The following is a 57,671-nucleotide window of genomic DNA, read 5'->3' as shown; positions in this document are numbered from 1 at the left end:
CGGAATTTGTACAGCAAGCTTGGCACCTTCGAAGCTTTGTTCTTGGGGACGCGGATAATCGGTCGGTAATTGCAGTACAGGAAGCATACCGGCTAGCCGGAATGCCCAATATTGCTCCTGCTGTACTCTCGCCTCCGAAGCCATCCACTCCTGCTGCCACACGGCAGCATCTTTATAATGGACAGCTAATGGCTGTAAGCTTCGGCCACGATACAGCTGCTCGAAATCACTCGCCATGACGTTCATGGATACACCGTCCGTGACGATATGATGCATGTCTAGCAGCAGCGTATGCCGACTTTCGCCGTCCGTCGCAAGAAATGCCCGAATTAACGGAGCCTTTCGCAAATCGAATGGTCGGACGACCGTACGTGCAAATATATTCAAATCTGCAGCCTCCAACAGCAAATGCTTGGAGAGTTGAAACGAAACACGATCATGAACATGCTGCGTCGGCTTTCCGTCTATCCAGTCAAAACTGGTGCGCAGCGGTTCATGGCGGTCAATCAGCCCTTGAATCGCCTCGCGCAGCCTGTCCTGATCCAGCTTGCCCCTTAGATTCAGAGCAAGAGGGAGATTGTAGGCTGTACTGTCAGGGTAAAGCTGCTGCAGCACAAAGAGTCTGTTCTGCGCGAGTGACAATGGGTAGAACGGCCGATCTGCTGCCCGGGTAATAAACGCAGGCCGATTAGGAGGCGCGTTGTCGATGCGAATCGCCATTTCCCTCAGCAAGGGGGCACCGAACACATCCTTCATCGCGAATGCCGTTCCATATCGCTGCTCGATCAAGCCCGCAAGCTGCGCGGCACGCAAGGAATGACCGCCCAATTGAAAGAAATGAGCGTCTCTTCCAAGCGCTGCTTGAGTGTCCGGCTCGCCGGCGTTCAGACCGAGCACTGTCTGCCAAAGCTCAGCCAACTGCTGCTCTGTCGGTGTAACCGGCGGCTCGCCGCCACAAGCCAACGAAGCAGCAAAATGCGGCTGAGGCAGTCGACCTCGGTCGACTTTGCCGCTCGGGCTAAGGGGAAACGCTTCCATCGCAATAAAATACGAAGGAATCATATACTCCGGCAGCAGTCCTTGAAGAGCAGCACGAAGGCTGCCTTCTTGCGCTAATCCACCGTCCGCTGTCACGAGATATGCGCAGAGCGACGGCTCTCCCGCAGCGTCTGTCACTGTCTTTACTACCGCATCGAGGACTTCAGCCTGCAGAAGAAGTGCATGCTCGATCTCGCCGCATTCGATGCGGAGACCGCGCAGCTTGACCTGATGGTCGAAGCGGCCCAAATATTCAATATTGCCGTCCGGCAGCCATCTTGCGCGATCGCCAGTCCGGTACAGCTTTTCTCCTGCGGTAAAAGGATTCGGAACAAAGCTCTGCTCCGTCAAATCCGGCCTGTTGTAATATCCTCGTGCAAGACCGGCACCGGCGATGCATAGCTCACCGGACACACCGATCGGCTGTGGTTTCATCCCCTCATCCACGATGTAGAGCCGGATGTTATGAATTGGCTTGCCGATTGGAATCGTACTTGCTTGAATGTCCGGACAATCATAATAACTGACATCGACCGTTGCTTCCGTCGGTCCGTACAAATTAATGAGTCGGCACCCACTGCCGCCACGATCCATCAGGCTGTAAAAGCCTGCAGCATGACGGGGCTTGAGAGCTTCGCCGCTCGCAAAGACGTATCGCAGGGAATGAAGCTCACCGCCTCTTCTGCTGTCCGCAGCATAGGGCAAAAAGACGCCGAGCATCGATGGCACAAAGTGCATCACCGTAACGGCCTGCTCTTCAATCGTGCGCAGCAGGAGCGACGGCTCCTTCTCCCCGCCCGGCTCCAGTAAATATAGCGAGGCGCCAGCAAAGCTCCACCAGAACAGCTCCCATACCGAAACATCGAATGTAATCGGTGTTTTTTGCAAAATAACGTCGTCCTCATTCAACGGATACGCCTTCTGCATCCAGTTCAGCCTGTTGATCACTGCGCGGTGTTCCACCATTACGCCTTTGGGTTTGCCGGTGGAGCCTGACGTATAAATGACGTAAGCCAAATGCTCGGAGCCAGCTTGAGACGGCAGGTTGACTTTTCCTTCACCCAATGGCAGCTCCGATGCAGCAGCAGCAAGGTCGTCCAAATCAAGCGTTTCGCCCTCGAAGTACGGGAGCGCATGCATCCACTTGGCTCCCGCCAGAAGCAGCTTGGCTCCACTATCCTCCAGAATGCCTCGAATCCGCTCAGGCGGATGCTCCGGATCGATTGGCAAATAGGCCCCGCCCGCCTTAAGCACTGCCAGGATCGTAATCATCATAGACAACGAGCGCTGAGCAGCAATCGGCACAATCGTTTCGATGGCAACTCCCTTGCTCCTTAGGACGGCAGCCATGCGCTCGGCACGGTCATCCAGCTCCTCGTAGGTCAGCGTGCCTTCAACCGACCGTACTGCCGTCCGATTCGGCCACCGACGCGCGGACTCAGCGAACCATCCGTGAATCGTTTGGTCCACCGGGTATGCATTCCCCGTATCATTCCATGCCGCAAAAGCCTCTTCTTCGATAGGCGTTGTCATGTCGACATCACCGCAGATCAGGTCAGGTCTGGCGGCCGTTTGCTCCAAAATGTAAAGCAGCCGCGCTGCCAGCCGTTCCATGGTGTCTCTATGAAATAATCCCGTATTATACTCGAGTTCTGCTCTAAGACCGCTTTCTCCATCACTGTAGAGATCAAGCTTGAAGTCCAGCTTGGATGTTCCGTGGCTGACGGACAGTGGCTCCATGCTCCAGCCGTTCCCTTGTACCGCCAGCTTCTCATCTTCGAACTGGTTGTGAAGAATCAGCATCGTATCAAATAACGGGTTGCGCGATGGGTCATGATGATCCCCCGCCGCCTCCATCATGTGCTCGAAACTGACATCGCCATGACTATATGCAGCAAGCAAACGTCCATGGGTCTCACCGAGCAACGCCGTGAACGGCATTTCATCTGCTACCTGCATCACGATCGGCAAGAACTGGTTGAACATGCCGATCATTCGGTCTGTATCAGGATGTGCCCGGCCTGCTGCCAAAGAACCGATTACAAATTCTGACTGATTTGCTGTTCCCTTGAGCAATAGTGCATATGCTGCAAAGAGCAGGCTGTTCAAGCTCGCTCCGGCGTTTGCAGCTGTCTCTTTCAGCTGCAAGGTGAGCGCCGCTGGAATGTGGAAGGTATACGTATCACCTGCAAATGTCTGGCGGTCGCCGCGCGGGTGATCCAGCGGCACATCGAGCGGTGCTGGCAGCTTTGCAAGCTGCTCCCTCCAAAATGCCCTGCTTGCTTTATCCTGCTCCGAGTCTGACTGCTGCGCCTGCCAATTGGCATAATCCTTGTAGTGAAGAGCTGGCGGCGCAAGCTCCGCTCCTTCGATAAAAGCAGTCAAATCCTCCAGCAGAAGCTTGACGGATATGCCGTCTGCAGCGATGTGGTGGATGTTGAACAGCAGATAGGCCTCCGCTCCTTCTGAAGCAGCCCGGCAATAGCAAGCGGCAAGCAGCGGTGCTGCGGTCAGCTCGAGCGGCTGGAAAAACTGTCTGGCGCATTCGAGCAGCGGTGTCTCCGTCAGTTCCGCCCTTTGAAGGACAAAGACAGCCGAATCATGCACAATCTGGGCAGGGACGCCGTCGATCCAATGATAAGAGGTTCGCAAAGGCTCATGCCGGTCGACCAGCTTCTGAAGCGCTGGCTCAATTCTGCTCTCATCCACCGTTCCTGATAGTTTAAGTACAAGCGGAATATGGTAAGTGAGTCCGATATTGGCCATGCTTTCTGCCAGAATCATGCGCCGTTGTGGCGGACTGAGCGGATAGGAGGCGGCTTTAGGTACACCAGTTATAGGCTCGTATGCTTCCTTTGCTGCCTTGTCGATCCAGGCCGCCTGCTCTCTGACTGTCGGAAGCTTGAAAATTTCCTGAAGCGGCATGCGCACCCCGCAATGCCTGTAGATAGCCGAGGTCAATGACGCTGCCTTCAGTGAATGGCCTCCATATTCAAAAAAGTGGTCCAGCACGCCAACTTTTTCGGCATGAAGCACTTCTTGCCACAAGCCTGCGACAATGATCTCAGTTTCTGTAGCAGGAGCTTCATGCTGGACTGTCCGCTCTGGCGCAGGCAGACTTTTTTTGTCTACCTTGCCGCTCCCATTCAGCGGCAGCTTCTCCAACTGTACAATGGCGGTTGGAATCATAAATGCAGGCAGCTTGCCGGTCAATTGGCTCTTCATACTTGCCTGCTCCTCGGCCTGCTCCGCAACAATATAGGCACATAAATACGGTGCGCCGTCATTCTCAATTAGCGTCACAAAGGCTTCCTTGACGCCCGTACATTCCAGCAGCCTGCTCTCAATTTCACCTAGTTCAATCCGGTAACCACGCAGCTTGACCTGACTATCGATACGGTCCAGAAACTCCAGATTCCCATCAGGCAAGCGGCGCACGAGGTCACCGGTTCTGTACACCGTTTCACCTTGGCGGAACGGATGCGGCCTGAATTTCAACGCCGTCTGCTCAGGTAAATTCACATAGCCTAATGCGACACCGTCGCCCGCAATCCACAGCTCGCCTGGTACCCAGTCCGGCTGCAATCGGCCCTGCTCATTCAGCACCAGTGTCTCTGAACATGCAATCGGCTTCCCGATTGGCACAGTAGCCTGTCCTTGTTCGCTCCATGACTCCGTAATTGGATAACAGCTAGCGAACACAGTCGTTTCTGTAGGTCCGTAAACATGCAGCAGCACACCTGGTCCAAGTGTGCGGAGTGCTTTACGGATATGCGGTACAGAAGCGCGCTCTCCGCCGAATAAAATATGGCGCAAGCCGCGCAGCGCCTCAAGCCCATGATCGACCAGCGTATTGAACAGCGCCGTGGTCACAAAAAATACGGTAATGCCTTTCTCTTCAATCAGCTCACCCAGCGACAGAACATCTGCCACTTCTTCCTCACCAACCAGTGTCAGCTTCGCACCGTTCAACAGTGCTCCGTACACATCGAAGGTTGAACCGTCGAAGGCATAATTCGAGAGCTGCAGCAGCGCATCATGTTCTGAAATATTTACATAATCGGTATAGACGGCAATCCGGGACACATTGCGATGAGTGGTCATAATCCCTTTCGGCTTGCCTGTCGAGCCGGATGTGTACATGACATAAGCGAGCGCATCAGCAGAGCTGTCGTTATCCAGATTATGGCCGGACTCATCGACCCGTCTCGTATGGAGTTCATCCATGTTGACGACATGGATGCTGTCACCTGCAGCTCGGTTGCTCAATTCTATCGTCTCAGCCGAAGCTACGATCACCCGCGCTTCTGTATCCTGCAGCATAAACATAATACGCTCTTCGGGATATTGCGGGTCGATCGGGACATAGACCGCTCCAGCCTTCAGAACGGCCAGTATCGCCGCAATCATATTCGGCGAGCGCTGCAGCAGCAGAGCTACCTTCGCCCCTGGTGTGATACCGCGGCTTTCAAGTATACGTGCGAAACGGTTGGCATGTTCGTTGAGCTCGCTGTAGGTATACGCCAGATTGCCCATTTCAACGGCAATTTTCTGGGGCGTCTCCCGTACTTGCCGTTCAAACAGCCTGTGCAGTGACAGATCTTGTATGGACACCGCAGATGAACGACTCCGCTGAAACAGCAGTTCCCGCTCTTGCTCATCGACAGGATCAAGCTCGCCAAGTGTCGAATGCGGCTGCGCGGCGACTGCCTGGGCGAGCGCTATATAATGCCGGGCCCACCCTGCAGCGGTTCGCTTATCATACAAATCCAGCGCATACTCCAGTGAAAATTCGATCCCTGCACCCGTATCCACGCACTCCCAAGTCAGATCGAACTTGGCCGATCCGCTGTCCATGGCTTGGCGGGTATAGACGACATCCTTGCTCCGCCACTCGGGCAGCTCCATGTTTTGGAGCGTGAACACCGAATCGAACAGCGGATTCCGCCCGTATTCCCGTTTCACATTCGCCAGCTCCGCTATTTCTTCATAAGGCACATCTCCATTGCCGAGTGCCGTCAGCACATTCACATGGACCTGCTTCAGCCAATGGTCGAAGCGAATACCGCTTTGCCCGTGCAGGCGAATCGGAATCATGTTGACGAACATTCCGACTACGCTTTGCAGCTCCGGCCGCATCCGTCGCGCGGCTGCCGTGCCGACTACGATATCGGATTGGCCCGAATATTTGGCGAGCAGCGTATAGTAAATGGAGAGCAGAACGGTATATAACGTTACCCCCTGACTTCTAGCTAATTCTCGCAGAGATTCGGCTAGCCCCGGCTCCAGCTCGAAGGCCTCAATTGCCCCGCGATAGCTTGGCGACTGCGGCCTTGGATAGGTGGAAGGAAGCGTGATAGACGGTACACCATCCCCGAAGATTTCTTGCCAGTAAAGCTTTTGCTGCTCCAGCCAGCCGCCGTTTCGACCAGCTTCCTCCCAAAGCGCTATATCCCCGCTATGAATGGACAACGGCTCAGCTATGTTTCCTTCATAAAATCTCATAAGGTCAGACATCAAAATACCCATCGACGTGCCGTCCGTAATGATATGATGCATATCCAGCAGCAGTATGCTTGACTCGTTCTCCATTCGGATAAGCTCCATACGCAACAGCGGTGCTTGCCCCAAAGAAAACGGCTGTAAGAAGCTACGCTGATACAGTATAAGTTCCTCCGCCGTCCAGCCGCTTCCGTCAACCACAACAAACGGCAGCTCGACCACCTGATCGATGCGTTGCATCACATGGTCCTCTTCCCGATAAAAGGACGTCCGCAGCGCCGGATGCCGATCGATCAGGGACCGCCATGCCGAACGGAATACTTCAATATCGAGCGGCCCCTTCACTTGAACTACAAAAGGCAGATGGTAATTGAGCAGCCCTGGATTCAGCTCTTCCAATAGGAATAGCCGTTTCTGCGCCAGTGTCGCCGGATATACCTTCTGCTCTACTGCTTTGGTTATGAGCGGAGCAGCAACAAAATCGGCGCTTGTACCCTCCTGCACCTTTTGCTCCAGCAAAGCGGCAAGCGAACTGACTTTATCATGCAAGAACAGCTCGGTAAGGGTAAGCTCAACGCCAAACGTCTCTTGCAGCCTGGCGGCAGCATATGCCGCCTTAAGCGAATTGCCTCCTTGTACAAGAAAACCGTCCTCACGGCTTATGTAATCCTTTTTCAACACTTCACGCCAAATGGACAGTATCCGCTGCTCCGTTCCCGAAGCCGGCTCCAGTCCGATATCCGAGTGTAGTGCAGCACCGTCTTCCACAGCACAGCGCTCTAATGCGGCTGCTGCTTCCAGCACGGCAAGATCGTCAAGCACCTCCGCAAATTCGCCTTGGCGCAGCGCTTCCGCCAATACATAGCGTTGAATTTTGCCGGAGGTCGTCTTAGGAATTCGCCGAACGGGGACAACATAAGCAACGTCCAGGCCCGCCGATCCGTTCAATATTCTTCTCACCTCGGACATCAGCGGTACGAACCCGCTGACCTTGCCGCGATGCTGAATAAAAACGGCGATCTCATCCCGTTTGGTCGTGTCATCCTGAACGGCTGCAATCGCTGTTTTCCCGATCTCTGCTCCCTTCAGAACGCTGATCAACGCTTCCAGGTCATGGGGATACACATTTTGCCCGTTGACAAAAATAACGTCCTTCAAACGGCCGGTCACATATAGACGCCCTTCCAGTTGAAAGCCAAGATCCCCCGTATTCAGCCACCCGTCCCGGGAAATCATCTTCTTGTTTACATCAGGCCGCTTATAGTAACCACTTGTAACATTGCCTCCCCTAATATGAATCAGGCCAATAATACCTGCTGCCGCAGCGTTCCCCGCTTCATCGCAAATGCGCACCTCACAATCTTCTACCGGGAAGCCCAGCTCGACGATCTCAATTGAGGTGTGATCCTCATGCTTGGCAATTCGTACAGGTTGTCCGACAGCCAGCGATTGGCGCTCAAGCTTAACACTGCTCAGATGCTCCTCTGTTCCAGGGAACGTCACAGCCAGACTCGCTTCTGCAAGCCCGTATACGGGGAAAATGCAATTCCCCTTTAGCCCGTAAGGCTTCATCGCCTTCAGAAACTCGCGGCAATGGGCGGAGGATATGGGCTCGGCTCCGTTAAAGATCAGCCGGACACAAGACAAATCCCAATCTGCCGATCCTTCCGGCTTCCAGTGCTGCAGAAAATGCACATAACCGAAATTTGGAGAAGAGAGGCAAGTCACCCGATGCTTATGTGTAAGCTCCAGCCATTTCATAGGATGAAGCACAAACGTCGAAGTCGGCAAATGCAGCTGATTCATACCGCCATACAGCGGCGACAGATGAAAGCCGATAAGCCCCATATCATGCGTTAGCGGAAGCCAGCTAAGCGAAGAATCACGCTCTGTGGACTTCGCGCCGCGGATAATGGCGGCCATGTTCGACAACAGGTTGCCATGCGTCAGCACGACTCCCTTTGGATCTCCGGTTGAGCCCGATGTAAACTGGATGAAAGCCGTATCCGTCTCGGCTGCGTCATGAAGATCAGCTTCAGGGCAGCCTTCATCTGCAGCCGCTGTAAGCACCTCTATAATCGACACGCTGCCGGACTCCAGCAGCGTCAGCGTCTCCCCTTCGCCGTGCTTCAAAGCATAGCTTTGAATACCTGGCCAAATCTCTTCATCACAGAGTAATCTTGGGTCTTCCAGCTGCTTGCATACCTGAATCAGCTTGTTGCGCCCTTCGTCCGTGCGCGCCCCCGTTACTGGCACAGGAATAATGCCGCCGAGTACGCAAGCCCAGAAGAGAAGGATAAACCGTTCGTTATTTTCCGTCTGCATGACGGCAAAGTCGCCTGGTTTAAGCCCCCGCTGACGCAGCAGATGGAGCGCCCTTCTGGAAGATGTAAGTAATTGCTTGTACGATAAGTAGCGTTCCTGACCGCTTTCGCAAAACAAAATTCCTGCATCGTTTTCCTTACGTGCCAGCAATACACCAGACAAATTACGGATGGATTTCATAGGCGGCCCTCCGCTCTGTGTTTTATCATACCGTTGTGGAATGCAGTTCTTGATAGTCCTCCGTAACGATACAATTATGCTCATCCATAATGACCACATGCGGACGGTAGGTACGAGCCACTGAATCCTCCATCATTGCGTAAGAAATAATAATAACGCGGTCGCCCGGCTGTACCAGTCTGGCAGCAGCGCCGTTCAAGCACACCATACCGGAGCCGCTTGGACCAGAGATGACATAGGTCTCCAGCCTAGCTCCGTTATTTATATTGACCACTTGAACTTTTTCGTTCTCCAGGATGTTCGATGCATCCAAAATATCCTGATCAATCGTTATACTCCCTACGTAATTCAAATTGGCCTCTGTCACAACAGCGCGGTGAATTTTGGACTTATGCATCTCTCTGAACATAAATACACGCTCCTTTTGGAGTGGTTTGGAAAAAATATAAAAGCTAGCCGAGAAGCAAAAAGCTGAAGCAATCAAGCCTTTCAAAGTGAATTTCTACGCAATTATTTGCCGCTGTGGCTGTTTGTTCGGAATAAGGATGCTTATGCTGAGGTGCGGGATCATGGTGAATGAGTTATTCATGCCATTGTGAGGGGGGCATGTGGACTAGCAAACTCAAGATTTTTGTGAGGAGTATGCTGATTGGATAAGCTCATGGTTTAAAACGGGGTTATGCTGGCTAGTAGGGCAGGACTGTGCTGTTGTGTGGATTTCTGTCGAGTACATCGTAGTGGTCCGTCATACAGGTGATTTTTGGTGATGAATAAGTCACACTGTTTAACTAGGTATAGCGGTGATTGGTTAAAGTCACAAAAGGTGTAAACTAGGAAATTTATTGAAACATACCCTTATAATAGTTCCAACCTTTTACTTGCGGTAGGGTGAAAATCATACAATAGAGGGAGAAAATCTTTTGCTTTTTTGATAAAATCTACCATAGATCGAGAGCCTTTTGCAAAAAAACACTACCGCTCTTGCTTGAAACCAATAATTTGACAAACAAAAGCAGATTGAAAATCGAAACCTTGTAGCGAAGGGACTGGCGGCAATAACGGAGCGCTGTTTTACGATCGTAACGGTTCAAATAGCTGAGCGTATAATACTTACTCGCAATGCCGATGTCAATATTAGAGAGCTGTTTCGCTTTATTGCGGATGAAATCGGATTGGGCGGCCAACACCCGGATATGCTCACGCGCCTGGATAGATTGGAAGCTCTGTCTTTCAATTTTTTTATATATTTCCTCATTGAGATGAATCGTATCGGGGTCGAGCTTCCATCGGTCGCAGAAGAAATAGAGGCTGTCGGGAGACTGGCGATAGATGCAATGGGGCTTGGTCTGCAGTGCAATTCTGTACTTGTCGAAAAAACGGAGCAGATAGGTCGTATCCTCCCCCACATAAAACTGTTCGTTGATCAAGCCGACCTCATCCAGCAGCTTCCGGCGAAATACCATCGTGTTCAGCTGAAAAAAATTGCGTGTATGCGACAAGAATGCGTCGAACAATCCTTTTTCAAATACGATGATCTCTCCGTCATTCTTGGTCTGGAAGGTTGTTCGCATCGCTTGCAGCCCATTCCGCTCAATCTCATTGTCAAATTTGTAAGAGGTGATATTACCATGCAGTTCTACCCAAAGTGCAAAGCTGACATCTGCTTTCGTAAGTTCAAGTGTCCCTATACTGTCGCTTAGATGGGACGGATACCATGCATCATCGGAATCAAGAAACGCTACAAATTCACCTTTCGCCGCGAGCATCCCCGTATTCCGCGCACCGCCAGGTCCTTTTCCCCGTTCATTGCATACGTAGCGGATTCGGTCATCTTGGCGTATCCACTCGCGGATTGTCTCCTCGGTATGATCTGAACTGAAGTCATCGACGACGATGAGCTCCCAGTTGGTGTAAGACTGATTCATGATAGACTGGATCGCCCCCGAAATGATATGTGCACGATTATACGTAGGTATTACAATGCTTATTAACTGCTCCATTCCCTTCACTCCAATCGTTACAAATTGTTTGATCTAATTCATCGTCAGTGTAAAAGCGGAACGGGAAGCCGTCAAGTACAAAAAGTATACGGAGGTAGATTTAGATGCTCCATTTGCGATAACCCAGCTTGAGTAAGGAATCTTCTATTTCTTGATTTGCTTTGCTTTTGGAGGTTGTGAATTCCAATTCGGACAATGCACTCGGAAGCTCTTGCGCGATGAAGGAGTCAAAGTCGATGGCTGTTCTCATAATGCGAAGCTTGCGCAACGACGGCAGCTGTTCTATTCCAGGTAAATGAGTCAACCCTTTACAATTCGAAATGGATATCTCCTCCAGTGCCTCCATCCCGCGATCAAATCCGATTTCCAGCAGCTTGGCTTGATCCTCAATCCTAAGACTTGTCAGCGCTCGGAACTTCTTAATATTGCTCAAGTCATGAAAACCAAGGATTCTAACCATCTCTAAATCGTCGATATCATTTTCTTCGATTTCCTGAATATGCTCTCGCCCGCCAAGCAAAATGCGAAGATGCTTCAGCTTCTTCAACCGGTTTATAAAATGTAACGGTAATTTGCTAATCGAATGCAGCGCAAGGTATTCTAAACCTTCTAGATGGCCTAGTGCATCCAGGTTTTTCACTTTGCCCCCAATATGTAATTGCTGCAGATGGGTGAACTCTTTGAAATACTGCAGGTTGATGACCTTATTATCCGAAATAAAAGTTAAATCTCTTAATGATTGCAGCGAGTCTATCCTCAAAATATCCGTATTCTCCAGCTCATATATCCCCAGATGTAAACTGTACAAGTGTCCCAACGCGGCCAATGCATCCGTGTTATGCGCCTGGACAAGAGAATTGAGATGCAGCATTTTTACATGAGGAATTCTGAGTAGCGTGCGGCCATCGAACGAGATTGATTTATGCCCATAGAAACGTACTCCAAAGTTTTCATCCAAACGGGCGCAAAGCTCATCCACTTCCTCCAATATAGAGCCATAAAAATCCGGGTGAGAGAACTGAATAATCACTTGATTACCGTCGCGCAAGTCCTGCTTAATCTGCACCCGATCCAGCGAAACAGGATCATTAATCAGAATTCTTCGTTTCCATTTCTTGCGCATTCATAAACCTCCCATAACAAGCTTATATTTCCTGAAAATCCAAGCGTTCATCAGGTCAGCAGCTGCATTTTTGCTTATGCGAACAGGCGGCTTTTGCTCTTGTACGGCATCTGCTCCATGTACAAAAAAACGAAACGGCTTTGTGATTTTCTTAATATCGTTAACTATATCGGTATAGAACGAATACGTTATCGGCTGATGTTCACGAATATCCTCATAAACATAATACTTCTGGTCCTCCAAAATAATTTGAAATCCTTTCGGCAAAGAAAGCATGATAGATGGCAATTCATCTTCTGCCCATTGCCCGAGATATGGAAAGCTGATATTTTCGTTTCTTACAAAAAATCCAGAGCTTTCGTTCCCAGCAGCAAATGAAATCGAATAGACAAAGTAAGGGTGGTATTGCGGCTTTTCTCGTACTGTAAAATATTGATAAAACTTTTCATACGCCTCATACACTTGTTTGTGGTCATGTTTGGTCTGCGCATAATTCGTATGATTAAATTGTGCTTGTTGCTGCTCGAAAAGCTTCATAACATGTTTAAATTCTTCTGGCGTGATCAGAAATTTAAACTTATAGAATCCGCTGTGTTTTAACCGGTTCATTTATTTCACCGCCAATTGCGCCATGGTTACCTGGGCATGACTAATCTCAAAATCGAACACATCTGTATCCAAACTCATGGCAGCAACCCGGTCGAGGGCCAGCTTTAGCCATTCGGAGGCAGGTTCAGGCCGTCCTGTCTCCGACAATAAATCATGCAGGCAGCTCCAGAAATAATTGTTTAATGCCATTAAAGTTCTCATCCTCAAAACTGCAATAGGGCGAGTCGGCGTAGGACCACTTGATGAGCTCCGCAACCGTTGACTCTGACGTGGTTCTATCTGCTTGCCTGGCTGCTTCCCGCTCCAAAGCCTCCTATGACCAAGCAGAGATGCTAGGCGCGTGTCCCTCTTCCGTATTTGAATATGGGATTCTACACTTTGGATTCCGATTGATATCACAAAGGATATGGTGGGGCTTTTTCTGCTGCAATGTTGTCAGGATGAACTTCAGCTGGCTCATAATCCTGCATGCGGAGAAGGATGTATTCAATTTCTTCTAATGGCATTTGCAATTGCTCACTGACCTCATAAAGCCCCATATTTTGTTCTAGCAGCGTCCTTGCTCTATTGATCTTGCCATCCAGCCAATTATTTTCTAACATCCAATTTTTCACCTGAATCAATAATTGATCTTGTGTGGACTTATCTGCGTGCTTTTTATATTTTGCAATAGACTCCGTCATATAATGATAGAGATAAATACCTAAAGCTTCGCGTTGTTCATTTTTAGACATTGGTTGATACTGCTCATAGATGATGCTGATGTCTAAGTATAAAGCGTGATCCCTGCTATCAAAACGTCTGAATGTTTTTCGTTCGTATCTCTCAGGCAATACACGCAAGACAAAATGAATATTATACGGAAATTCCCATGTTTCTGCCAATTCCTCTAACAGCAGCAGTTCATCTCTTAATTGACCAACGCATGTTCCATATGTATCTAATAAAAAATCTAGCTTCATTCATGCCTCCTTAGATCTTTATAATTCATATTTCACAAATTGATGTTGCAGCGTTTCTTCGTACGGAATCCACTCGAAATCGCTCCATAATGATATATGCATAAGCTCCGACAGCTTATTTACCGCTTGTTCTGGACTAGTCAGCTTTAACAGATCATCAATGTCCTCATTTGGGATATCCAATGCTTTTACCAGGTAGTCATCATTAATCCGCTCTTCTCTAAGCTCTTCATATTCTTCCCTCGTCCACGGTTCGCAAAAGATTCTTTCAGTTTGAATGTCTCCGTCCTCAAAAATCGACAACTCCAATAATTCCTCATTCATATACGCAGCGGCCATTACTGGCTCCCCGGTAATCCGGGATAACGTTTTGCCAACTTTCTTCACTGTACCCCATACAAAATATTCATGGAGCAAACTGGTCCAGTTCTCGTTGCTTTGGCTTATGTAAAAGACATCTTTGGTCTCTTGAGCGTCTTTTCTGCCCAATACTTTGGCATGCTCTTTGCTCAATTCTCTCAACACATCGATCGTTTTCTCAAGGTTTTTCGACTTAATATGCAAATTGGCGAATGATCTTCCCACCGATAACCTCCTACAAATTAAGGGTGCTATATGCTCATTAGCAATAGATTAGCCCTATTTAATTTACATCTAATTTCCATTATAAAGATCTTACATCCTGAATCTACCTACTTTTTACCTGAATTCTGGAAGCCTAGAGTAGCCTTAGCATCCTATTGCTTTAAAAAGAGTTTCGTTAGTCCTATATAAATTGGATTGATCTGAAACCCCATCGGATTTACAGCATATCTTTTTCCGGTGTCTAATGCAGCAATTTGCTCCATCTCCTGTTCGCTCAAATTGAAATCAAACACAGCAATATTTTCCTTGATCCGGCGAGGATTCGAGGACTTCGGTATGACGATGGTGTCGCGATGTAAGTGCCAGCGTAAAATAATTTGTCCAACCGTCTTCCGATGGCGGCTTGCGACATATATTCACGCAGCTTTTGCTGTTGAAATCGGGGATGTGTCTCAATTTGATTAATCATCGGCATAATTTTTTGCTGCTCGAAATGATCGATCTCAAAGTTGGCTACACCAATCACTTTTATTTTGTCTTCCGTATATAATTTCTCTAGTGCCTTCCAAGATTCGACAAAACGGGGACCGGCAAAATGAATCAAATACATATCAAGATAGGTCGTATTCAGTTTTCTGCAGCTCTTCTCAAATACCCGTAATGTCTCTTAGTACCCCAAATCGGTTGTCCACACTTTAGAGGTTAGAAAAAAAATCTTCTCTAGCAATTCCACTATTTCGTATTACACTGCCCAATGCTTCTTCATTGCCGTAAATACGTGCCGTATCAAAATGACGATATCCCCCTTGAATCGCTTCATTAATGGTTTTTTCAAAGTTCTTATCTTGTTGATTTTGTAAACACCAAACCCCACTCGAGGAATTTTAACGCCATTAACAATCTCAATGAACGGACTCATTTGTATTCTGCTTTGAACTTAGGATTCATCCATTTTTTTAATCGCATAGCAGCAAGACCTGATCAATCAGGCCTCGTAAATCCAGCATTGCGTTTTTAGCATTTAGTCGATAATAGTTTTTTGTCCCTTCCCTATGAACACTAACGATGCCGGCATCCTTTAGTACTCTAAGATGATGAGATATAGCAGGACGAGACAAATGGGTGAGCCGTTCAATTTCCCCTACTCGCATGCCTAAGCTCTGCGCGCCCTGAGCCAGAGCAATCAATATCGATTGGCGTGTCTCATTTCCGATGGCCGCAAGTACATCCTGATTTCTTTTAAAATCATGCGTAATTTGACTCGTCATATCCATCGTAATCCTCCCTTTCTTGAAGCAATGAGTAGGAATAGCTTAACATAAGGCTCAGATCCATATGACATTGGGAAAGAAAATGAAGACCATTAAATAAAATAAAGGCAACCGGTCGTCATGGCCGGCTGCCTTTGTTTCTAAATCATCTTTTTAGCTAGATTCTTTATGTCGCAATAACGTACATTCAAAGCGTTCTACACCAGGGTATTTTTCCCCTAAGCTCATTATCGAGAACCCAAGCTTCGTGTAGAAGCCCACCGCATCTTTATCCGTTTCAGCTTTCATTTTTACTATTTCTTTGACTTTCATATAGTCATGTATGAACTGTCTTCCAAGGCCTTTGCCGCGATAATCTGACTTTATGGCAATATGCTTTAACTCCACCTCGCCAATTGAGTCATATACGATCCCAATTAATCCCACTAGCTGATCATTTAAGAACCTGCCATAAAGTTCTCTAGTGTCATCTTCTAGATACTTAATTAACTCGGCATGAACCCTCTCTTCGTCTGTCCACATACATTCAGACAACAGGGATTTCACTTCGCTAAAATCGCTTAAATCTCTTAAGTTAATTAAGGGGATCACCACCTTGTTTAGTTATAGCTTCAATTCTCGAAGCTTATTTGTATAAGGTTTAAGGGATTAATTTATCAATTTTATACGGGTCGATTAGCTCTGGACTAAAATCGACGTTCTTTCTTGCATCATTTTGTATGGAATCGTTACACTCCTTACAAATATACTTCTTTGCGGGATTGTCTTTATACGCTCTATATTGGACTTCACTCTCGATTGAACGCTCTTTTTTACAAAACATACATTTAAGAATCATTACACAGCACTTCCTCGCTCTTTAATCAATCTGCAAAAATTCACATATCTCTTTGTTATATTCATCCCAAGAATAATCGGAATTTCTAATTATTTTTGAAGGGATATTCCATTCATTTAGTAATTCACAAAAAATATCTTGGGTATAAGACCAGCCTTGAGCAGCTCTTTTAAAATCTTCATCGGTATGTAAACCACAATTTTTCGCAAACTCCGGTCCACGAAACTCACATATTCTTCTCCAATTGTGCTCGGCATCAACCTGAAAGTAAAAAATAACTTCTGGGCTCATGCCCTCTTTCAAAATCTCTATGATACGTTTTACTAGTGTCTTAACTTTGTTTTCTTGCATCCCTTTGAAAAGTGCGACACTTAGAATACCTTGATAGATCAGACTCTCTATGATGACTACAGTTTGCTGTTCTTTATACCTCTCAATAAAATCGGCATAAAGAGTCGTAACCTTAGTCGTAAATTCATCGGCCTGTTCATCCGTACTTAACGAGTCGATAGCTGGAGTATTTATAAATAAAGGATTATCGGGGCTTGTCTCAAGAAAAAGTATATGGTCAATATTCATGGCGTTTAGTTTTCCTGCAATGAACTCCGCTGTTGTTGACTTACCCGAACCTGGCATACCGTCAACAATTATTATTCTGTTTGACACGGAATGAATCACTCCCTAATTTATTGCATAGGTGAAGATTGTAAATGTACGAATACGAACGTAAAAGAGAGAATGAGATAGAACCTTATTTTTGAAAACGTCTTGAAAGCATCTTCTGCCAACAATCCATGCCTTCCAACAATAAACGAACGCCCGTTTTCGCTGTTTGTCCAGTTCTTCCAGAAAATGATATCATTTTCGCAGATAATAATCGATATATAAATCAGGGGTGAACTGAAATAATGTTGGTACGATCGGAAAAGACAAATAGCAATAAATACAGTGAACTTAATGAGTATGTAGTTAAAATAAAAGACCAGATTTCATGTTCAGCAGCCGCTACATTCATTATTCATCATGACACGATCGTATCTGAAAACTATTTTGGCTCTTATGTATCTAATTCAAAGATACAACCAGTAAAACCTTCAACTCGTTTTAATGTCGCTTCTGTACGAAAATCATACATTGGATTTACTATTAGTCTGGCATTATATCAAAATAAGCTTTCCAGAATGGACGATTATATTTCCGATTACTTGGATGATTTAAACCTGGATGCTGTCAAAGGGGTTAAAATCAGACATTTATTGACTCACACTCATGGACTTAAAAATGATCATGAAAAGCTTTTCCAGCCGGGAACAGGTTGGAAGTATAATAATGTAGGCACTAATATGCTTATACGATTAATACGCAAGATATTTGATGCACCTCTTTCCGAAGTTATGAAACAATATGTTTTCAAACCATGTAATTTCAAAGAAACAAGCTGGTGCAAGAATAAAGAAGAGAATTTGGTATGGTTAAATGAGGAGTATGCTGGGGAGCAAGGTGCAGAAACGAATCTTTTTGTAAGTGCTCATGAATTAGCATTGTGGGGTTACTTTCACCTGAACCGCGGATTCATCAATGGAAGACAGCTTGTTCCAAAAGAAGTTTTAGAACAAGCTGCAACTAATCAGAGCCCCGCAAGTCTTGATGATGCATTACCGAGGAACGGTTTCTATTGGTGGGTTCAAGATAAGCCTAGAGCTATTTCAGAAATGGGCAACACATTGCCAAGTGGGTCATACCAAATACTTGGTAAAACAGGATGTGCATGTCTGGTTATTCCCGAACATCGGCTAGTAGCCGTTAGAATGTATAATCAATTGGGATCAAACCTATCCGGTTACGACTACTTAGAGGATATTAAAGCTTTTGGAGACAAAGTCTTGGCGTGTACTTTGAGCTAGCTTGTCTTTCTCATGCAATAGCTGCCGTAACGGCAGCTTTTCCTACTAATCTTCAGATGCATAAAGTCTGTTAATCAGTTCTGAAATAGTTGCTGCAAGAGGATGTATTCCTTCCCGTTTCAATCGGTCAACTAACTCCGGTTGTTCCAGTTCCTCATCCGAAAGATCATCCTCTGAAATCAGTGCATCCATTTCTGCATATAATAGGGCAGGATCTGTCTCTGAGAAATCGTAGCAAATAAAATCTCCACCAGCTGTGTCTGCTATGGCAATAACTTTTTCAGGAAGCATGCACTTTATTGCTTGGTAGACTTCAAGTATAAAATTGGAGTCGCCCGCATGAAAGGAATAAAGATATCCGAATATTTTGCTCGTGTTCTTTACTTTAAAAACTGCTGGAACTGGTCCCGCACCATTATGCTCTATAATAATCTTCACGAAATCTTCTGGTAACTTTATGCCCAGTGTGTGTTCAACCTCTTTAATCATACTCTCTGTTATCATACTTGATGGGTTTTCCCATATTACGTTACTCATCGCTTTTTCCCCAGTTCTAGTTCTAATTATCCTGCATCTTGTGAAAAATACATGCAATAAGGTAAAATTAGGTATCGTTTGTGTATTAAGATTGATGAATAGACTGCCATATTTCTTTATAATGCGGGCTGTGGATCAAGCCAATAATGTTTCCAAAAGGATCTACGACCGATGCGGTGATCCAGTTAACGCCACGCTCTATACGGGGTTCATATTCAGAAGCTCCCAGTTCTTTTAACTCTTCCAGCATTCCATCAATATCATCTACATGCCAGTAGAGCGTCGCTCCCCCACTCCCTGTCAAGTTAGCTGCCTCCGGCGCATATTTCTTATCTATGATGCCAAGTTCGTTCTGGAAGTCGCCTATCCGATATTCAAGGTAAGCAGGATTCTCGGGATTAGGACTTTGAAAATACGGTTCCACGCCCAAGAGCTTCGTATACCACTCTTTTGCAGTTTTGAGATCCTCTGCCCAGAAACTAACATTTGCCATTCCACGTAATTTGGATGTATTTGTCATTATTATAAACTCCTTTTCGGTCAATTGGTATATACTTTCTATTTCAATGATAAGGGATGTTGATCATGATCGTATTACAGAAATCCGCAGATATTTATAAAACGGGAGGTAAACTGGATCCTGCCGGCTTCGAAGAGAAGATTATCTTTCAAACCTACGTGCCTCCGGCTGATTTAACACCATTTATCAATCATTTTTGGACCATACGCTGGAATAATACGACTGGTCAGTCCTACATTTCGGAGCAAGTTATGCACCGCCCCTATGTCGATATATTTCTGTCTGCACATGAATCAGGTATCCAGTGTACGTTCCGAGATAAAAGGGATTACGAGGCTGCCAATACTGGCAGAATTATCGGCGCTCGATTTAAGCCAGGTGCGTTCCACGCTTTTTGGCGAAAATCGATGACAGGCTTACACAACGAGACGATTGCATTAGAGCAAGTGTTTGCCGAGGCTGGGCCGCCTTTTATTGAAAATACGCTATCCTTACAGGACGATGCTGCCGTCGGTGCTCTTGCCGAAATGCTGCACACACAAAACCCCCAATATGACCCTAACATCGAGATCATTAACAGAATCATAGTTGCGATTGAGACGGATCGGTTGCAGACTGTCGGGGATGTTGCTCAGTGGATTGGCAAAAGCGAGAGATGGCTCCAACAGTTATTCCAAGAATATATTGGAACGGGCATTAAGTGGCAGCTAAAGAGGAATAAACTGTTGGATGCGGCAAAATTAATTCGTGAATGCGAACATCCTAATTGGGCGGACATGGCCTATGATCTTGGATACAGCAGCCAGCAGCATTTTATTACGGACTTCAAATGTGTACTTGGTAAAACTCCATTGCAATACAAGAAAGAGCTGGGCCTCCAGACATTCGAATAACAACCTGGCCAGCATACCGCAACAGTTTGCTCATCAGTTAACTTCCAATTTCGCAATTGCTTTTTGCAGCTGAGCAGCTCTACTTTTTGCTGATGTTGCCTTTAAAAGCGGCAGGAGTATCGCATATTGAGAAGTCTTATCGAGCTGACTGAACGCTTTTTGAGCATGTTCATGCTTATCTAACGCAGCTTGGAGATCTGCTGGGATTGTCGCGCTTTTTTGTGATTCATAGGCTGCACCCCATCTTCCATCCTCCTGCGCCCGGCGAATCTCAGCATAACCGGGTGCTTTCATTCGTCCGGTCTCCATTAACTCCTCTGCTTTTCGCACGTTGACCATTGACCAAGGACTTTTCGAGCGCCTAGGCGAATAACGCTGTAAATAATACGCCTCGTTAAATCCTTTACGGTGACTATCGATCCACCCATAACATAAAGCGACATCGAGCGCTTCTGGAATGGTGATGGATTGGATGCCTGTATTCTTCTTAGCTATTCTAAGCCATATCTCATCTTGTCGATCGTAATGACTCGCGAGCCACGATTCCCATTTAGCTGCTTCCGTAAAATCAATAAATTCCTCGGATGATCCCATGTAGCATTCTCTCCTTTCATAATATCCGTGTTGCCCTCTTCCTGAACTAACTATACAAATAATAAGCAGTGCCGTATTACAAAAAACCGCAGCGCATATAGGTATTGGTTGATTTTTACATAAGATTAGAATATCATCTAATTAGATATTTGTTAAATTAGATGTCCATTAAACTGAATTTGGCGGTGAGAACAACCAATGCAACTGGATAAAGTCGTCAATTATCATAAAGCGCTTGCAGACCCAACAAGAATAAAGATTCTAATATTGCTTGCAGAAGGAGAACGTAATGGTCAGGTTTTAGCAGAAAAACTAGGTGTCACCCCCGCTACGATCACACATCACGCCACTAAATTGCGTGAGGCGAGCTTAATTAATGAGAGAAGAGATAAAAATACGATCTTTTTTTCTTTAAATCACTACTTCATAAAAAATAATGCTACTGTTTCTGTGGATTTAATCTACAAAAACGCGAATATTTTAGGGGGTGCAGAGGAAATGGATGATAAGAACAAGCGACTTAAAGAATCAGTTATTAAAAACTTCTTCACATCAAATGGAAAAATCAGGAGTATCCCTGTCCAACTCAAGAAAAAGTTAATCGTATTAGAAAACCTTGTTTCTCGGTTAGATAAAGGACATAAATACAGTGAAAAGGAAATCAATGCGTTTATTATGAATTATCACGATGATTTCGCAACCATACGCAGAGAATTTATTATGCACCAATTCATGTTTCGAGAAAATCAAATCTATGAGTTAAATCCACCTGAAATGTGGGCAAGGTGGGATGTGTTAAAGTGAATTCATTTGATATATGACTGCAACAACGCTATTACGAAACAAGTCGATAAGGAAGGTGTACTACTTGATTAACTTAATTCCAGTAAGTGACCCTTTAAACAGTGAAAACTTGGAGATTCAAAAAACGATTATGAATTCACAGCCGTTGTTCAACAATTTAGTAGTTGGGAAGGAATCACTAACTGATGAAGATATCATTGAAGAGAACAACAGAAATGTTGAATATGGCGAAAAAATGTTTCATTTAAAGAAGGATGCCGAATGTGTTGGCTTAGTTACGTATCTCCCTCAAAATCCACATGATAATTGCACTTGGATTGGACTATTAATAATCCATAATGAGCATGAAAGAAATGGGATCGGGACGATTGCAATAGAATTATTGGAAGAAAAACTAAAAGAACACAATATAGATAAAGTCAGATTATGTGTTCAATTTGGAAACATTAAAGGGGCTTCATTTTGGAATAAACATGGTTTTAATAAAATAAGCAGTGGCTTTGACAATCACAAAAATCAAATCGATATCTATGAGAAAGTACTTGCTACTTTCAATTATCTTTAAGGTAAGCAAAGGGCCATCCTTTATTGGATGACCCTTTATTGTGTATGCGATCTATGCACAACAGCTCCCAATCGGTAAATGGGTTTTCCATTCAAGCCGATTCGGAGCTTATTTTCATTACCTTTTTATGGGAGAAATAAAATTTTTGTGGAAAGTATTAACGTTTATTTGAAATGACATGATCAAGAAACTTGTCAGCGTCACTGTTAAATTTCCAGGATACCCCGTACTTATCCACTAGCATTCCAAAGCACGATGACCAAGGTACCTCCGACAACGGCATCACAACATGGCCACCGACGGACAACTGGCTAAAGTATTGTTCTAACGTTTGTTTATCTTCATTAATTACACTGATCATGACATTGTTTCCTTTCACGACTTCCCCTGTAACCGCCGTCATGGAAGGCAAAATATCGGACATCATGATTTTCCCGCCTGCAAATACGATTGAAGATTCCATGATCATATTTAATTCATTTTCCGGCAATGGATAATTTGGATCTTGCGGGATATCATTGAATTTAACTTTTTTGACTTCCTTCGCGCTTAAAGCCTCCGCATAAAAATCAATCGCTTGTTCGGCCTCACCATTAAAGTTTAAATATACAATTGCTGACATCGAGTAATTCCTCCTTTTTGTTATAAAGGAAGTATAATATAGGAGTGGTGACAACTATCTGTCACCATTTATAAATAAGCAAGAAAGAGTGATGACGATGGAAAAAGTGGAGAGATTAATCTCAATTATTATGATATTGCTGCAAAAAAGATCTCGTTTCTACAAAAGAATTCACACAATTATTTAACGTATCCAAAAGAACGATTCTTCGGGATATGGAAACGCTGAGTTTATCCAACATTCCAATCTATTCGGTTCATGGAGTATATGGCGGATACGGTATTATGGAGGAATACAAGGTTGATAAGCGTCTTTTAAACAGCTCCGATCTGGAAAATATATTGATTGCACTCGGCGGATTGGAAAAAATTCTGATTAGCGAAGAGGTTGCATTAACGATTAGAAAAATGGAAGCAATGGTCAACCCGTCATCTAGAAAAGGTTCCATTCAACTGTCATTTTATGATTGGGAAGGCCGGTCCGAGATTCTTCAAACCTTAAAGTCGTGCCAGCAATCAATATCAGAGAACAAGATCATTTCATTTGATTATATTGATAAAGATGGTTTGAAAACCACTAGAATGGTTGAGCCCTATCTGCTTCATTTTAGCGAAGCAAGCTGGTATTTAAGGGGATACTGTTTAGATCGTCAGGGATATCGGACATTCAAATTATCTAGGGTCGATAATCTCAGTACGGATGGCACTACATTCCAACCCAGAGATTTTGTATTAGAACAAGATAAAACCAAATATCAGCCACAATTAATTGCGGTTAAAGCGTTGATTTCCCCAAATATTAAAGATCAATTTATTGAAAGGTATGGCCGAAAGAGTATTGAACACTATAGCTCTGACTATTTCTTAGCCGCTTTTCATATTCCTCAGAACAGTATTGGGTTTCAATTTCTAGCAAGCTTCGGCACCCATTTAGAAATCATAGAACCTAAATCATTTGTTAAGGAATTTAGAAGTTATTTACTTGCAATGATGAATAAGTATTCCTGAAGGCTTCAACTTAAGATTAGCAGCACGTCAAATTAAGGGAGTTTTATGGCCCTCCAGTGCGAGGTCAACAGCAGATTCAGCATGAAGCCTGGTTGTATCATACAGAGGAATATCGCAATTTTCTTGTGAGATGAGTAAGGTTATCTCGGTGCATCCGAGAATAATGGCCTCTGCTCCCTGCTGACTAAGCTTATGGATGATTTTTAAATAAGACTGTCTAGATTCATCATGAATTGTACCCAGACAAAGCTCTTTATAGATAATGTCATGGATGATCATTCGATTCGTTTCATCAGGAACTATAACCTCAAGACCAAACCTTTCAACAAGTCTGCCCTTGTAAAAATCTTGCTCCATCGTAAAAGCAGTTCCCAGTAGCGCAACTTTTCTAATTCCATCCTTCACAATAGCATTTGCTGTTGGATCAGCAATATGAAGCAACGGAATCTGGATCGATTCCTCCACTTCTTTTGCCATCTTGTGCATCGTATTGGTACAGATAATGATGAAATCAGCCCCGCCATTTTGCAGCTTGCGTGCAGAAGCAATCATCATTTCTGTCGCTTCATCCCATTTCCCTTGATGCTGAAGCGTTTTGATTTCGTCGAAATCTACTGAATACATCAGACTCTTTGCGGAATGATGTCCTCCCAGCTTTTCTTTCACACGCTGATTGATAATTTGATAATAAAGCAACGATGACTCCCAGCTCATTCCACCGATTAAACCTATTGTTTTCATGGATTAGACTACACTCCTCTGAATGTTTGCATGGTTAGTAAACTATTTTCATCGTAATTCAATTCTATCGACAGAGCAATATTCAGGCTGACGATTCGAATGCCCATTCATTTATAAATCATGAAAAAGGACAGTGTCTCCACTGCCCTAATAAAGTCCATATTACAACTCAATAATGAGAGCTGTCCCCGTAGAGCTCAATTGTTGGCTCAGAATGATGAAATACGATTTTGCTCAGGCTAGCTGAAGGAACGTCGGGCAAATTCCCCATATCACTCAATTGCATACCAGAATAGTGATTCATTAGCGTCTTTAACGTCATTCGGTGGCTTACAACAAGAACATTTTTACCCTTGCAGTCCTGCAGAATTTTTTCCACTGCCACTACCCCACGATTCAGCAGCTCCGCATAGGTCTCCCCTTGCCCTGAAGGACGGTATAAATGCGGTTGTTTAAAAAAGTGCTCCCACTCCTCGGCATATTCATCTTGTATGGCCGGCACGTGTTGTCCTTCCCAATGGCCCATGTGAATTTCCTTTAGTTCATCTAATTTCACGATGTTCTCTGCTGTACTTCCAGAAATGATCTGAGCCGTCGTCAATGCTCTTGGACTTGGGCTCGCATAAATCGCATCGAATTTGACATTGTGTAATCGATCCGCCAATCGGGCTGCCTGCCGCCTGCCTTCATGCGTTAATGGTGAGTCCATGTGGCCCTGCATTTTATGTTCCAAGTTCCACTGAGTCTGGCCATGTCTAACGAAATAAATCGTAGTTGTCGTCATGCTGTTGTCCTCCTTTTTTGATGTATTTGAAGTATACGTCCTTAATATATAAAATAAAAATATAAGTTTTCTATTTCACATAAACAAAGTATATAGAAGGTGATTGAATTGACGATCAATCTGCATGCATTAATGTTATTTTATAACGTTGCCCTGACCGGCAGCGTCACGGAGGCCTCAAAGAGACTGAATATTAGTCAGCCCGCCATCTCTGCTCAAATTCGGAGCTTTGAAAAGCAATACAACATCCTATTATTCGAGAAAAAAGGAAGAAGACTGGTTCTGACCCCCTTTGGTCAAAAACTGTTGAAGCCGACCGAAAAGCTATTTATCCTTGAAGAGCAAATTGGAAGCATGATTGAAGATTATCATCATCATCCGCAAGGAAAACTTCGGATCTCTGGAAATTACTTGGCCACGAGCTTTCTAATTCCCAAGTGGGCTTCCCTATTCAAGCAAAGATACCCGAAAGTTGATGTTGAAATTACGACCGTGAATTCACAAGCTGCCTTTGATAAATTAATGAATTACGAGTCGGATATCGCAATCTTTGGAAGCAGCGAGATTACTAATCAGATAGCAAATCAGCTGCATTTTAGAGATATATGTCAAAATGAATTCAAGTTTGTGGCTGCGCCAAATCACAAGTACGCGAACAGGCAAATTTCTTTGGAAGATATGGTGAAAGAGCCCTTCATTATGCGGGAGGAAGGCAGTGCAACTCGTAAGAAGCTTCTTGAGGTATGCAGCGTTCAAAATGTCAGCCCGCCATCAATCGAACTACAATTTAATGGCATTAATGAAATTATACAGGCCGTGGTCGCCGGTTATGGCGTCAGCTTTGTATCTTCTCTTGTGGCTAGCCCATTTATCAAACGAGGGGAATTAGCTGTCGTGGATGTCATTGATGTCCGAATTGCCAACAATATTGTACTTTGCTCTCATGATGCAGATGATCTGGAAGCATACATGCGTGGTTTCATTTCCATTGCAACAGCAGATCGAGGCACATTTTAAAGGTGTATCAATCTTCTATCCATAAAAAAAGGAAGCCGGGTTTTCCGGCCTCCCCTTTTATTTTCCAACCAGTACAAACACATTTTTATCAGGAGCTTCCATAACCGCAATATGCCCAGTTTCGGTTGCAAAGGGAGTCTTAATCCATTGAATCTCTCCATTTTTACGAAGTTCATTGTAGGCTTGTCGAACATCTTCAACATAGATCTCGACTTCTGTAAAATTAATTTCGGGATGATTGCTTAGTACAAGCTCGGAGCTGTCCTTCAGAGGAAATTTTAAACCGATTACGGTCCAGGTTATGCCATTCTCTAATTCCCGTTCGATCTTCCAGTTTTCAGTTAAACCTACAGAGGTATAGAATGAAAGGGATTTTTCAAGTTCATTAGTATGGATACATACGCATTCCAACTTTTTAAACATAGTGAACATCTCCTTCATAAAATTCCGGACACAGGAACAAATGTTCCCTATAGAGATTATACCACTATATCCCAAGGAGTCCATTCTATTTTATCACTCCAGCTATCCGCCTCGCAGCCTAACAAAAAAATGACAGCCATTACCGGCTGCCATTCAATCGTTTAGGAATTCAACAAGCCCTTCTGGAATAGCTTGAAGTCACCTTCTTGCCCCATGTATTCATACCCGTTACCTTCATAAAAGGCAAATAATTTAGGATTGCTGGCGATACAGTCTAAGCGCATCACCTTTTTCTCCTTGAAGCTTACAGCTGAATCGCACCAATTGAGCAGAGCAGCTCCCAGTCCTGCATTTGCCTGCTTCCGGCTAATCGTCAATCGATGCAAGTAAACGGCTCCATCATCTGCATAAGCTTTACTTCCCCATAGCTCAGAATCCCAAGCGCTAGGCTGACGTTTCAGTATGACAACACCCACAATCTCATTGTTATGCTTGCACACAAACACTTCTTCTTGTTTGATTGAACCTACCGTATCATGAGAGTCATTCCCATGCAGCAGCCCGCTCCACTGCTGAGATCCTATACTTTGCAGCCACTTTGCTGTTTCCAGCAGCAAAGACATCACTTCAGCTGCTTCTTCATCCTTAGCAACACTGACCGTGTAATCGCCATTGATATTCGGATTTATTATAGTAAAGTCATTTTTCATAAGTGGAAGACACTCCTTACTTGTTTATTAATCTAATGCCGTCCATTTATTATAGCTCAATTGAAGTAAGATTCAATGCTGCTGCACTCTCATAACAATGATGCCTACTTCATCACATTGCAGGTCCCGTCAGCGCAGCTATCATCACCTTGTGACTGCCCCTCCAACTTCAGGCTCTGAAGCTTGTTTTCTTCCTCCCAGACCGAATTCAGAGCATTCAAAAACACTTCCTCCGACTGAGCGCCTGAGATAGCGTAATTGTTATTAAATACAAAGGTAGGTACGCTTGTAATTTTCAGCATTTTCGCCTCTGCAAAGTCCGCTTTCACTGCATCTTTATAGGCATCAGATTCAAGCATTTCCGCAATTCCCTCTTCATGAAGCCCCGCCTCACTGCCGATGGAAGCAAGTACATTGCGGTCAGCAATATTCATTGATTGTGATAGATACGCGCGAATAAGGCGTTCAGTTAGCTCAGCTCCCTTTCCAGCTTCAGCCCCGAAATGAACCAACCGATGACCGTCGAAGGTGTTGGCGATAATAACGGTATCATAGCTGACATCCAGTCCAGCTTCACGTTTAATCATTTCAGCTACTTGTGCTTGCTTGATTTTCAAGTTCTCGACGGTCATTCCCTTTTCTCGGGCAAGCTGCTCGGCAGTCAGCGTTCTATTCTGAGCATGTGGATCAAGCTGATAACTCCGGTATACAACTTCTACTTTATCCCTCATTGCAAACATGCCAAGAGCGTTCTCCAGCTTTCTCTTGCCAATGACGCAAAAGGGACATCCAAAATCCGACCAAACATCGATTCTCATAGTTCAGTTCTCCCCAATTCATTAATGATCTTTCAAGGTAAAACGCTCGAATGAATTTATCCAGCTGCCTGCTGCTCATGCTCTGGTGATTTCTCTTTACGAATAAAGATACCGAGTACAAGTGCAACAAACGCAATGATAACGCCGAACCAGAACGCGTTGTTAATACCGGCTGCGAGTCCTTTGACGATTTCCCCTGGAGCCTGCGGATCGCTCGCTCCGCTTAAGTACTGCTTCTGTCCGCCAGACATGATGCTAATGTACAGGGCAGTACCGATTGCGCCCGCCACCTGCTGCAGCGTATTCAAGATTGCTGTCCCGTGGGGATGCAGATGGCTTGGCAACTGGTTGAGCCCGGCTGTCTGTGCAGGCATCATCACTAACGCGATACCAATCATTAGTGCAATATGAACGGCAACGAGAAAGCCCGTGCTCGTCGAATCGTCAAACCGGGTAAATTGCCACAATGAGATGACAGCAATGGCCAGCCCTGGGATGACAAGTACACGAGGTCCAAACTTATCAAACAGCTTGCCTGAGACCGGAGCCATGAAGCCGTTCACAATTCCGCCAGGAAGAAGAATTAAACCTGACTTGAAGGCTGTTACCATGAGTACACCCTGCATGAACATCGGAAGCATGATCGCCGATGAGAAGAAAGTCATCATCAACACAAACAGCAGTACCGCGACAAGCGCAAACGTCGGATACCGAAACGCACGTAAATCCATGACAGGCTGTTTTAACGATAGCTGTCTCCAAATGAACAGTAATAAGGAAATTCCGCCCGCAGCGATCGTCCAGATGACTTCCGCCTCTGACCAGCCATGTTCACCCGCACTGCTGAACCCATAGACGATTCCGCCGAAACCGATTGTCGACAAAACGATGGATAAAAAGTCCACTCGAGGTCTGGTCACTTCCGACACATTCTTCAACACAGCAGCTCCAATAATTATGGAGAGCAGTGCAAATGGCATTACGAGATAAAACAGCCAGCGCCATGAAAGGCCGTCCACAATTAAACCGGATATCGTTGGTCCAATTGCCGGTGCGAACATGACGACAAGCCCTAACATCCCCATTGCGCCTCCCCGCTTTTCCGGCGGATAGATGGTCATAATGACGTTCATGACAAGTGGCAGCAGCATGCCTGTTCCTATCGCTTGAATAATTCGGCCAATCAGCAATACACTGAACTCAGGTGAAAATGCCGAAGTAGCTGTACCAACAAAGAACAGTCCCATCGCCGACAGAAAAATTTGTCTGGTTGTGAACCATTGCTGCAAAATTGCTGTAACTGGGACCAGTACGCCAACGACGAGCATATAAGCAGTCGAAAGCCACTGAGCTGTTGCCGCAGTTACGTCAAAGGATTTCATCAATTCGGGAAGGGCATTGCCCATTAGCGTTTCGTTCAACGCGGCGACGAACATGCCTACTATAAGAGCAAACATAATCGGACCGCGCTTCATATGATTTAAATCGATCATCGGTTGTTCCCCCAGGCTTCTGCATTGAGCTCATTGTTAATGACTGCGGCAGCAAAGGCTCCCGTCGAAGCGGCTGCTATAGCCTGATGCATTCGCGATGCGGCATCACCAGCGCCATAGACGCCCGGAATGCTCGTTTTTCCGAATTCATCGATGACGACAGCACCCCATTCTGTCATTTCGCATCCAATCCTTTGCGGCAAGTCCGATCCTGTAACCAGATCCGGTTTGAAAAAGATCCCTCTGCACGGAATGATCGTGCCGTCTTCAAGAACTACTTGCTGAACGATCCCATCATTGGAATCAATTTGCCGGATTGGCGAGTCGTATAGAGGCACATGATGCTGCTTGAGCTCTTCCCGATGAGCATCTGTCAGTTCATCAGGTCCATTCGTACAGATGATAAATCGGTTCGTCCATCCGGATATAACAGGAGCGAAATGCATAAGCTCAGGACCTTTATTAATGATGACAAGCTGCTGATCCCTCAGCTCCCAGCCGTCGCAGTACGGACAGACGAAAGCACTCTTTCCGTATACCTCTGCCAGTCCCGGAATGCTCAGCGGCTGATCTTTCATACCGACGGTAAACAGCACTTTTTTGCTTATAAAAGCTTCTCCTTGCCCCGTCTCCACTTGAAAATGACCGTCGCTTCCCGTAATCGACACCGCCGTATCGGGCACGAATGACACGGAAGGATACGCACTGATCTCTTCCTTTGCAATTCGCCGAAATTCAATCGGACTAATTCCGTCTCGTGTAAGAAAACCATGGACCGCCTTAGTCACCGCATTGCGATGACGGCTATCATCGATTAAAGCAACCTTTTTCCTTGCTCTCCCCAGTACCAGAGCAGCGTTCAACCCTGCTGGTCCACCGCCAATTATTGTCACATCGAAAAGTTGTTTTTCCATTTTCTAATTGCACCTCCATAGATCTTTTATATCCATAATTAATCTAAAAAAATATACTGCTATCGGAACAGACATCTGAACTGCCTCTATCCATTTGCCGTACTCTCGATCTCCTCCTTTTCAATATTACAATCATTAAGGATCTCTTTTATCCATAATAGACGGTTCATCATTAATTTGCAAATGCTTTTTTTTAAAACGACATATCTAATCCGCTCCTTTAAACTGGAAATAGTAACAATAAGGACGCCGATCCTTAGCGGTTCGGCGCCCTCTTTTATCATAATTGATTCAACTGCAATCACTCATATTCTGTTGAGAGACTAACTTCATGCCAGCGTTCAGCATCAGCAGCGCGCTGTTTTTCAGCCATCTGAGCACCTTGTACAGCATCTTTACCAAGCAGCAAATGTGCAGGAAGCTCATCGGCATAAGCCAGCTGAAGGACAACCTCCGCCACCTTTACCGGATCACCTTTTTCATTGCCCTGCAAGCCATTCATCATTTTGAGCAACTGGCCTACTGACGCTTCATAATCCGGATGCAGCTGAGGCTCGTTATTGATCGCGCGATTGACCCAGTTCGTCCGCATCCCTCCAGGCTCAAGTGCACTAATCTTCACACCGAGATGGGCCGTTTCCATAGCCAGCGCTTCTGTAAAGCCGCCAATCGCCCATTTTGCTGCATGATAAGCCGCACTTCCCGGAGTTGCTAACCGGCCGCCGACCGAAGAGATCTGAAGGATATGCCCGCTGCGCTGCTGACGCATAATAGGCAATGCCGCACGCGTTAGATATACAACACCGTAAAAACAGGTATCCATCAGCCTCTTGAAATCCTCGGAGCTGGTTTCTTCGAAGGGGCGGATATCACCATAGCCTGCATTGTTGACCAAGACATCAAGCCGTCCAAAAGCATCCAGAGCAAGTTGTACTGCGGCTTGTGCCGCTTCCTCCACCGTCACATCCAGCGTAAACGTACGGATCTGATCACCATATTGCTTTACCAAATCATCCAGTTGTTCGATATTACGGGCCGTTGCGACTACACGTTCACCTTTGGCAAGTGCAGCTTCTGCAATACTTCGGCCCAGCCCGCTTCCGCTGCCGGTAATTAACCATACTTTTGACATGTAATCCGCTCCCTATAATGTGGTTTGGAAGACCTCAATCAAGCGGCCTTGTGTCTTGTATTATAAAGAATTTATAATGGAGGAAATAGTCGGATCATGCCTGATTATTGCCTAAAACTCCGAGTATAATAATTGGATGCCATTGCGATATATTAATTGCCCACACCGGTCTAAAGAGAGGATGATATTTTTGCCCAATCCTGCCAAGGACTTCTCAGATGTATTACAGCGGATGCTGCACCAATGCGAGGCTTACTCCTATTCCGGCGGCATATGCGAGACCGACATTCCGTTTGTTTCACTGCTGAAATCAGATCATCCAACGACGGTACAATACGGTTTTTTCACTCCAGGGATTTGTGTAGTTCTTCAAGGCAAAAAAACTGTCATTGTGCGCAACAACACCTATAATTACGGAGCCGGGGATTATATTGCATCCAATCTTGATATGCCGATCAAAGGCCAGATATCCGATGCTTCAAAAGAAGCGCCCTATATTGCAATCCGGATTACCTTTTCAACTGACGAGATTGCTTCCGCAGCTCTGGAGGCCAAGCTGGCAGCCTTGGATGAGAATCAACTTACAGAAGGCGCGTTTATTGGAAAGACAGGACTTGAAGTATTGCATGTGTTAGAGAGGCTGCTTCATCTGGACGCAGATCGTGAAGCGGCTGCTTTTCTTGCAGCAGGCGTCAAGCGGGAGCTGATTTACCGGCTGCTGACTGACGAGGGTGGTGTCCGCTTTTACAACAATATGCTGCTGCATCATGATGCGGCAGGCATCAGCAAGGCGATCCATTATGTTAAATTAAATTATTTACGTACCCTTACGATAGAGGAGATTGCCCAAGCAGGCGGCATGAGCCCTTCTACCTTGCATCATAAATTTAAAGCTGTTACTACACTGAGTCCAATTCAGTATCAGAAGCAGCTCCGGCTTCAGGAAGCACGCAGAATTTTGCTTACAGACGATATTGATGTCACTTCAGCGGCCTTCGAGGTCGGCTATGAAAGTATTACGCAGTTCAACCGCGAATACAAACGCTTCTACGGACTGCCGCCGCTAAAGGACATTCGCGCTATTGGCCTCCGTGCTAAGGAAGGTACTCATGAATCCGCAATTGCTGACAAGCTGCTGTTGCCATAACTATATAAAAAAACCGCCCTCTAAATGGTCTTTAGCCATCTAGAGGACGGTTCTCTTCGTCTACCTTGCCAGCGAGATTATTGACTGCTCTTTCGCCTTGACAATTGTACTGCACCGAACGCCAAAGCTATGGCTGCGGCGGCGAACCAGGTGATCGAAGATAATGAGATTCGTTCAACGACCAGACCGCCTGCACCTGCACCGGCTGCCATCGCCAGCTGAAGGATCATACTGTTCAAGCTCAACATAATCCCCGTCGATTCGGGAGCGATCGTTATGACATGCAGCTGCTGCGGCGGTCCCAAAGACCAGACAGCGATCGACCACAGAACCAGCATGGCAATCAGCATTACCGGAGCATGTGTGCCAAGCGCTATCAGAACTAACGCAATGCCATTCAGCACTAGTCCGATTATAAGCACACGGTGAAGTCCCCATTTATCCGTCGCATAACCGCCAGAGCGGGAGCCGATCAAGCTGGCTAAACCAATTACGAACAATATCGTGTTAAGGGCCTCATCACTCATGCCAGCTTGCGTCAACAGGAACGGCGTAATGTAAGAGTAAAAGATCGAATAGCCGATGATCCAGAAGAACGTCACGTATAGAACAATCAGCACTCTAGGCCGCTTCAGCAACGCAAGCTGCTGCCGCAAGGAAACGACCTCTTCCCTTTCCACGCGTGGAATGAGCAGCGCAATTAGAAAGATGGCTGCAAAACCAAGCAAAGCAATAACTCCGAATACAGCCTTCCATTCATAAGCGGTAGCCATAATCCTGCCCAGAGGGACCCCGAATATCAAAGAAGCGGTGAAGCCCATCAATACTGCTGCCAGTGCGCTTCCTTCCTTCCCTGGCCGGGCGACCTTCGTCGCAATGGTCATCGATACGACTACGACCACACCGGCGCTGATCCCCATTAGAATTCGAGAAGCATTCAGCAGTGCAATACCTGGCAAAAAATAAGCCAGAGCATTGCTTAGAACAAAAAATCCGATCGCGAAGAGAAGCAGCCTTTTACGCTCCATCCTCGCTGTCATTACCATCACAAGCGGTGTGCCAAAGGCATAAGCCAGCGAGAAAACCGTTATCAACTGTCCAGCTGCGACAAGAGAAACCCCTGTCGATACGGCAATCCGATCAAGAATTCCTGCGATTACATATTCGGAAGTACCTACAAGAAAGCTAAGAATTGCCAAAATGTAAATTTTGAGTGTGCTTGACATGAAAGTTAGTTCCTTTCCTGTTGCATGAACAACCATGAATGATATTGACGTATACTTGGAATACTCAGTTGAACCCGCCATTTATACGAATCGTCTGACCCGTTATCCAACGTGCTTTGTCACTGACGAGAAGCTCTATTGCGTTTGCGATGTCCTCCGGTTCTCCAAGCCGGCCAAAGGCATTCATCCGGCTGAAAGAATCAATTAGCTCCTGTGATTTTCCATTCAAGAATAATTCCGTTGATACTTGACCCGGTGCTATGCAATTGATAACGATGTCTTTCGAGCTAAATTCTTTGGCTAACTGGCGAGTCAACTGCTCGACTGCCCCTTTCGTTGCGGCGTAGACGCTGTAGGTCGGAAGCATCGCTCCTGATACAGAGGTCGAGAAGTTGATGATCGTCCCGCCATTTCCCATATGCTCCATCGCTTGCTGACAAGCGAAATAAGTGCCTTTCACATTAATTGCGAAATGCCGGTCGAACATCTCCTCCGTCACATCCGCGATAGCCTTGCATTCCATAATGGCAGCATTATTGACTAGAATATCGATCCGCCCAAATTTTTCGATCGTCTCCGAGAACATGGCTTCAACTTCGTTCACTTTGCTTACGTCGGCGCGAATGGCGACTGCTTGTCCGCCAAATTGCTCAATGAATTGAACAACCTCATCCGCTTTAGCTTTGTTCGAGGAATAATTAACAGCCACCTTCACCCCGGATTGCGCCAGTTGAATCGCCGCTTGCCGGCCTATACCACGCGATGCCCCTGTCACAATCGCAACTTTTCCATTCAAATTCATGGTCTCCGCCCCTTTGTTTGTAAAAGATATTTATCATTCATTTGCTATTTTAGTATAATAAGCGTAGCTATTAAGCCGTTAGATCAATTCTATTGGATGCTTGCCTAATTCTCTTCTGTCTCCATATAATAATAAGCAACGAACATCTTTCTTAAGATAGGAGCCGGTAACATGAATGAACATAATGAACCTGCTCGGCTTGAAGAAGTCTTGCAGCAATTAAAGCTCCTGATTCGACGCCATGCCCCATCTGGCGGCACTTATCAGACAGCCATACCTTCCTTATCGTTAATGCACGCTACGCAGTTGGCTGAGCCCATTGAATCTGTATATAAGCCCTCCATTTGCGTCGTGGTACAAGGAGCCAAAACAGCTGCACTGGCAGACGAAATCTATACATACGACCCTTCGACATACCTCGTCATTTCCGTTGAATTGCCGATCATTAGCCGAATTCTCAAAGCTTCACAAGAAGCCCCCCATCTAAGCTTGAGACTAAGCTTTGACTCCGACGTCATATTAGACATTGTGAAAAAGACCTCCGATCCCGCAGCTGTTCCGTCGAAGGCCAGTCGGGGCATAGCCGTAAGCCGTACGGCGCCAGCCTTGCTCGAAGCTATCGTTCGGCTACTGAAGCTGCTGGATGAACCAGGGGATATTTCGATTCTAGCGCCCCTTGTCATTCGCGAAATTCTATATCGTGTACTTCAAGGCGAACAAGGCGCGCAAATTCATCAATTCGCAATTATCGGCAGTCAAGCCCATAACATCGCCCAAGCGATCCAGCAGATTAACAGGCAATTCGACCGTCCTCTTGCGATCGATCAGCTTGCAAAGTCCGTAAATATGAGTACATCGGCGTTTCACAAACATTTTAAGCGCGTGACAGAAATGAGCCCGCTGCAATATCAGAAAACCGTTCGTTTACAAGAAGCCCGACGTCTTATGCTAACGGAAACGGTACAAGCCTCTGATGCCGCCTTTCGCGTTGGATACGAAAGCCCCTCCCAATTCAGCCGGGAATATGCCCGTGTATACGGCCGACCGCCGATGCTGGATATTCAGACGATTCTGAGTTCTAATGCAAGCTCAGACATAACTAGCTGAATTTATCGAGGGTATGCAAAAAAAGAAGCACCGCTCGTAAGCAGTGCTTCCTCCAACGATCCAACTACTTTTTCAGACTAAATCCCGCACCATATACACCGGGAATTTCTGTTTCCTTGCCAATTGTCACGGCTGCCTCTAAAGCCCAATAAGGGTTTCTCAGCATCCCCCGGCCAACCGCGACGAGATCCGCTTCTTCATTGCCGATAACGGCATTGGCTAATACCGGTTCATCCAGTCTTCCCACGGCAATGACAGGCACGTTCAATGCACTTCGAATTTCTCTTGCCAATGGCACTTGATACGCCGCGTGAGTTCCCGGTTTGCCATGGGCTAGAATCGGACCTTCACCGCCGGAGCTCACATGGAACAGATCAACACCCGCATCCTGATAAGCTTTGGAGAAGGCGATGCTTTCCTCAATGCCATAACCGCCGTCTACATACTCTCTTGCGGATATGCGCATAATAAGCGGCATCTTTTCCGGCATTATACTCTTCACAGCTTTAATGACCTGCTTGCCGAACAATGTTGGATCATCGCCATATTCGTCTGTACGTTTGTTCGTATAGGGAGACTGGAATTGATGGATCAGGTAGCCGTGCGCAGCATGAAGCTCAATCGTGTCCACTCCCGCTTTGACCGCACGTTCTGCAGTCAAACGGAACTTCTCAACCATTTCCTTCGTTTCTTCAGTTGTCAGTGCATGGGGTATCTTGGATTTATCATCATACGCAATGGCAGATGGAGCTACCGGCAATTCAGCATCTTCAGCTTTACGTCCTGCATGGGCAATCTGTATGCCAACCTTCGCACCATATTGATGGCAAGCGTCAATGATACGCTTTAGAGGAGCGATATGCTCGTCGGACCACAGACCAAGATCGAGATCTGTCGTTCGGCCATCCGGATCAATGTCAGTCATTTCAATAATAATAAGTCCAGCCCCGCCAATTGCACGGCTTACATAGTGATGATAATGCCAGTCATGGGCGATGCCATCCTTATTCAAGACAGCATATTGACACATTGGAGGCATAACGATTCGGTTTTTCAGTTCCAGTTCTTTCAGCTTATATGGTGTGAACAAATGATTCATCATTATCTTCTCCCTATAATATTGGATGTGATTGCTCTCGTATTATATACCCAGTCTGATTTATCAATCCAATTATAAAATAGAGCTTTTTGTATAAATAAATTTATAGTTCGCTAATGCGATTATAACGAAAAACAGGATGAACGCGACTCGTTCATCCTGTTTTGTTCTCTTTTATCGTGTCGATAAACTCATTTAACTCAAGGGAATGCTTATTTTTTGAATGGTATCCCAGCAGAAGATCGTTATGAATCGCCAAATCCTCAAAAACAAGCTTCCACCTTTGTTCATCCTGTTTGAAATGCTCCAGCATATAGGTTGGCAGCAGACTTAGCCCCGCTCCCTCCTCAATCGCCCTCAAGATTAGATGTAGGCTTGGAATAACGTGAGTCGGCTTAATGAGAGGTCGCTTCTTGAAGTACTCCCTCCAATATCCGCGAATGATCGGAAGCTCAAGACCATAACTAATCCAACGCTGCTCGGACAGCCACTGCTCTCTTTCCTTTAACGTAACGGCTTCTGGAACCTCTATTCCGGCAGGCGCTATAACAACAAATCTTTCTTCCAGAAATTTAACATATTCAATACCTGGAGAAGGAATTTTTTTGGAGGTCATGATGAGATCGACCTTATCTTCTTTCAGAAGCTCCAGCAACTGGTCTGCCATTCCAAAATAAGTGATTATACTTAAATCTGGCTGCGTTAGTTGCTTCACAATCCTCTCAATAAACATGGCTGGCGATGCCCCGACCCTCATAACCTTCATTGTCGGAGGCAGCGGAGATTTCAATTCCATCGTCGCTTCCTCCAGCGACTCGATAAGCGGGGCTAACTGACTGTACAGCTGTTTTCCCCGTTCGGTTGGTGACAACCTGCGATTGGCTCTCGTAAACAATTGCTCCCCAACCTCAGCTTCGAGGGAAGCAAGATGCTGGCTCATAGCAGGCTGGGTCATAATTCTGGATTTTGCAGCCTCGGAAACGGAATTATGTTTAAAAATGGCGATAAAACTTCTATACCATTCGAAATCGACCATAACGTATTGCCCTCTTTTCTCATCGGACCTATTGGATTGAATACTGGCAGCCGCTCATTCATTCGGATTGCTTAAGTTATTGTTCCCCGGTAACTTTATCTTCCGTCATTCGGCCAAAAGCTATTTTTTGAGATAAATCGGAGAAGTTTTTTCCTCTTCAGATAGCTTCTCAAGTCGTGCTGTACCATTCAACTTATCGCTCTAGACCTACAAAATCTCAACGTATCCTTCTGTTCCATTCACCCGGATCCGCTGTCCGTCTTTTATCAGCCGGGTAGCATTCTCTACTCCAACAACTGCCGGCAAGCCGTATTCACGTGCGATAACTGCCCCGTGAGTCATCAGTCCGCCAACTTCGGTCACTAAGCCTTTTAGAGATACGAACAATGTTGTCCAACCCGGATCAGTAAAGGCAGTGACTAGTATATCACCCTCTTCAAGATCAGCCTCTTCCATGTTTAAAATAACGCGTGCCCGTCCCTCTATAACGCCGGAAGACACAGCTAGGCCTACAATCGCTTCGGCAGGCAGGTCTTCCCGCTTATACTTGCCTGTAATGATTTCCCCGTCAGAAGTAATGACCCGCGGCGGGGTTAGTTTGTCATACCATTTATAGTCGTCCTTTCGTTTCCCGATCATCTCATAATCCACCGTATTCGTACGGACGGTTTCATGCAGTTCTTCAAAAGGTGAGATAATAAATGTCTTCACGCTCCTGAATAACCCCCGCTGCGACGAGCTGCTCGGCTTCTTTCAACAAGGCCTGCTTATAAATGAAATAGCGGCTAACCATGCCGTATTTGGGATATTCCCGATAACCGATGAAATTCCGGATGACGTCGATCATTCGTTTTGTATCTTTCGCTTTTTGCTCGCCGTCTGGCAATTGCTTCAATCGTTCTAACAGCTCTTGCTCTTTGTTCAGAGCTTCCTGCCGTCCTTGCTCAAATTTCTTCCTGCTGGCATTAGGCTCAAAATTTTTGACATTGCTTAGAATCATCGGAACAAGCGTAATTGGCCTCTCGCTCCAACGCGTTTTAGTCAGATCGATTTCTCCGTTGCATCGCATGCCGTATTTGTCGAGATAACTATAGATAGCAGCTTGGGCTTCCTGTCCCCCTTCGAACTTAACTAATTCATCCAGAAAGCGATCATCTTTGGCATGCTGTAAGTACGCAATGACTTCCGGATAAGGCCGAATTGCATCTGCGACATCCAGCAGCGCGAGGCCCATTTCTGAAGTAATATTGTGAGGCACAGATTGTGAAAGCGTATCTGATGCGTTTTTTTCACCCAGCCATTCCTGCATTCGCTCATTGATCCATGCTGAAGCTTCCATAGCAGACATAAACACATTTGAGCTTCTTGGGTCAAATAAAATCCGCTTTAATTGCAGCTGAATATCTTCCCGGATAAAATCAAATAACTCTGTTCCTGATTTCGTAACAATGTTTTGTTTCAGTTCTTCTATCGAAGCTTGAGTATTGTTAATCAATTCTAATACGATTGCCGGATCGGGTTCGGCTGCTGCTTCAAGAGCTGCAGGCGGCATCCCTTTATTAGCGGGACGTGCTTCTTTATGATCAACGGGTACGGTTTGGATAAAATCTTCACGTTCAATGATAGTCATAATTGCATCTTTCATAAGCGGTTCGGAGTTCCCCATCGTATTTATCAAAGCTTCTCTGCCAACAGGTGAAGCTAACCTGGCCGTGATGTCAACAAACAGCCTGCCTCCGGCAATACGCATCGGTGCAGGAGTCGTTAACAGGAAAAAAGACAAGCCCAGCGGTTTTATCGGATCCGTCATCATTTGCTGGTGGCCGACAGACAAGTAAACGCGATTTTCTTGATCACTCGCTTCCGGGATCGGATATAAGGTTGTAATTGGCCGGCTTTGGACCATATAAAATGTATCATCAGCCAAGCACCATTCGATATCCTGCGGACAGCCAAAATAAGCTTCAATCTGCCTGCCTATTCGTGACAGTTCTAATATCTGCTGTTCACTGAGGGTTTGAACATTTTGCTGATGGGGTTCGATCTCCCGGCTTTCTGTACCGCCTTCTTTTCGCCCGTAGACAGCTATTTTTTTGGCCGCTATTCGCTTCTCAACGATTTCTTCTCCCCGTACTTTATAACAATCGGCAGATACCAAGCCAGAGACGAGTGCTTCTCCAAGCCCGAAGCTGGCATCAATCGATAGCAGTTTTCGATTCGAAGTAACCGGATCAGTGGTAAATAAAATTCCTGAGGCCTGTGGAAAAACCATCTTCTGAATAACGACAGCTAAATAAACATGCCTGTGGTCGAATCCGTTTTGCATACGGTAAATGACCGCACGATCCGTAAATAAAGAAGCCCAGCATTTGCTGATATGCTGCAGAATTGCATCCCGGCCAATGATGTTTAGATAGGTGTCTTGTTGGCCAGCAAAAGAAGCATGCGGCAAATCTTCAGCAGTCGCACTAGAGCGTACTGCATAAGCATGCTCTGCACCAAGCTGTGATAAATAGTGAGTAACTGCTGTTACAACATCAGCAGGAATTTCAGCACCGCTTATAAGCTGTCGAATCTTCCTGCTTATTTCACCAATTTGATCCCGATCATCTGCTTTTAGCATGGTTAGGCGATCCAATAAATCTTGGTACGCTGCATTTTGTTCGATGGCTTTCCGGTATCCTGCTGTTGTCACGCAAAAACCTTCTGGCACATGTATGCCGTCAATGTTCGATAATTCCCCCAAGTTTAACCCTTTTCCGCCAACGAGCAATAGCTGTGTTTTCTCCATTTCTTGAAAACCAAGAACCAAAGATCGCATTGAACATCTCCCCTAACCATTAAATTGAGAAAAACATTTGACACAAAGCTGACTGGCATGATAAGATTAAATTGTAAAATAGACTTACTTCACTCATTTTTTACAAAATAATCGCAAAATGATTATATCATCATGTCTATTGATGTGCAATATGAAAGAACCTGAGTATACTCAGGTTCTTTTTTTGATTTTACATATGAAATTATTAACCCAATTCGGGTTGAAGTTCGGCGCCAGCAATTATATATTGGAGTCATCATGTTTCTACATATGAAGGAGTTTCGTCATGCAATTAAATAAAGGTGAAGTTTTGTTTCGCCAAGGAGAATCCGGTCCTCTCTTTCATCTGAAGAGCGGCTTGCTTAAGATCGTTCGCGTCCATGCAGATGGAACGCCCTTAATTGTCAACATCATTACACCTAATGAGACAATTCCCCATCACTCCCTGGTCAGCCCGAATCCCTACTTCGGCACCGCTGTCGCTCTGGTTGCTTCAGAGATCGAAGTCATATCTGCGGCTGAATGGTATCGGCAGCTGCAAGAGAGTCCGGAACGGTACCGGGACATCGCGTTGCTGCTGCAGGACAAACTGCGCACTATGCAGCAGCGTATCGATCAGCTTACTCAATTAACCCCGGCTCGCAAACTACAGGCGCTGCAAGCATGGTTTCGCCTCTATATTGAACCAGCTTCAATAACTGACGTACTGACACAGGATGAGATTGGTCAACTAATCGGCTTGCGCCGCGAAACTGTAAATCGGCTGCTGCGGGCGCAGCTGACCGGTGAATAAAACGGCTTAATCCAGCGCTCCAGCCGGTCCGAAAAATTCGAAATGAATGTCTTCGGATGGAGTTCCCCAATCCTTCAATGCTAGGTTGACGGCTTTCATAAATGGCAGCGGACCACAGAAATAATATTTCGCATCTTTTGAAGGAACAACCTCCTGCAGCCAAGGCAGATCGATATAGCCTTCTTTATGGAATGCTTTCGTTTCCCGATCTTCATCGGTCGGATTATTGTAAATAAAATAGGCCGAATATGCCGGGTGCTGGCTAACCAATTCCTCGACCTCAGCTTTCAATGCGTGAACACCGCCGTGCTGTGCGGCATGGATAAACGTTACGCTGCGATTCGCTTTCGTGCCCGCAAGCGTACGAAGCATACTGACCATTGGCGTAAGGCCAACGCCGCCGCTGATAAGCACGATTGGACGTGTATCTTCCTGATCCAGCTTGAAATTACCCGCTGGGGCGGAAATATGAAGCAAATCACCCGCTTGAATTGTCTTATGCAGATAGACGGATACCCGGCCGTCTGAATGATCACTTCTCCCATCCTCCCGTTTAATGGAGACGCGATAAAATGGAAGACCCGGTGTACCTGATAAGCTGTATTGGCGGATATGTGAATGATTTTCTCCCGGAATGTCTATTTTCATACTCAGATACTGGCCGGGCTCGAATGTCGCAATAGAGCCGCCGTCTTCCGGTACCAGGTAAAATGAAGTAATGACGTCGCTCTCTTCCACTTTTCGCTCCACCTTGAATGGACGAAAACCATCCCATCCTCCAAGCTGTGCTGCCGCCTCTGTATACATTTCCTTCTCAACATCAATGAATACGCTGGCGATTACGCCATAAGCATCCGCCCATGCATTAATAATTTCATCAGTTGCGGCATCTCCTAGCACATCTTTGATTGCAGCCAGCAAATGTTGGCCGACGATTGGATAGTGCTCCGGCTTGACACCTAGACTCCGGTGTTTATGAGCGATTCCTTTGACTACTGGAAGTATGGATTCCAGCTTATCAATGTTGGCCGCAGCTGCGTAAACCGCGTTCGCAAGTGCCGTTTGCTGTTTACCTTGCTTTTGATTGGCATGATTGAATATGTTAAGTAGTTCCGGGTGGCTCTCGAAGAGCATTTCATAAAACCGTTTTGTAATAGCCACGCCGTGAATTTGCAGAACAGGAACCGTAGATTTGATCGTAGCAATCGTCGATTGGCTTAGCATAATATATTCCCCTCTTTCAGCATGTTTGGATTTGACTCCAGTATACGGGCCGAAGAGGTACATCAGTTGTGATTGCAATCACAGCAATTAAGTAGATACTGTGACTGAACCGAGCAGCATTTTCATACGTCAGCTTGGTTCATCAATTGGCTGCTTCATTTAACATTTACGTCATCATTATTGCTTGCGTAATGATTCATAATATAACGATAGTCCTCTTCAGTGCTCGACCAAAAGACAACCGGTGTATGCTTAATTTTCATTTGGCGCAATGCTTCATGACGATGGCGCCCATCATTGATCTCATACTTGCCGCCTGAATAATTAACAATTAAAGGCGGGATGTCCCAGTCCCCGTAAACTTCCTTTATTTTATCAACCTTATGAAAAAACCACTGAATATCATTCGCTTCGGTCAGATAGGACGGGGCCCCTTCTTCGATTTCAAACTCTGATATATCCGCAAGAACTGGACCAAAATAGAATCTGTCCTCGCGCAATAACCCGTCTGCCAGAGCAATATTACCTCCATCATTTCTTAAAAACAATTGAAGCCATACGTCAATTGCGCCTCGCTCAGAATATTCCATTGCACATTTTGTATGGCCATATATCATTCCAGCGTCACCTTTCTTATTTTGTTTACTCCTACATAATAAAGGCGGGGAACGTTAGTTAATAGGTAAGGTTTGAATAAAATCATTTTCAACCTGCTGCCGTCAAAAAAACCTTGTGCTCTGTCGGCACAAGGTTCTTGAAATTCGTATTTACCATGAATACCATTAAATAATTCGTTCCTCATACTGGAAGGGCGCCTCACACGAGTAAATATCATGGAAAAATCCCCGATACGGGATATCGTCTTCCAGACATTTGATACGGTATGACAACTCTTCATCACATTCAAGCTCTTCACCGTTGTTCCGCATGACCTCGAAGGAATCTACAATACCTTCCATGAGAGTTGCTTTGAGAAACAAAGGAAACTTCTCCAACATCGAATTATCGATACGGTTCTGGGACCGGTAACCCTCGAGAACGGAAGCATAATAATCATCCATAAACTGCTTGCGTTTGCCGGCGTCTGGTTCAAATTGTACCCAGCCTGTTCCGTTGATCCATATATCTGCCAGCTCATACATATACCAGCCGAAACATGAATTATCGAAATCATACACCGTTATATCCCCGTTATCAAAATCAATCGAATAATTCCCATCGTTGAAATCAAAGTGGAGCATGCCAAAGGACTCACGATCTCTCTCCAATCCTTCTAAGGCTTCAAGAAGCTCCACCAGCTTCTCCTTAAGATGAGACAAGGAATCTGGTATTAATTTATCCATATATTCGGCATTATATTTATCAAAAAAGCTATACCGCCGGTGGACAGGCTTATACTCTTTCGACAACTTATGCAGTTTCCCTAGAGCCTTACCGCAGTTATAAAAATATTCGGTAAGAGGTACTCCATCCCGATATTGATAATGATTTTCCACAAGCAATTTTCCTTTGGCCTTTTTGAACAGGCACATAAAAAAGGTATGATGACTATGAGCAATCTCTTCCAACAGATTACCCTTTAGGGAACTAATTACATCGGAGACCATTGCACCATGCTCTACTAAATACCGGATATACTCCAATTCAGCCAGAAAGTCTTCCCGGCTCCGGTCAGGATAGAAAGAGATTCTGAGTATTTTTGCTTCTTCTCCATCTTTCTCGCAGCTATAAACGATATTCCGCCCTCCGTCATGTGCCGGAATGCGCTTCATTTCGTAGCCGTCTAAACCATACAGCTCTGATCCCAATAAAATTAAATCTGCATCACTAATCTTTACAGCCTCATCATAAGTTATCATGTCTGCTATAACCTCCTCATTAATTGGGGCCACAGAAGACATTCAACGTATGGCAGAATCATCTTCTGTGGTTTAAACGCCAGCCACCTTGATTGAAATTGACATTGACATTCACTCCTTTCATCTTTTTCCATATTACCGGAATGTGCTGATTAATTCTAGATAAATTTCCAAATTATTATTATGCAGTAGTCAGACTTCCTGAATCCAATTTTACACTTCGATTACGGTTTCCCCTTCTCCTGAAGGAGTCTCGAAGCCATTTAAATATTGGATTAGAATGTCTTCTGTAATCGGGAATGCCGCATTGGCGTCGAACCGTTCACTTCGAATGAGGAGCCTCCGGCGCAATTCATCCGGTCGGACCTTCAAATGTATAAGCTCCCACACGCCGTTATACTGCTCGATTAGCTGCTTATATTCATTTCGCTTTTGACGCTGCCAGAAGCTAAGGTCGACAACAGCGCGGTGTCCGCCCTGGATTAGATGCACCAGCTTCTTGCGCAGCTTTAACTCCGTTTCTTTCTTTAAGGATTCATAATCCCCTTCAGGATAATCAATTCCAAATCGGCCATGTGTGGCCCATATATCCTCGTCTACCGAAAGCCGGGCGAAGCCCTTACTTTCAAGCTTTTGGGCAAAAGTCGTTTTACCTGATCCCGCCACGCCGCACATCATCACAACTAAGGGAGCTGCACTTGTACGCTGCACCAATTGCTCGATAACAACTTCTTCACTAAGCACAATTATCCAACTCCTTTTTATCCTTGTCTCATTGATACGGCACGAACTAGCCCATCTATATCCTTATTGTCTCAGTCTACCACTTTATATTTCAATCTATAAGATAATTTTCGAAAAATAAAAACAAAAAGCCGCAAATTTCGCGGCTCTTCGAAGTTCTTCTGCTTCCTATACTCCAGTTCCATGTGTCTGCTGCCCTACAGCGCGTTCAATTCGATTTCAAATCCCAAATCTTCAATCATCTGATGATCGGCCGATATTTCTTGGCCAGCTGTCGTTAAGTAATCCCCTACGAACAACGAGTTCGCGGCGTATAAGGACAAAGGCTGCAATGTGCGGAGATTGACTTCGCGGCCGCCGGCCACCCGAATTTCTTTCGACGGGCAAATAAACCGGAATAAAGCTAGCACCTTTAATGCTTTCATCGAGGAGGTGCGGCCTGCATGCTCTAGAGGCGTTCCCGGTATAGCATTTAGGAAATTGATCGGAATCGAATCTGCATCAAGCTCGCGAAGCGCAAAGGCCATTTCCACAATTTCTTGATGCGTCTCGCCCATGCCAATAATAACGCCGGAGCAAGGAGACATGCCTTGCGATTTCACCTTCTCAACCGTTGCGACGCGTTGATCATAAGTGTGAGTTGTTGTGATGGATGGATAGTTGGCTTTGCTTGTATTCAAGTTGTGGTTATATCGATGAACACCGGCTTCGGCCAGCCGCTCGGCTTGATCCCCCTTCAGGATGCCCAGACAAGCGCAAATTTTCAGCGGCATTGTCTCCCTAATCTCTCTCACCGCATCGACCACTTGATTAAGCTCTTTATCTGTCGGCCCCTTGCCAGATGCTACGATACAATATGTGCCGGCCTTACGGGCCATCGCTTCACGGGCGCCTGCAAGCAGCGTTTCTTTATCTAGCAGACTATATTTATCGACTGGTGCCGTCGACACGATCGATTGCGAGCAATAGCCGCAGTCCTCGGGGCAAAGCCCGCTTTTGGCGTTAATGATCATGTTCAGCTTCACTTTTTTACCATAGAAATGCTTTCTCACTCTAAATGCAGCATTCATGATCAGCAGCACTTCGTCATTGTCGGCTTCCAGCACTGCAAGTCCTTCCTCCAGCGTTAGAAGCTCCCCGCTCAATGCCTTTTCAGCAAGCAATTGCCACTTTGTATCTGCAGTAATGGTTTCCAAGTCAATCATCCTTCCGTAATGTGAACTGCTGTAGCGTCTCTAATTGGTAAGGCCTCTAATGTTTCCCGAAGATTATGTAGTAATGTTTCTGAATTCGCGTGGCTGGTAAAAGGGACAGTTAGTGCTGATTCTTAAGTTCAGCTTAGCTTTCATTGATGATATTTGTTAACCTATTTTACTTATATTTTGGTTAACATTTAATTATACTAGCAGATCGATTTATCACTGTAAAGAGGTTTCACGTCGGAACTTTGCAAGTAGATTCCCTATAACGATGGAACCAAGCAAAAAAATTTGAGCGACAAACAGCCCTTTTCGCGGATCACAAAAGGGCTGGCGGTTCTAGTACGCTATATGATTTTATTTCTTAGTTTCCATGATTCCTCGGCCATTTCGTGCAGCAATTAAATAATTAGGAAGGTTATTCGGCAATAACAGCTAGAGATTCAGAAGGTGCAACACCATCCCTAATTGACCTCTATTTCTTTCGTTGTTTTCGCAAAGGGTTATTGATTCATTCTACAAATAACATATAATGGAAGTGAATGCTGCTAAACGAACGAGGCAGACCAACTATGAAGCTTGTAAAAAAGCTATAAGATATTACCTTACAAGGGGGTTAAACATGCCATTCCCTACTCACATTGTAGCCGCAGGTGGTTTTGTTGAAGATGGTGAAGGAAATATCCTTTTAGTAAAAACCCGTGATGGAGGTTGGGTATACCCTGGTGGACAAGTGGAAGTTGGAGAAAATCTGATGGATGCTTTGGTACGTGAAATTAAAGAGGAAAGTGGAATTGACACCACCGTTAGTTACTTGATTGGTATCTATTCTAATACAGGCATTTTTATATGGTATGATGGTGTGACTGATGTTCCTACACAAGTTATATTTGATTTCGTATGTAAACCTGTTGGCGGAAAGTTAGCTGTTTCCGAAGAAACAACCGATAGCCGTTGGGTGGCGAAGGATAAAGTCCTTGATTTCATTACACATTCAGCTATACGCACTCGCTATCAGGCTTATTTGGAGTTCAACGGGGTCGTAAATTACATCGATTATGTAACGAACCCCGAGTTTATAATCAAAAATAAAACAGGTATATCGAAGTAGATTGTTTCTCGATGAAATAAGCATTTGTTCCACTTGTGACTCAAGGGACAAATGCTTATCTTTTTCTCGCCAATAAAGGTAGTAATCCAAATACTTGTTCGCATAGATTTTAGGTCGATATAATTTGTTTAATAAATGCATTTACCAGGCAATGCGGATTCGCGTTGGATGAACTCAATTGAGGAACGAACAACGTGCCGATAAAAAAAGGATGCTCCGCTAATTCAACAATTCTTGGCCTGCCTTCAGCATCAGTTCCCACTATTTTTAAACCTGCTTCATCAATTGGTACTTCGAAATTCGGGTTAAGCCCGTAGCTGCACCTAAACTGTTCAATGACAGCTGTCTCTTGGTAAAGGCTAGAAACCAATGAGGGCTGCTTTATAAACACCTCACCTGTCTGACCAACTAGTGAACAAGCAAGTTTACTAATAACGAGATTAGAAGCATCAGGGTTTAATTCCTCGTGATCCGCATCTTCAAGCATTAATTTGTTTTTAGCATATTCCAAAATAATATGTTGAAATCCGCCGCAAGTTCCTAATAGCGGGACATTGTGTTCACGGGCATATCTAATAATTTGCAAGACTCCAGCTGCCGATTCAGGTATACCTGGGGCTATCCAAAACCCCTGATAATTGTTTTTGATCACATCTAGCTGTTCAGCAATTGTCACCGTTGGAATCCAGTCATATTGAACCTGAGCTTGAGTCTTATAGATAGAATGATCTAAAGCATCATTCGTTGCTTGCTGTGAGAGGTAGACCGGATTAAAATCGCCAATGACACCAATCTTCAAGCAGATTCCCCCTTTTTAAAAGAAATCATCTCTATCAGTCGCAATCGTCTGCAATCATAGCGTCATCGTTTGTGCATGCCTCGCCAAATATCGCTCCTTCTCCTCGTAGTCCGGCATGATGCTGCCGACACGGCGCCAGAACGAACGGTCATGATTCATATGAAGCAGATGAACTAGCTCATGGACGACCACATAATCGATCACATCGAGCGGTGCCATCGCAAGTAAATAGTTGAACGTGAGATTCCTATTCGAGCTGCAGCTTCCCCATTTCGTAAGCGACTCGACGATTTCGAATGACTTTGGTCTCACTTTCAGCTGGTCCTGATAAATTTTGATCCGTTCGCCGACGATCTTTTTACAACTCGTAAAATAAAACCGCTTAAGCTTGTGCTTTAGCTCTTCTTCTTTGTCTGCCCCACCCGTCTCAATTAACTCACTTAGCGGATAATATTTGCCTAAGTACAGGAATTTCCCTGTTCCTTCGTAATCCTTAGTCTGGGTAACAGTCTGCGCCGCTTCCAGCGCCTGCCTTCGTGCCAGTATCTGCTTGCCATAACGCTCCACAAGCTGCATTAATTGTTCATCTTTCGTTCCATTTGGCGCTTTAACAGTTATTAATCCCGATGGGTCCATTTGGATCGAAACCTTTTTACCTGCTCCATATTGAACATGAAAGTAAATCTTTTGTTCATCAAGTACAATGTGCATGTCTGTTTATCTTCCTTTTATGCTGTGAATTCATGCTCCATCTATCTAATCTATACAGTCTTCACATTCAATTCCAATCCATGAATGTAATAGTTTTGTTCCACAAACCGTACAATTCCTCTCACCGGAATACCATGAACCTGTTTTATGGAACAAAGAAATGCTGTTTTCATAATGTATATTGGCTACATGTGCCGGAGGGAATACATCCCCCTCTTCATCTACAGGAGGTGATGGTTCATTGCCTGATAAGTAGCCTTTAATCCAATACTTTGTTTGTAATGACATTTCGTTTATTTCACTAAGTGAAACATTAAAGAACACATCTTTTTCTGAGCAATAGGCTAATATTCTCCCATGAAAAGTATGAGGATTTCCCACTATATAATGCTTGCCCTGACAATGTTCTTCAAAAGTAAACCACATATGAAAATCTATATCGGATTTCAAAAGCTGCTCACCGCCTGATCTCTTTATCTATTATATATTACAATCCTTCACTCTGTTATCCTGCCTCGTTCATACCCAATAAAAAAAGCCGCGATATACGCGACCTTATTTATATTGACAGCTTGTCCAATTCGATCAGCCTTTAAGCAGATTTCCTTTGACCAGCATACTTATCGTGCGAACTAGGAGAACAGCCAAAACAATACTCAAAAAAGCCAGCAAAAATGCCGCAATCACATTTAAGAGCCAAGAATGTACGAACATCGCGTATTTCAATGCAGCATTGCTAAGAGCAGCTATCGGAAAACTTACCCCCCACCAGGAAGCGCCAAACGGAATAGACCTTTTGAATACTTTGAAGTACAAGACGATGAACAAGAACAGACCGAAGTAAAACAAGATGGAGGCAAACGGATCAATCCGCTGTTCGAAATTCGTATAACCAAGAAATCCAACCTCGAACGGTGCAATCATAATCATCATTGAAGGCATTAATACAGGCGGCAGCGGGGCATGATGAATCAGTCTCGATAAAATTAAGGTGAAGAATACGACAGCCACAAATCCGCCTATTGCAAGAGATAACAAATTAATTTCATGCGCCCATGGAAACGGCATAGTACCGCCAGCAACTGCGATATCAATCGTCCCGACTACCGGAATCAGCAACGCTGGAACTGTGTTGGCCGGATCATGATTCCCGTTCAATAGGCGTGCAACGAAAACAAAGCTAAGTGTTATGGCTGCTGCTGTAGCAACAATCCATATGATTTGCCCGGATATTTGGCTATAGCCGCCGATAACCGAGGAGAGCAAGAGCAATGCAATTGCTATCATACCGAAAAAATTTCCAGAAATCGGATGCTTGAATTCATCTTTCACTTTCTTCGGGTACAAAATCCATTTTGAAATATAACCGATGCTCAACGCGATAAATACAATAATGGCAACTATCCCACTAATCTCGGCTATAAGGGCAGACGTGCCAAATAGCTTGCTGGCTTCTCTCCAAGCCAATGACAGACCTGAAATTCCCATAACAGAAGCGAATAAATTGACAGGTAAAAATTGAATCGAACCGAAGGTTCTTTGTTTTTGTAAGGCAGCCACAGTTTGCATGGACGGTCACCACTTCCTGTTATTGTGTAATGAACTCTCGGCCGATGCCTCATTGTATGAAATTCAGAATTATTGATCAATATCATTTTTCTTATGATAATGATAGATGAAATTGATAAATATAACTTAAATATTAAAATTGCGATGTCAAAACAAAAAGACTGATGGACGTATATATCCATCAGCCTGACTATTGTTACAGCTTTGAATTCAGTTATGTTATTCCCTTCGATTCGCGTTACAGCGCCCATGGCTGAGTTGCCGTTGTCAGTTCCTCACCCGACTCGATAGCCGACAGCATCATAATCGACAAATAATGATCCTGCATCGCTTCTTCTAGCGGATAGCATGGCGGTCCGCCCTGTACATAGTCAGCCATCTTGACCAAACTCGTTGCAATGGCGACCTCATCATCGGTTAAACGCCCCGGAACGAACAGGTTTTCGTACATCCATTCATCATTAGCTGTAATTCCTTGATGATAATAACCTTCCAGGTTGCCGTTATGACCAGTATCCACTCTTCGGAATTGCCCGGATATAGGGGTCTTGAAATCTTTCAAGTACCGGTAAGTTTCGTCTGTTATCTCGCCATGGCTTCCGCGGACGAGAATTCGATTGCGGCGAATCCAAGAGAAATACTGATCCCCTGTAAAATCAAACAAAGCCAGCTTATCTCCAAAACGAAGCGTAGCGATATCTTGTACGGAGTCATCCAGCACTTCACTTTCAGGAGGGCCATATCGGCCTGGGCCTTGCACAATTTTAGATGTGAATCTTTGACCCTTAATGACGGCATTCTCGAACTGAATCCCAAGCATTTTCCGAATGAGACTGATGCCATGATAGCCGTGTGCGGCCGATACTTGCACCTGAGAAACGTCCCCAAGTTTACCAGAGTTCACGAAAGCAATACGTGCAGCATGCATCGGTTGGTACAAATATTGTTCGGCTACCTGTACGGGAACATTCAATTTGCGCAGTGATTCATATAAGGCAATCATACCTGGAATGTCACTTGCTGGAGGAGTCTCCGTCAGTACAGGGATATTTCGTTCAGCCAGCTCCAATGTGCAGTCGGGCATCGCTGCCCATGGGACAGAAACGACTGCGAACATAAAGGGGCCGCTTGCAGCGAAAGAATCCATGTCGCGGAAAGTTTTCACTCCCCATTCCTTCTCGATCTCCCTGCCTTTTTCCTCATCACGGACTAACATCGCGCGAACCGCAAAACGGTGCGGCAGCAATTTTGCAATCCGCAAGTAAAAATCAGCTCTCCAGCCTCTTCCTACAATCCCAAACTCTATTAAAGACATAACGCATTCCCTCGCTTCTCATTTAAGTGCTCTAAGTTGATCATTTAGAGTGCTATGCTTAACTATAAATCTTCCTAAGATCTAGGAGTGCACTCGATTTGTATTATAAATAATTGTGCAGTATCGTGTCCAATATAACGTACATTCCAGTCGATTTAGGTGTGTTTTCTTCTGAAAAAAACCCGCCTTGTAAAAGGCAGGTTGGACGCATATTTGTGCTGCTGATAGCTAAAATCCATCATCAGGTTGATTATTATTTAGTTCTCGCAACCATAATTCAATCGTATCCCTGATTTCAAACCTGTCTTTAGAGCGTTTTATTTTCAGTCTATCCCCGCAGCCTTCTTCGTCAACTTGTATTTGTTCTAATCTATATTCCCCATTTTGACTGCCGTCAGGGTACCATCCCAGATCGATTAAATATGTATTGTTTTCCGGAATAACATGCCATCCATTAACATTTGCAAGTTTACTAATCTGCAGGATATCTTCTGTGAAATAAAACCAATTGCTCAAAAAATCTTCATCACCTTCTTCGGGAATAGGATCAACATCATGAAATTTATTATAAGTAATTGCATAGCCAGCTGGTATTTTCAATCGCATTAGGCTCAAGTTATTATCACTCCCCGGTTACTTTCGTTGAAGTATCGATTTTTCCTGAAGATTGCTGGATTCCTCAGACATTCTCAGCTGCTTCATTAATTGTTCGAGTGTGCCGGCACTTCGGAAAATTCGAACAACCGTAGAACTCACCGCGCTTGCTGTTTCTTTTGACAAGCAAGTAACCGCATTTGGGACATTCGAGATCATCTGGTTCTTCAGTCGAAGCTGCTGCTTCTGTTGCTGCTACCGCTGCTGCTGCTTCTGGAGTTGCCTCCTTTTCAGGCTGGGAGGAAGGTTGTCTGCCGCTCTTATTCTTCGGATTAACTGCAAGAATCATCGCAATGAGCTGCTCCCGATTAATTAATCGTACTCCATTCGATTTTGCTAGCGTGTAAGCTTGCTCCGTATAATCACGGTTGGTAACTACCCAAGCTTCTGCAGCACCATAATGGTCCAAAGCAGCCCTTATCTCTTGCACCGCCTTCAGCCCCACATTTTTTCCGTATCTCTTAGCTTGCACTACGATCTTCTGGCTGCCTTTTTTAATAACCAAATCTGCACCAAAATCACCGGTTGCTTGAGTTACTTCGACAACATAGTTATGCATGCGGAAAAGATGACCCAAGTAAATTTCGAATTGTCTTCCCTCCATTTTATCTATTTCCTTAATGCCTGATTTCTTTAATCGTTCCGTTTGTTTCTGGTTGTATAAAATGACGATTACAGCGTACATCCCCAGAACACATCCTGCTGAAATCGAGGCGGCGACTAGTGAATTCGTCCATTTAAACATGCCGAAAAATGAACCTAACATCAACAAAATGACCAGCGCTTGAATAGGATCGGTTTGCGCTTTCTTTCTTCTCTTCCTTGCCATCTATCCACAAATCCCCTCAACTTTTAATTACTCCCTATTATAGCGAATTTCACAATGATATATAGTCTTTTTGGACTATATTTACATCTATTTTCTGTCACGTCTCGTATCTGTTCCTTTCAATTAAAGAACACACAGGGGAAGTTCCGGAATTATCGCAAAGGACGAAAAAGTTCTACTGCACAGCTAGATTGGAGGGGCGGAGTGCTATCCGTCCGAAAGAAACATGCGAGTATCTAAGCGTTGATTATCTTACTGCCCTTTAGTAGTTTGCATCCGAAGGTTGCTAAGGGGCTAACGTCGCTCCGTTTCCAATGGCAAGCATATCGGAGATTTGCTGTAAGCTTACCCTGAGAGTGCTGGAACAATTGCTGCTGAAATAGCGATAGTTTACGTTGGATTTTTCCAACGTAGCTGAGAGATTTGGCGCAAACACGATCTCTACGTTGGATTTTTCCAACTTAGACGAAGGATTTCGAGCAAATACGGACGCTACATTGGATTTTTCCAACGTAGACGCAGGATTTCGAGCAGTTACGAGCTCTACGTTGGATTTTTCCAACGTAGCTGAAGGATTTGGCGCAAACACGATCTCTACGTTGGATTTTTCCAACGTAGGCCAAGAAAACAAACCAAATAACTTAATAAACATTTATATTTACTAAGTTTATTATGTAAGCTATAATGAACACATTCCCGCTGACATCAATTGACCTGAGAAGTAAAATGTGGTGCAGCGGGCAATCTACTATTTTCAGGAGGGAATCCATATGTACGAGCAATTAAAGGCTGAATTAACCGGGCGTCTCATTCTCCCGGGAGAGGACGGCTATGATGATAGAAGAAAAATTTGGAACACCGCTTTCGATAAGCTTCCCGCTGCAATTGTCGTTTGCAAAGCTGATACCGATGCCGTTGCTGCCGTAAAATTTGCGAAAGCGAACGATATTCCAGTTACGATACGCGGAGGCGGTCATAACGTAGCCGGTACATCGATTTGTGACGGTGCAATTATGATAGATTTTTCCGAAATGCGTAAAGTCACGGTTGATCTGGAGCGCAATACAGCGATCGCGGAGCCTGGGGTAACGCTAGGCGACTATGACACGGAGACGCAAAAATACGGCATGGTTACACCAACCGGTACCGTGACGGAAACGGGAATCGCCGGACTCGCTCTGAGCGGCGGAACAGGCTATTTGCGCGGCAAATTCGGCTTAACGAGTGACAATATCGTATCCGCTCGTCTAATTACCGCTGATGGCGATCACATAAAGGTCAGCGCGCAAGAACACCCTGATTTATATTGGGCAATCCGCGGCGGCGGTGGTAACTTCGGCATCGTCACTTCGTTTGAGTTTCAATTGTATCCCCTTGGACCTGAAGTGCTGTCTGTAGATGTGATGTACGATTATAAGGATGCCAAGCAAGTCTTGCGTAATGCCCAAGCCTTTTTGCGCAACGCACCTGATGATGTTTCCTTTAATATGATGACCTTTCAGATGGCTGCTGCCCCGGGTATTCCTGAGCCGCTTCATAATAAGCGTGTAATTGTTATCGCAGGATTGTATGCAGGTGAGAGTGATAAAGACGAAGGTTATCAAGCGATTCAGCCGCTGCGCGAGCTGGCGGAACCACTCTCGGATAACACGGGGATCGTCCGGTTTACGGAGCTGCAGTCCAGATTTGACCTGGCAGCGCCAAATAATGTCGCAGTTGCGGGAACCTCTCTGTTCATCAAAGAGATGAATGATGAGACAATTGATGCCCTGTTGGCTACAATCGAGCAATTGCCAAGTCCGTCCTTACTGGTTCAATTCTGGGAATGCCACGGTAAAATGAATCGGATCCCTTCAGCCGCAACAGCATTTGCTGTCCGTGACGCCTCATTTCTTCTTTGCTTCGATGTCGATTATCCGATGGAAGAAGAGCAGAAGATTAAAGCATGGATCGAATCGGCTTATGAAGCAATGCTGCCATTTTCTGTCCGCAAAACATCGTATTTGAATGCGGTCAAAGCTGACCGACAAATTACGAAAGCTACATATGGGGACAATTACGAGCGATTGGCCGCCATCAAGCTTAAATACGATCCAACGAACTTTTTTCGTCATAATCATAATATCGAACCGCAGGCATAAGACCTCAAAAATAGACAAAAAACTCCGCTTCCTCATCGAAGCGGAGTTTTCTTCTATACAGTATTTATTCAGTCATAATGACCACTTCCGGCTCCGGAATAAATCCATATTGACGGTGTATCGCATCCGAGAGGGTATCCTTCAAATATAATACATCAGCAGCCGTTGCCTGAGCGGCATTCAGAATCATATTGCCATGATAGGGCGATATAATAGCCCCGCCATGGGCGGCACCTTTTAGCCCCAGCCGGTCAACCAGAGCGCCGATTGAGGCGCCTGCAGCGTAGTTGTTTTTAAAGAAAGAGCCGCAAGAACGGGAAGTAAAGTGCCTATTACCTGTACGGTATCGCTCAATCTCCATCATCGGCTCAGGCGCTTCTATCCTAATCCGACTGTCCTGAAGCCCCCGCAACTCGCTAGAGAAGAAGGAATAGAACGCAGACAATGAAGACAACTTGCCATTCGAGTTTTGATATTTCCTTATAACCCGCTTTATATCCCCATTATGCGCAATCGCCGCTTCATCATGCTCTGGCACCCTAATTTCCGCTCCGACTATAATCCAAGGCTTATGCTGGAAAATCGATTGTTTGTAAGCAAACTCACAATCCTCGGCACGAATCTGCTGCACCGCTAACGCCGGATCGGCCAGATCGATGTAATTGACCAACTCTACCTTATCACCGACTTGCTCCTTGTAATATTTTGCATTCATATAAATTCCCGCTCCTAGACTGCCCGGCATCAAATAAGTGAATTGAAACGCAGACGAGCCGGCGAACAGTCCAGCAAGGGATAACATCGAGAGCGGCAAGCCGGATGTAAGGATCCAGCGAGATTCATTGACCGTAATGTCGGCCATATTTTTCAAGGAAATATACAGCTTCCCCTGTTTCGGCCGATCGGGAAATAACATATTCGAGCCCATGCCGAACACCACGCGATCCATTCCATACAGCGCGCTTACTTCTAAAATAGTGACGAGCTGCTCCACCGTGGCCGGCATCGCAAAATAATCCGCAATTCCGCCAATTCCATAGGAGCTGTGCTCTGATAAAGGTACATGGCGGAAGCAAAGCTTGTTAAACAGCTCATATCGATCATTCATCATAACGCTGCAGCTCCATACCGTCGTTTAATTCCATGAATAGCATTAACCGCGGACAAATGTAATCTCATCATTGCGGCAATCAATTGACAGGTCACGACCATCTAAGTGCCATACATCATTTTCCTCTATGAAAAAGGTAAGATGACCATATTCATTCGAGAGTGCGGGATATTGCGGATCGTCCTTCATAATGCCTAATGCGAATGCATCTTCCCCGCCTCCGCTGTACCTGACATATATGCGTATAGTATCTCCGTCCCGAAAACCCCAATCTTTCCTGAAACAATCCACTGCGGCATCCGTAACGATTAGCTTCATCCTGTTGTCCCCCTTTAGATCAGTCGCATTTCTTCGATTTGCCCCGGTAAGTGGCCGTTCGGAAGCTGGCACCGCAGCCGCAAGAAAGCTTGGCATTAGGGTTGTCGATCGTAAAGCCTCCGCTCATTCCCATGTCTTTGTAATC

The 57,671-nt window shown here is 45.2% G+C and carries 56 protein-coding genes and 3 pseudogenes (2 of these 59 cut by a window edge); 11 read left to right on the top strand and 48 right to left on the bottom strand.

Annotation, left to right across the window (positions count from 1 at the left end; translation table 11 throughout):
* From TY10_RS05115 to TY10_RS05055, 16 genes and pseudogenes are all read right to left on the bottom strand, one after another.
* Window positions 1–9,045: the 5' portion of a non-ribosomal peptide synthetase gene (locus tag TY10_RS05115; protein ID WP_042161234.1), read on the bottom strand. Its footprint begins 3,108 nt before the window's first position; the window shows 9,045 of its 12,153 coding nt (coding positions 1–9,045); the start codon lies at window positions 9,043–9,045; its stop codon lies beyond the left edge, outside the window.
* A gap of 25 nt (window positions 9,046–9,070) precedes the next feature.
* Entirely contained in the window at window positions 9,071–9,454 is a 384-nt protein-coding gene (panD, locus tag TY10_RS05110) for an aspartate 1-decarboxylase (RefSeq protein ID WP_042161232.1), read from the bottom strand.
* A 529-nt stretch (window positions 9,455–9,983) separates the two neighbouring features.
* On the bottom strand, window positions 9,984–11,045 hold the full coding sequence (locus tag TY10_RS05105) for a glycosyltransferase family 2 protein (RefSeq protein ID WP_042161230.1): 1,062 nt from the start codon (window positions 11,043–11,045) through the stop codon (window positions 9,984–9,986).
* Between the two features lie 100 nt (window positions 11,046–11,145).
* Window positions 11,146–12,168, bottom strand: a complete 1,023-nt coding sequence (locus TY10_RS05100; protein ID WP_042161228.1) for a leucine-rich repeat domain-containing protein — start codon at window positions 12,166–12,168, stop codon at window positions 11,146–11,148.
* Window positions 12,169–12,777 (bottom strand): hypothetical protein, encoded by a 609-nt coding sequence (locus TY10_RS05095; protein ID WP_042161226.1) that lies wholly within the window; start codon window positions 12,775–12,777, stop codon window positions 12,169–12,171.
* Window positions 12,778–12,966 carry a hypothetical protein gene (locus TY10_RS30245; protein WP_042161224.1) on the bottom strand — a complete coding sequence of 63 codons (189 nt, stop codon included), beginning with the start codon at window positions 12,964–12,966 and terminating at the stop codon, window positions 12,778–12,780.
* On the bottom strand, window positions 12,929–13,084 hold the full coding sequence (locus tag TY10_RS31280; protein WP_238327445.1) for a DUF4303 domain-containing protein: 156 nt from the start codon (window positions 13,082–13,084) through the stop codon (window positions 12,929–12,931). Before TY10_RS31280 ends, TY10_RS30245 begins: the two co-directional genes overlap by 38 nt.
* An 88-nt stretch (window positions 13,085–13,172) precedes the next feature.
* Window positions 13,173–13,739 (bottom strand): hypothetical protein, encoded by a 567-nt coding sequence (locus tag TY10_RS05085; RefSeq protein WP_042161222.1) that lies wholly within the window; start codon window positions 13,737–13,739, stop codon window positions 13,173–13,175.
* An 18-nt stretch (window positions 13,740–13,757) separates the two neighbouring features.
* Window positions 13,758–14,324 (bottom strand): hypothetical protein, encoded by a 567-nt coding sequence (locus TY10_RS05080; RefSeq protein WP_042161221.1) that lies wholly within the window; start codon window positions 14,322–14,324, stop codon window positions 13,758–13,760.
* Between the two features lie 152 nt (window positions 14,325–14,476).
* Window positions 14,477–14,698: an aldo/keto reductase gene (locus TY10_RS32195; RefSeq protein WP_337588331.1), complete on the bottom strand. Its 222-nt coding sequence runs from the start codon at window positions 14,696–14,698 to the stop codon at window positions 14,477–14,479.
* Window positions 14,599–14,967: pseudogene (locus tag TY10_RS32190) on the bottom strand (aldo/keto reductase); the annotation flags it as partial. The pseudogene TY10_RS32190 and the gene TY10_RS32195, both read right to left, overlap by 100 nt.
* Window positions 14,968–15,019: 52 nt before the next feature.
* Window positions 15,020–15,136, bottom strand: coding sequence for a hypothetical protein (locus TY10_RS32185; RefSeq protein WP_337588330.1), 117 nt, complete (start codon window positions 15,134–15,136; stop codon window positions 15,020–15,022).
* Window positions 15,137–15,280: 144 nt separating this feature from the next.
* Window positions 15,281–15,598 carry an ArsR/SmtB family transcription factor gene (locus TY10_RS05070; RefSeq protein WP_042161219.1) on the bottom strand — a complete coding sequence of 106 codons (318 nt, stop codon included), beginning with the start codon at window positions 15,596–15,598 and terminating at the stop codon, window positions 15,281–15,283.
* A gap of 150 nt (window positions 15,599–15,748) precedes the next feature.
* Window positions 15,749–16,141 (bottom strand): GNAT family N-acetyltransferase, encoded by a 393-nt coding sequence (locus TY10_RS05065; protein WP_238327444.1) that lies wholly within the window; start codon window positions 16,139–16,141, stop codon window positions 15,749–15,751.
* A 94-nt stretch (window positions 16,142–16,235) separates the two neighbouring features.
* A complete protein-coding gene (locus TY10_RS32455; protein WP_042161216.1) occupies window positions 16,236–16,433 on the bottom strand; it encodes a DUF2197 domain-containing protein in 198 nt (65 codons plus the stop codon).
* Window positions 16,434–16,454: 21 nt separating this feature from the next.
* The gene (locus tag TY10_RS05055) at window positions 16,455–17,099 is read right to left on the bottom strand and encodes a P-loop NTPase family protein (RefSeq protein WP_042161214.1); all 645 of its coding nucleotides are present in this window, start codon (window positions 17,097–17,099) and stop codon (window positions 16,455–16,457) included.
* A 242-nt stretch (window positions 17,100–17,341) separates the two neighbouring features.
* Between TY10_RS05055 and TY10_RS05050 the strand changes: the two genes are divergently transcribed.
* Entirely contained in the window at window positions 17,342–18,337 is a 996-nt protein-coding gene (locus TY10_RS05050) for a serine hydrolase domain-containing protein (RefSeq protein ID WP_042161212.1), read from the top strand.
* A gap of 45 nt (window positions 18,338–18,382) precedes the next feature.
* Here TY10_RS05050 and TY10_RS05045 read toward each other — a convergent pair whose 3' ends face one another.
* Window positions 18,383–18,874 (bottom strand): SMI1/KNR4 family protein, encoded by a 492-nt coding sequence (locus tag TY10_RS05045; protein ID WP_042161210.1) that lies wholly within the window; start codon window positions 18,872–18,874, stop codon window positions 18,383–18,385.
* Window positions 18,875–18,959: 85 nt separating this feature from the next.
* Complete coding sequence (locus tag TY10_RS05040) at window positions 18,960–19,394, bottom strand: VOC family protein (RefSeq protein WP_042161208.1); 435 nt, start codon at window positions 19,392–19,394, stop codon at window positions 18,960–18,962.
* Window positions 19,395–19,459: 65 nt separating this feature from the next.
* Between TY10_RS05040 and TY10_RS05035 the strand changes: the two genes are divergently transcribed.
* On the top strand, window positions 19,460–20,287 hold the full coding sequence (locus tag TY10_RS05035; RefSeq protein ID WP_238327442.1) for a helix-turn-helix domain-containing protein: 828 nt from the start codon (window positions 19,460–19,462) through the stop codon (window positions 20,285–20,287).
* A 33-nt stretch (window positions 20,288–20,320) separates the two neighbouring features.
* Here TY10_RS05035 and TY10_RS05030 read toward each other — a convergent pair whose 3' ends face one another.
* Entirely contained in the window at window positions 20,321–20,881 is a 561-nt protein-coding gene (locus tag TY10_RS05030) for a YdeI/OmpD-associated family protein (RefSeq protein WP_042161206.1), read from the bottom strand.
* 198 nt (window positions 20,882–21,079) lie between these two features.
* On the opposite strand from TY10_RS05030, the gene TY10_RS05025 reads away from it, so the two are divergent.
* Window positions 21,080–21,685, top strand: coding sequence for a DUF2087 domain-containing protein (locus TY10_RS05025; protein ID WP_042161202.1), 606 nt, complete (start codon window positions 21,080–21,082; stop codon window positions 21,683–21,685).
* A gap of 64 nt (window positions 21,686–21,749) precedes the next feature.
* Window positions 21,750–22,250: a GNAT family N-acetyltransferase gene (locus tag TY10_RS05020; protein WP_042161200.1), complete on the top strand. Its 501-nt coding sequence runs from the start codon at window positions 21,750–21,752 to the stop codon at window positions 22,248–22,250.
* Window positions 22,251–22,407: 157 nt separating this feature from the next.
* Here TY10_RS05020 and TY10_RS05015 read toward each other — a convergent pair whose 3' ends face one another.
* The gene (locus TY10_RS05015) at window positions 22,408–22,872 is read right to left on the bottom strand and encodes a VOC family protein (protein ID WP_042161198.1); all 465 of its coding nucleotides are present in this window, start codon (window positions 22,870–22,872) and stop codon (window positions 22,408–22,410) included.
* 97 nt (window positions 22,873–22,969) lie between these two features.
* On the opposite strand from TY10_RS05015, the pseudogene TY10_RS05010 reads away from it, so the two are divergent.
* Window positions 22,970–23,879: pseudogene (locus TY10_RS05010) on the top strand (helix-turn-helix transcriptional regulator).
* A gap of 27 nt (window positions 23,880–23,906) precedes the next feature.
* On the opposite strand, the gene TY10_RS05005 reads toward TY10_RS05010, so the two are convergent.
* Both TY10_RS05005 and TY10_RS05000 read right to left on the bottom strand, forming a co-directional pair.
* Entirely contained in the window at window positions 23,907–24,620 is a 714-nt protein-coding gene (locus tag TY10_RS05005) for an aspartate/glutamate racemase family protein (RefSeq protein WP_042161195.1), read from the bottom strand.
* A 169-nt stretch (window positions 24,621–24,789) separates the two neighbouring features.
* Window positions 24,790–25,404, bottom strand: a complete 615-nt coding sequence (locus TY10_RS05000) for a histidine phosphatase family protein (protein WP_042161189.1) — start codon at window positions 25,402–25,404, stop codon at window positions 24,790–24,792.
* Window positions 25,405–25,512: 108 nt separating this feature from the next.
* On the opposite strand from TY10_RS05000, the gene TY10_RS04995 reads away from it, so the two are divergent.
* The gene (locus TY10_RS04995) at window positions 25,513–26,421 is read left to right on the top strand and encodes a LysR family transcriptional regulator (RefSeq protein ID WP_238327441.1); all 909 of its coding nucleotides are present in this window, start codon (window positions 25,513–25,515) and stop codon (window positions 26,419–26,421) included.
* 57 nt (window positions 26,422–26,478) lie between these two features.
* On the opposite strand, the gene TY10_RS04990 is transcribed toward TY10_RS04995, so the two are convergent.
* The 6 genes from TY10_RS04990 to TY10_RS04960 form a co-directional block, all read right to left on the bottom strand.
* Window positions 26,479–26,844: a VOC family protein gene (locus TY10_RS04990; protein ID WP_042161187.1), complete on the bottom strand. Its 366-nt coding sequence runs from the start codon at window positions 26,842–26,844 to the stop codon at window positions 26,479–26,481.
* A 161-nt stretch (window positions 26,845–27,005) separates the two neighbouring features.
* The gene (locus TY10_RS04985; RefSeq protein ID WP_052350372.1) at window positions 27,006–27,554 is read right to left on the bottom strand and encodes a GNAT family N-acetyltransferase; all 549 of its coding nucleotides are present in this window, start codon (window positions 27,552–27,554) and stop codon (window positions 27,006–27,008) included.
* A 104-nt stretch (window positions 27,555–27,658) separates the two neighbouring features.
* A complete protein-coding gene (locus tag TY10_RS04980) occupies window positions 27,659–28,372 on the bottom strand; it encodes a DsbA family oxidoreductase (protein WP_042161185.1) in 714 nt (237 codons plus the stop codon).
* Between the two features lie 56 nt (window positions 28,373–28,428).
* Window positions 28,429–29,865 carry an MDR family MFS transporter gene (locus TY10_RS04975; protein ID WP_042161183.1) on the bottom strand — a complete coding sequence of 479 codons (1,437 nt, stop codon included), beginning with the start codon at window positions 29,863–29,865 and terminating at the stop codon, window positions 28,429–28,431.
* Window positions 29,862–30,779, bottom strand: coding sequence for an NAD(P)/FAD-dependent oxidoreductase (locus TY10_RS04970; RefSeq protein WP_042161181.1), 918 nt, complete (start codon window positions 30,777–30,779; stop codon window positions 29,862–29,864). The genes TY10_RS04975 and TY10_RS04970 overlap by 4 nt, the downstream gene beginning before the upstream one ends.
* A 301-nt stretch (window positions 30,780–31,080) precedes the next feature.
* The gene (locus TY10_RS04960) at window positions 31,081–31,911 is read right to left on the bottom strand and encodes an SDR family NAD(P)-dependent oxidoreductase (RefSeq protein WP_042161177.1); all 831 of its coding nucleotides are present in this window, start codon (window positions 31,909–31,911) and stop codon (window positions 31,081–31,083) included.
* A gap of 190 nt (window positions 31,912–32,101) precedes the next feature.
* On the opposite strand from TY10_RS04960, the gene TY10_RS04955 reads away from it, so the two are divergent.
* The gene (locus TY10_RS04955) at window positions 32,102–33,058 is read left to right on the top strand and encodes an AraC family transcriptional regulator (protein ID WP_052350371.1); all 957 of its coding nucleotides are present in this window, start codon (window positions 32,102–32,104) and stop codon (window positions 33,056–33,058) included.
* Window positions 33,059–33,135: 77 nt separating this feature from the next.
* Here the strand turns inward: TY10_RS04955 and TY10_RS04950 are convergent, their stop codons facing one another.
* Window positions 33,136–34,284: an MFS transporter gene (locus TY10_RS04950; RefSeq protein WP_042161173.1), complete on the bottom strand. Its 1,149-nt coding sequence runs from the start codon at window positions 34,282–34,284 to the stop codon at window positions 33,136–33,138.
* A gap of 64 nt (window positions 34,285–34,348) precedes the next feature.
* Entirely contained in the window at window positions 34,349–35,086 is a 738-nt protein-coding gene (locus tag TY10_RS04945; protein ID WP_042161171.1) for an SDR family oxidoreductase, read from the bottom strand.
* A 171-nt stretch (window positions 35,087–35,257) separates the two neighbouring features.
* Here TY10_RS04945 and TY10_RS04940 point away from each other — a divergent pair, with 171 nt between their 5' ends.
* Entirely contained in the window at window positions 35,258–36,193 is a 936-nt protein-coding gene (locus TY10_RS04940) for an AraC family transcriptional regulator (protein ID WP_042161168.1), read from the top strand.
* Between the two features lie 64 nt (window positions 36,194–36,257).
* On the opposite strand, the gene TY10_RS04935 is transcribed toward TY10_RS04940, so the two are convergent.
* The 3 genes and pseudogenes from TY10_RS04935 to ppsA form a co-directional block, all read right to left on the bottom strand.
* Window positions 36,258–37,292, bottom strand: coding sequence for an NADH:flavin oxidoreductase/NADH oxidase (locus tag TY10_RS04935; protein ID WP_042161167.1), 1,035 nt, complete (start codon window positions 37,290–37,292; stop codon window positions 36,258–36,260).
* A 154-nt stretch (window positions 37,293–37,446) separates the two neighbouring features.
* Window positions 37,447–38,328 (bottom strand): LysR family transcriptional regulator, encoded by an 882-nt coding sequence (locus TY10_RS04930; protein ID WP_042161165.1) that lies wholly within the window; start codon window positions 38,326–38,328, stop codon window positions 37,447–37,449.
* Between the two features lie 207 nt (window positions 38,329–38,535).
* A pseudogene (gene ppsA, locus TY10_RS04925) lies at window positions 38,536–41,149 on the bottom strand (phosphoenolpyruvate synthase).
* A 286-nt stretch (window positions 41,150–41,435) separates the two neighbouring features.
* Here ppsA and TY10_RS04920 point away from each other — a divergent pair.
* Entirely contained in the window at window positions 41,436–41,942 is a 507-nt protein-coding gene (locus TY10_RS04920) for a Crp/Fnr family transcriptional regulator (protein ID WP_042161163.1), read from the top strand.
* A 6-nt stretch (window positions 41,943–41,948) separates the two neighbouring features.
* Here TY10_RS04920 and hmpA read toward each other — a convergent pair whose 3' ends face one another.
* From hmpA to bioB, 5 genes are all read right to left on the bottom strand, one after another.
* Window positions 41,949–43,166 carry an NO-inducible flavohemoprotein gene (gene hmpA / locus TY10_RS04915; RefSeq protein ID WP_042161161.1) on the bottom strand — a complete coding sequence of 406 codons (1,218 nt, stop codon included), beginning with the start codon at window positions 43,164–43,166 and terminating at the stop codon, window positions 41,949–41,951.
* A gap of 155 nt (window positions 43,167–43,321) precedes the next feature.
* A complete protein-coding gene (locus tag TY10_RS04910) occupies window positions 43,322–43,783 on the bottom strand; it encodes a ParB N-terminal domain-containing protein (protein ID WP_042161159.1) in 462 nt (153 codons plus the stop codon).
* Window positions 43,784–43,948: 165 nt separating this feature from the next.
* A complete protein-coding gene (locus tag TY10_RS04900; RefSeq protein ID WP_081735114.1) occupies window positions 43,949–45,025 on the bottom strand; it encodes a phosphotransferase enzyme family protein in 1,077 nt (358 codons plus the stop codon).
* A gap of 213 nt (window positions 45,026–45,238) precedes the next feature.
* The gene (locus tag TY10_RS04895) at window positions 45,239–45,769 is read right to left on the bottom strand and encodes a P-loop nucleotide/nucleoside kinase family protein (protein WP_063510420.1); all 531 of its coding nucleotides are present in this window, start codon (window positions 45,767–45,769) and stop codon (window positions 45,239–45,241) included.
* A gap of 197 nt (window positions 45,770–45,966) precedes the next feature.
* A complete protein-coding gene (gene bioB, locus TY10_RS04890; protein ID WP_420329378.1) occupies window positions 45,967–46,965 on the bottom strand; it encodes a biotin synthase BioB in 999 nt (332 codons plus the stop codon).
* Between the two features lie 625 nt (window positions 46,966–47,590).
* On the opposite strand from bioB, the gene TY10_RS04885 reads away from it, so the two are divergent.
* A complete protein-coding gene (locus tag TY10_RS04885; RefSeq protein ID WP_042161152.1) occupies window positions 47,591–48,079 on the top strand; it encodes an NUDIX hydrolase in 489 nt (162 codons plus the stop codon).
* Window positions 48,080–48,188: 109 nt separating this feature from the next.
* Here TY10_RS04885 and TY10_RS04880 read toward each other — a convergent pair whose 3' ends face one another.
* The 7 genes from TY10_RS04880 to TY10_RS29360 form a co-directional block, all read right to left on the bottom strand.
* Window positions 48,189–48,878 (bottom strand): CTP synthase C-terminal region-related (seleno)protein, encoded by a 690-nt coding sequence (locus tag TY10_RS04880; protein ID WP_052350370.1) that lies wholly within the window; start codon window positions 48,876–48,878, stop codon window positions 48,189–48,191.
* Between the two features lie 54 nt (window positions 48,879–48,932).
* Window positions 48,933–49,589: a M48 family metallopeptidase gene (locus TY10_RS04875; protein ID WP_042161148.1), complete on the bottom strand. Its 657-nt coding sequence runs from the start codon at window positions 49,587–49,589 to the stop codon at window positions 48,933–48,935.
* Window positions 49,590–49,634: 45 nt separating this feature from the next.
* Window positions 49,635–50,039, bottom strand: a complete 405-nt coding sequence (locus TY10_RS30240) for a hypothetical protein (protein WP_155985702.1) — start codon at window positions 50,037–50,039, stop codon at window positions 49,635–49,637.
* Window positions 50,040–50,174: 135 nt separating this feature from the next.
* Window positions 50,175–51,158 (bottom strand): SLAC1 anion channel family protein, encoded by a 984-nt coding sequence (locus TY10_RS04870; protein ID WP_042161146.1) that lies wholly within the window; start codon window positions 51,156–51,158, stop codon window positions 50,175–50,177.
* 238 nt (window positions 51,159–51,396) lie between these two features.
* On the bottom strand, window positions 51,397–52,473 hold the full coding sequence (locus tag TY10_RS04865; protein ID WP_042161144.1) for a Gfo/Idh/MocA family protein: 1,077 nt from the start codon (window positions 52,471–52,473) through the stop codon (window positions 51,397–51,399).
* Between the two features lie 228 nt (window positions 52,474–52,701).
* Window positions 52,702–53,079, bottom strand: a complete 378-nt coding sequence (locus TY10_RS04860) for a hypothetical protein (RefSeq protein WP_052350375.1) — start codon at window positions 53,077–53,079, stop codon at window positions 52,702–52,704.
* A 73-nt stretch (window positions 53,080–53,152) separates the two neighbouring features.
* Window positions 53,153–53,956 (bottom strand): restriction endonuclease, encoded by an 804-nt coding sequence (locus TY10_RS29360; protein WP_042161141.1) that lies wholly within the window; start codon window positions 53,954–53,956, stop codon window positions 53,153–53,155.
* Between the two features lie 770 nt (window positions 53,957–54,726).
* On the opposite strand from TY10_RS29360, the gene TY10_RS04850 reads away from it, so the two are divergent.
* Complete coding sequence (locus TY10_RS04850) at window positions 54,727–56,097, top strand: FAD-binding oxidoreductase (RefSeq protein ID WP_042161139.1); 1,371 nt, start codon at window positions 54,727–54,729, stop codon at window positions 56,095–56,097.
* Between the two features lie 64 nt (window positions 56,098–56,161).
* On the opposite strand, the gene TY10_RS04845 is transcribed toward TY10_RS04850, so the two are convergent.
* The 3 genes in view from TY10_RS04845 to TY10_RS04835 are tightly spaced (at most 42 nt apart) and all read right to left on the bottom strand, a layout consistent with a single transcriptional unit that may run on beyond the window.
* Window positions 56,162–57,208 (bottom strand): UDP-N-acetylmuramate dehydrogenase, encoded by a 1,047-nt coding sequence (locus TY10_RS04845; RefSeq protein ID WP_238327439.1) that lies wholly within the window; start codon window positions 57,206–57,208, stop codon window positions 56,162–56,164.
* A 42-nt stretch (window positions 57,209–57,250) separates the two neighbouring features.
* Entirely contained in the window at window positions 57,251–57,526 is a 276-nt protein-coding gene (locus TY10_RS04840) for a HesB/YadR/YfhF family protein (protein ID WP_042161137.1), read from the bottom strand.
* Window positions 57,527–57,545: 19 nt separating this feature from the next.
* Window positions 57,546–57,671, bottom strand: partial view of a HesB/IscA family protein gene (locus tag TY10_RS04835; protein WP_042161135.1) — the end only. Its footprint extends 231 nt past the window's final position; the window shows 126 of its 357 coding nt (coding positions 232–357); its start codon lies off the right edge, out of view; it ends in the stop codon at window positions 57,546–57,548.

Origin of the sequence: Paenibacillus gorillae (assembly GCF_000513275.1) — a bacterium.
Lineage (GTDB): Bacteria > Bacillota > Bacilli > Paenibacillales > Paenibacillaceae > Pristimantibacillus > Pristimantibacillus gorillae.
Note: the sequence above shows the minus strand (reverse complement) of the source record. Positions and strands in the feature narration are given on the sequence as shown.

Excerpts from the sequence above, each read along its gene's own strand:
- TY10_RS04975 (WP_042161183.1), bottom strand. The coding sequence starts at position 29,865 with ATGATCGATTTAAATCATATGAAGCGCGGTCCGATTATGTTTGCTCTT.
- TY10_RS04860 (WP_052350375.1), bottom strand. The coding sequence starts at position 53,079 with ATGCGATTGAAAATACCAGCTGGCTATGCAATTACTTATAATAAATTT.
- TY10_RS04840 (WP_042161137.1), bottom strand. The coding sequence starts at position 57,526 with ATGAAGCTAATCGTTACGGATGCCGCAGTGGATTGTTTCAGGAAAGAT.
- TY10_RS04900 (WP_081735114.1), bottom strand. The coding sequence starts at position 45,025 with ATGATAACTTATGATGAGGCTGTAAAGATTAGTGATGCAGATTTAATT.
- TY10_RS05045 (WP_042161210.1), bottom strand. The coding sequence starts at position 18,874 with ATGAGTAACGTAATATGGGAAAACCCATCAAGTATGATAACAGAGAGT.
- TY10_RS04935 (WP_042161167.1), bottom strand. The coding sequence starts at position 37,292 with ATGAATCATTTGTTCACACCATATAAGCTGAAAGAACTGGAACTGAAA.
- TY10_RS04920 (WP_042161163.1), top strand. The coding sequence starts at position 41,436 with ATGCAATTAAATAAAGGTGAAGTTTTGTTTCGCCAAGGAGAATCCGGT.
- TY10_RS05005 (WP_042161195.1), bottom strand. The coding sequence starts at position 24,620 with ATGAAAACAATAGGTTTAATCGGTGGAATGAGCTGGGAGTCATCGTTG.
- TY10_RS05085 (WP_042161222.1), bottom strand. The coding sequence starts at position 13,739 with ATGAAGCTAGATTTTTTATTAGATACATATGGAACATGCGTTGGTCAA.
- TY10_RS04945 (WP_042161171.1), bottom strand. The coding sequence starts at position 35,086 with ATGAATTTGAATGGAAAAGTTGCGATTGTGACAGGGGCATCGCGTGGT.
- hmpA (WP_042161161.1), bottom strand. The coding sequence starts at position 43,166 with ATGCTAAGCCAATCGACGATTGCTACGATCAAATCTACGGTTCCTGTT.
- TY10_RS04910 (WP_042161159.1), bottom strand. The coding sequence starts at position 43,783 with ATGATATATGGCCATACAAAATGTGCAATGGAATATTCTGAGCGAGGC.
- TY10_RS04865 (WP_042161144.1), bottom strand. The coding sequence starts at position 52,473 with ATGTCTTTAATAGAGTTTGGGATTGTAGGAAGAGGCTGGAGAGCTGAT.
- TY10_RS30245 (WP_042161224.1), bottom strand. The coding sequence starts at position 12,966 with ATGGCATTAAACAATTATTTCTGGAGCTGCCTGCATGATTTATTGTCG.
- TY10_RS05070 (WP_042161219.1), bottom strand. The coding sequence starts at position 15,598 with ATGGATATGACGAGTCAAATTACGCATGATTTTAAAAGAAATCAGGAT.
- TY10_RS04845 (WP_238327439.1), bottom strand. The coding sequence starts at position 57,208 with ATGATGAATGATCGATATGAGCTGTTTAACAAGCTTTGCTTCCGCCAT.
- TY10_RS04960 (WP_042161177.1), bottom strand. The coding sequence starts at position 31,911 with ATGTCAAAAGTATGGTTAATTACCGGCAGCGGAAGCGGGCTGGGCCGA.
- TY10_RS05095 (WP_042161226.1), bottom strand. The coding sequence starts at position 12,777 with ATGAACCGGTTAAAACACAGCGGATTCTATAAGTTTAAATTTCTGATC.
- TY10_RS04850 (WP_042161139.1), top strand. The coding sequence starts at position 54,727 with ATGTACGAGCAATTAAAGGCTGAATTAACCGGGCGTCTCATTCTCCCG.
- TY10_RS04930 (WP_042161165.1), bottom strand. The coding sequence starts at position 38,328 with ATGGTCGATTTCGAATGGTATAGAAGTTTTATCGCCATTTTTAAACAT.
- TY10_RS05000 (WP_042161189.1), bottom strand. The coding sequence starts at position 25,404 with ATGACGACAACTACGATTTATTTCGTTAGACATGGCCAGACTCAGTGG.
- TY10_RS05035 (WP_238327442.1), top strand. The coding sequence starts at position 19,460 with ATGATCGTATTACAGAAATCCGCAGATATTTATAAAACGGGAGGTAAA.
- TY10_RS05050 (WP_042161212.1), top strand. The coding sequence starts at position 17,342 with ATGTTGGTACGATCGGAAAAGACAAATAGCAATAAATACAGTGAACTT.
- TY10_RS04950 (WP_042161173.1), bottom strand. The coding sequence starts at position 34,284 with ATGTCAAGCACACTCAAAATTTACATTTTGGCAATTCTTAGCTTTCTT.
- TY10_RS05015 (WP_042161198.1), bottom strand. The coding sequence starts at position 22,872 with ATGTCAGCAATTGTATATTTAAACTTTAATGGTGAGGCCGAACAAGCG.
- TY10_RS04970 (WP_042161181.1), bottom strand. The coding sequence starts at position 30,779 with ATGGAAAAACAACTTTTCGATGTGACAATAATTGGCGGTGGACCAGCA.
- TY10_RS29360 (WP_042161141.1), bottom strand. The coding sequence starts at position 53,956 with ATGGCAAGGAAGAGAAGAAAGAAAGCGCAAACCGATCCTATTCAAGCG.
- TY10_RS04875 (WP_042161148.1), bottom strand. The coding sequence starts at position 49,589 with ATGCACATTGTACTTGATGAACAAAAGATTTACTTTCATGTTCAATAT.
- TY10_RS04980 (WP_042161185.1), bottom strand. The coding sequence starts at position 28,372 with ATGAGAATCGATGTTTGGTCGGATTTTGGATGTCCCTTTTGCGTCATT.
- panD (WP_042161232.1), bottom strand. The coding sequence starts at position 9,454 with ATGTTCAGAGAGATGCATAAGTCCAAAATTCACCGCGCTGTTGTGACA.
- TY10_RS05100 (WP_042161228.1), bottom strand. The coding sequence starts at position 12,168 with ATGCGCAAGAAATGGAAACGAAGAATTCTGATTAATGATCCTGTTTCG.
- TY10_RS05040 (WP_042161208.1), bottom strand. The coding sequence starts at position 19,394 with ATGACAAATACATCCAAATTACGTGGAATGGCAAATGTTAGTTTCTGG.
- TY10_RS04990 (WP_042161187.1), bottom strand. The coding sequence starts at position 26,844 with ATGTTTAAAAAGTTGGAATGCGTATGTATCCATACTAATGAACTTGAA.
- TY10_RS04885 (WP_042161152.1), top strand. The coding sequence starts at position 47,591 with ATGCCATTCCCTACTCACATTGTAGCCGCAGGTGGTTTTGTTGAAGAT.
- TY10_RS05030 (WP_042161206.1), bottom strand. The coding sequence starts at position 20,881 with ATGGGATCATCCGAGGAATTTATTGATTTTACGGAAGCAGCTAAATGG.
- TY10_RS05025 (WP_042161202.1), top strand. The coding sequence starts at position 21,080 with ATGCAACTGGATAAAGTCGTCAATTATCATAAAGCGCTTGCAGACCCA.
- TY10_RS05105 (WP_042161230.1), bottom strand. The coding sequence starts at position 11,045 with ATGGAGCAGTTAATAAGCATTGTAATACCTACGTATAATCGTGCACAT.
- TY10_RS04870 (WP_042161146.1), bottom strand. The coding sequence starts at position 51,158 with ATGCAAACTGTGGCTGCCTTACAAAAACAAAGAACCTTCGGTTCGATT.
- TY10_RS04985 (WP_052350372.1), bottom strand. The coding sequence starts at position 27,554 with ATGAAAAATGACTTTACTATAATAAATCCGAATATCAATGGCGATTAC.
- TY10_RS04940 (WP_042161168.1), top strand. The coding sequence starts at position 35,258 with ATGAATGAACATAATGAACCTGCTCGGCTTGAAGAAGTCTTGCAGCAA.
- TY10_RS32455 (WP_042161216.1), bottom strand. The coding sequence starts at position 16,433 with ATGATTCTTAAATGTATGTTTTGTAAAAAAGAGCGTTCAATCGAGAGT.